The sequence below is a fragment of the Comamonas sp. JNW genome (assembly GCF_003105075.1).
GTDB classification, from domain to species: Bacteria; Pseudomonadota; Gammaproteobacteria; order Burkholderiales; family Burkholderiaceae_C; genus Comamonas; species Comamonas squillarum.
On sequence record NZ_QETI01000012.1, the window covers coordinates 56,444 to 112,148 of the forward strand.

At 65.3% G+C, this 55,705-nt stretch carries 54 protein-coding genes and 1 riboswitch (2 of these 55 cut by a window edge); of the genes, 26 read left to right on the forward strand and 28 right to left on the reverse strand.

The features are described 5' to 3' along the window. A protein-coding gene (locus DCO45_RS16895; RefSeq protein WP_116926905.1) for a DUF2075 domain-containing protein crosses the window boundary here: on the forward strand, nt 1–338 show its 3' end. Its footprint begins 1,534 nt before the window's first position; 338 of the gene's 1,872 nt are visible here — the last part of the coding sequence; its start codon lies off the left edge, out of view; its stop codon occupies nt 336–338. 216 nt (nt 339–554) lie between these two features. Here DCO45_RS16895 and DCO45_RS16900 read toward each other — a convergent pair whose 3' ends face one another. The 5 genes from DCO45_RS16900 to DCO45_RS16920 form a co-directional block, all read right to left on the reverse strand. Continuing rightward, entirely contained in the window at nt 555–971 is a 417-nt protein-coding gene (locus DCO45_RS16900) for a hypothetical protein (RefSeq protein ID WP_116926906.1), read from the reverse strand. Nucleotides 972–1,589: 618 nt separating this feature from the next. Next, entirely contained in the window at nt 1,590–3,551 is a 1,962-nt protein-coding gene (locus tag DCO45_RS16905) for an ABC transporter permease (protein WP_116926907.1), read from the reverse strand. A gap of 66 nt (nt 3,552–3,617) precedes the next feature. Continuing rightward, entirely contained in the window at nt 3,618–6,026 is a 2,409-nt protein-coding gene (locus DCO45_RS16910) for a TonB-dependent receptor (RefSeq protein ID WP_116926908.1), read from the reverse strand. Nucleotides 6,027–6,192: 166 nt separating this feature from the next. Beyond that, entirely contained in the window at nt 6,193–7,404 is a 1,212-nt protein-coding gene (locus DCO45_RS16915; protein WP_116926909.1) for a FecR domain-containing protein, read from the reverse strand. Next, entirely contained in the window at nt 7,401–7,952 is a 552-nt protein-coding gene (locus DCO45_RS16920; RefSeq protein WP_116926910.1) for a sigma-70 family RNA polymerase sigma factor, read from the reverse strand. Before DCO45_RS16920 ends, DCO45_RS16915 begins: the two co-directional genes overlap by 4 nt. Nucleotides 7,953–8,350: 398 nt before the next feature. Here DCO45_RS16920 and DCO45_RS16925 point away from each other — a divergent pair, with 398 nt between their 5' ends. From DCO45_RS16925 to DCO45_RS16955, 7 genes are all read left to right on the forward strand, one after another. Beyond that, entirely contained in the window at nt 8,351–8,770 is a 420-nt protein-coding gene (locus tag DCO45_RS16925) for an Ohr family peroxiredoxin (RefSeq protein WP_116926911.1), read from the forward strand. Nucleotides 8,771–8,803: 33 nt separating this feature from the next. Next, nucleotides 8,804–10,117, forward strand: coding sequence for an ATP-binding protein (locus DCO45_RS16930; RefSeq protein ID WP_116926989.1), 1,314 nt, complete (start codon nt 8,804–8,806; stop codon nt 10,115–10,117). A gap of 49 nt (nt 10,118–10,166) precedes the next feature. Next, complete coding sequence (locus DCO45_RS16935) at nt 10,167–10,916, forward strand: response regulator (protein ID WP_116926912.1); 750 nt, start codon at nt 10,167–10,169, stop codon at nt 10,914–10,916. A gap of 379 nt (nt 10,917–11,295) precedes the next feature. Then, the gene (locus DCO45_RS16940; protein ID WP_116926913.1) at nt 11,296–12,318 is read left to right on the forward strand and encodes an alpha/beta hydrolase; all 1,023 of its coding nucleotides are present in this window, start codon (nt 11,296–11,298) and stop codon (nt 12,316–12,318) included. A 29-nt stretch (nt 12,319–12,347) separates the two neighbouring features. Continuing rightward, complete coding sequence (locus tag DCO45_RS16945; RefSeq protein WP_116926914.1) at nt 12,348–14,129, forward strand: redoxin family protein; 1,782 nt, start codon at nt 12,348–12,350, stop codon at nt 14,127–14,129. 124 nt (nt 14,130–14,253) lie between these two features. Continuing rightward, nucleotides 14,254–14,631: a DUF4440 domain-containing protein gene (locus DCO45_RS16950; RefSeq protein WP_116926915.1), complete on the forward strand. Its 378-nt coding sequence runs from the start codon at nt 14,254–14,256 to the stop codon at nt 14,629–14,631. A gap of 164 nt (nt 14,632–14,795) precedes the next feature. After that, on the forward strand, nt 14,796–15,422 hold the full coding sequence (locus DCO45_RS16955; protein WP_116926916.1) for a LysE family translocator: 627 nt from the start codon (nt 14,796–14,798) through the stop codon (nt 15,420–15,422). Nucleotides 15,423–15,503: 81 nt separating this feature from the next. Here the strand turns inward: DCO45_RS16955 and DCO45_RS16960 are convergent, their stop codons facing one another. Then, nucleotides 15,504–16,412, reverse strand: coding sequence for a LysR family transcriptional regulator (locus tag DCO45_RS16960; RefSeq protein WP_116926917.1), 909 nt, complete (start codon nt 16,410–16,412; stop codon nt 15,504–15,506). A gap of 128 nt (nt 16,413–16,540) precedes the next feature. Here DCO45_RS16960 and DCO45_RS16965 point away from each other — a divergent pair, with 128 nt between their 5' ends. Together DCO45_RS16965 and DCO45_RS16970 are read left to right on the forward strand one after the other, a co-directional pair. After that, nucleotides 16,541–17,722 carry a M20 aminoacylase family protein gene (locus DCO45_RS16965; RefSeq protein ID WP_116926918.1) on the forward strand — a complete coding sequence of 394 codons (1,182 nt, stop codon included), beginning with the start codon at nt 16,541–16,543 and terminating at the stop codon, nt 17,720–17,722. A gap of 20 nt (nt 17,723–17,742) precedes the next feature. Then, the gene (locus tag DCO45_RS16970) at nt 17,743–18,750 is read left to right on the forward strand and encodes a tripartite tricarboxylate transporter substrate binding protein (protein ID WP_116926919.1); all 1,008 of its coding nucleotides are present in this window, start codon (nt 17,743–17,745) and stop codon (nt 18,748–18,750) included. A 786-nt stretch (nt 18,751–19,536) separates the two neighbouring features. Here the strand turns inward: DCO45_RS16970 and DCO45_RS16975 are convergent. Beyond that, nucleotides 19,537–20,400 (reverse strand): transglutaminase family protein, encoded by an 864-nt coding sequence (locus DCO45_RS16975; protein ID WP_116926990.1) that lies wholly within the window; start codon nt 20,398–20,400, stop codon nt 19,537–19,539. 298 nt (nt 20,401–20,698) lie between these two features. On the opposite strand from DCO45_RS16975, the gene DCO45_RS16980 reads away from it, so the two are divergent. Further along, nucleotides 20,699–21,187, forward strand: coding sequence for a hypothetical protein (locus DCO45_RS16980; protein ID WP_116926920.1), 489 nt, complete (start codon nt 20,699–20,701; stop codon nt 21,185–21,187). Between the two features lie 62 nt (nt 21,188–21,249). Here the strand turns inward: DCO45_RS16980 and DCO45_RS16985 are convergent, their stop codons facing one another. The 6 genes from DCO45_RS16985 to DCO45_RS17010 all read right to left on the reverse strand — a co-directional run bounded on the left by DCO45_RS16985 (nt 21,250) and on the right by DCO45_RS17010 (nt 26,038). Next, nucleotides 21,250–21,582, reverse strand: coding sequence for a DUF3325 family protein (locus DCO45_RS16985; protein ID WP_116926921.1), 333 nt, complete (start codon nt 21,580–21,582; stop codon nt 21,250–21,252). Beyond that, nucleotides 21,579–23,318, reverse strand: coding sequence for a PepSY-associated TM helix domain-containing protein (locus tag DCO45_RS16990; RefSeq protein ID WP_116926922.1), 1,740 nt, complete (start codon nt 23,316–23,318; stop codon nt 21,579–21,581). Before DCO45_RS16990 ends, DCO45_RS16985 begins: the two co-directional genes overlap by 4 nt. Beyond that, nucleotides 23,315–23,641, reverse strand: coding sequence for a DUF3649 domain-containing protein (locus DCO45_RS16995; protein ID WP_232539315.1), 327 nt, complete (start codon nt 23,639–23,641; stop codon nt 23,315–23,317). The genes DCO45_RS16990 and DCO45_RS16995 overlap by 4 nt, the downstream gene beginning before the upstream one ends. A 230-nt stretch (nt 23,642–23,871) precedes the next feature. Beyond that, a complete protein-coding gene (locus DCO45_RS17000) occupies nt 23,872–25,095 on the reverse strand; it encodes an MFS transporter (RefSeq protein WP_116926991.1) in 1,224 nt (407 codons plus the stop codon). Then, nucleotides 25,079–25,621 (reverse strand): Chromate resistance protein ChrB, encoded by a 543-nt coding sequence (locus tag DCO45_RS17005; protein WP_116926924.1) that lies wholly within the window; start codon nt 25,619–25,621, stop codon nt 25,079–25,081. Before DCO45_RS17005 ends, DCO45_RS17000 begins: the two co-directional genes overlap by 17 nt. Nucleotides 25,622–25,783: 162 nt before the next feature. Then, a complete protein-coding gene (locus DCO45_RS17010) occupies nt 25,784–26,038 on the reverse strand; it encodes a hypothetical protein (protein ID WP_133248188.1) in 255 nt (84 codons plus the stop codon). Between the two features lie 366 nt (nt 26,039–26,404). Between DCO45_RS17010 and DCO45_RS17015 the strand changes: the two genes are divergently transcribed. Genes DCO45_RS17015 through DCO45_RS17025 form a run of 3 tightly spaced genes read left to right on the forward strand, consistent with a single transcriptional unit; the run spans nt 26,405 to nt 28,724 of the window. Continuing rightward, on the forward strand, nt 26,405–27,058 hold the full coding sequence (locus DCO45_RS17015) for a TetR/AcrR family transcriptional regulator (RefSeq protein WP_116926926.1): 654 nt from the start codon (nt 26,405–26,407) through the stop codon (nt 27,056–27,058). Next, entirely contained in the window at nt 27,055–27,735 is a 681-nt protein-coding gene (locus tag DCO45_RS17020) for a type 1 glutamine amidotransferase domain-containing protein (protein ID WP_116926927.1), read from the forward strand. The genes DCO45_RS17015 and DCO45_RS17020 overlap by 4 nt, the downstream gene beginning before the upstream one ends. Before the next feature lie 11 nt (nt 27,736–27,746). Further along, the gene (locus tag DCO45_RS17025) at nt 27,747–28,724 is read left to right on the forward strand and encodes a zinc-binding dehydrogenase (RefSeq protein WP_116926928.1); all 978 of its coding nucleotides are present in this window, start codon (nt 27,747–27,749) and stop codon (nt 28,722–28,724) included. A gap of 15 nt (nt 28,725–28,739) precedes the next feature. On the opposite strand, the gene DCO45_RS17030 is transcribed toward DCO45_RS17025, so the two are convergent. From DCO45_RS17030 to DCO45_RS22750, 6 genes are all read right to left on the reverse strand, one after another. Continuing rightward, nucleotides 28,740–29,504, reverse strand: coding sequence for a DeoR/GlpR family DNA-binding transcription regulator (locus DCO45_RS17030; RefSeq protein ID WP_116926929.1), 765 nt, complete (start codon nt 29,502–29,504; stop codon nt 28,740–28,742). Between the two features lie 66 nt (nt 29,505–29,570). Continuing rightward, nucleotides 29,571–30,467: a dihydrodipicolinate synthase family protein gene (locus DCO45_RS17035; RefSeq protein ID WP_116926930.1), complete on the reverse strand. Its 897-nt coding sequence runs from the start codon at nt 30,465–30,467 to the stop codon at nt 29,571–29,573. 9 nt (nt 30,468–30,476) lie between these two features. Next, entirely contained in the window at nt 30,477–31,613 is a 1,137-nt protein-coding gene (locus DCO45_RS17040; protein WP_116926931.1) for an iron-containing alcohol dehydrogenase, read from the reverse strand. Nucleotides 31,614–31,633: 20 nt separating this feature from the next. Next, nucleotides 31,634–32,632, reverse strand: coding sequence for a 4-hydroxythreonine-4-phosphate dehydrogenase PdxA (gene pdxA, locus DCO45_RS17045; RefSeq protein WP_116926932.1), 999 nt, complete (start codon nt 32,630–32,632; stop codon nt 31,634–31,636). Then, the gene (locus DCO45_RS17050; RefSeq protein ID WP_165841216.1) at nt 32,629–33,984 is read right to left on the reverse strand and encodes a four-carbon acid sugar kinase family protein; all 1,356 of its coding nucleotides are present in this window, start codon (nt 33,982–33,984) and stop codon (nt 32,629–32,631) included. Before DCO45_RS17050 ends, pdxA begins: the two co-directional genes overlap by 4 nt. A 102-nt stretch (nt 33,985–34,086) precedes the next feature. Continuing rightward, on the reverse strand, nt 34,087–34,371 hold the full coding sequence (locus tag DCO45_RS22750) for a hypothetical protein (protein WP_133248189.1): 285 nt from the start codon (nt 34,369–34,371) through the stop codon (nt 34,087–34,089). Between DCO45_RS22750 and DCO45_RS17055 the strand changes: the two genes are divergently transcribed. Both DCO45_RS17055 and DCO45_RS17060 read left to right on the forward strand, forming a co-directional pair. Next, complete coding sequence (locus DCO45_RS17055) at nt 34,370–35,374, forward strand: tripartite tricarboxylate transporter substrate binding protein (RefSeq protein ID WP_116926934.1); 1,005 nt, start codon at nt 34,370–34,372, stop codon at nt 35,372–35,374. The two genes, DCO45_RS22750 and DCO45_RS17055, sit on opposite strands and share 2 nt — an antisense overlap. Before the next feature lie 179 nt (nt 35,375–35,553). Continuing rightward, a complete protein-coding gene (locus DCO45_RS17060) occupies nt 35,554–36,078 on the forward strand; it encodes a GNAT family N-acetyltransferase (protein ID WP_116926935.1) in 525 nt (174 codons plus the stop codon). Between the two features lie 59 nt (nt 36,079–36,137). Here the strand turns inward: DCO45_RS17060 and DCO45_RS17065 are convergent, their stop codons facing one another. The 3 genes from DCO45_RS17065 to DCO45_RS17075 form a co-directional block, all read right to left on the reverse strand. Next, nucleotides 36,138–37,595 (reverse strand): deoxyribodipyrimidine photo-lyase, encoded by a 1,458-nt coding sequence (locus DCO45_RS17065; protein WP_116926936.1) that lies wholly within the window; start codon nt 37,593–37,595, stop codon nt 36,138–36,140. Between the two features lie 179 nt (nt 37,596–37,774). Beyond that, nucleotides 37,775–38,086, reverse strand: a complete 312-nt coding sequence (locus tag DCO45_RS17070; RefSeq protein ID WP_116926937.1) for a hypothetical protein — start codon at nt 38,084–38,086, stop codon at nt 37,775–37,777. 52 nt (nt 38,087–38,138) lie between these two features. Continuing rightward, complete coding sequence (locus tag DCO45_RS17075; RefSeq protein ID WP_116926992.1) at nt 38,139–38,399, reverse strand: hypothetical protein; 261 nt, start codon at nt 38,397–38,399, stop codon at nt 38,139–38,141. Nucleotides 38,400–38,494: 95 nt separating this feature from the next. Here DCO45_RS17075 and DCO45_RS17080 point away from each other — a divergent pair, with 95 nt between their 5' ends. Continuing rightward, the gene (locus DCO45_RS17080) at nt 38,495–38,803 is read left to right on the forward strand and encodes a hypothetical protein (RefSeq protein ID WP_116926938.1); all 309 of its coding nucleotides are present in this window, start codon (nt 38,495–38,497) and stop codon (nt 38,801–38,803) included. A 24-nt stretch (nt 38,804–38,827) separates the two neighbouring features. On the opposite strand, the gene DCO45_RS17085 is transcribed toward DCO45_RS17080, so the two are convergent. Genes DCO45_RS17085 through DCO45_RS17110 form a run of 6 tightly spaced genes read right to left on the reverse strand, consistent with a single transcriptional unit; the run spans nt 38,828 to nt 44,817 of the window. Then, nucleotides 38,828–39,613, reverse strand: coding sequence for an SDR family oxidoreductase (locus tag DCO45_RS17085; protein WP_243419396.1), 786 nt, complete (start codon nt 39,611–39,613; stop codon nt 38,828–38,830). Between the two features lies 1 nt (nt 39,614). Then, nucleotides 39,615–40,652: an ABC transporter substrate-binding protein gene (locus DCO45_RS17090; protein WP_116926940.1), complete on the reverse strand. Its 1,038-nt coding sequence runs from the start codon at nt 40,650–40,652 to the stop codon at nt 39,615–39,617. A 40-nt stretch (nt 40,653–40,692) separates the two neighbouring features. After that, nucleotides 40,693–41,478, reverse strand: a complete 786-nt coding sequence (locus DCO45_RS17095; RefSeq protein ID WP_116926941.1) for an ABC transporter permease — start codon at nt 41,476–41,478, stop codon at nt 40,693–40,695. Then, nucleotides 41,475–42,221, reverse strand: coding sequence for an ABC transporter ATP-binding protein (locus DCO45_RS17100; RefSeq protein ID WP_116926942.1), 747 nt, complete (start codon nt 42,219–42,221; stop codon nt 41,475–41,477). The genes DCO45_RS17095 and DCO45_RS17100 overlap by 4 nt, the downstream gene beginning before the upstream one ends. Before the next feature lie 11 nt (nt 42,222–42,232). Then, nucleotides 42,233–43,738: an acyl-CoA reductase gene (locus DCO45_RS17105; RefSeq protein WP_243419397.1), complete on the reverse strand. Its 1,506-nt coding sequence runs from the start codon at nt 43,736–43,738 to the stop codon at nt 42,233–42,235. Continuing rightward, a complete protein-coding gene (locus DCO45_RS17110; protein WP_116926943.1) occupies nt 43,735–44,817 on the reverse strand; it encodes a long-chain fatty acid--CoA ligase in 1,083 nt (360 codons plus the stop codon). The genes DCO45_RS17105 and DCO45_RS17110 overlap by 4 nt, the downstream gene beginning before the upstream one ends. A gap of 64 nt (nt 44,818–44,881) precedes the next feature. Then, nucleotides 44,882–44,973, reverse strand: a riboswitch (TPP riboswitch). 384 nt (nt 44,974–45,357) lie between these two features. On the opposite strand from DCO45_RS17110, the gene DCO45_RS17115 reads away from it, so the two are divergent. From DCO45_RS17115 to DCO45_RS17155, 9 genes are all read left to right on the forward strand, one after another. Next, on the forward strand, nt 45,358–46,161 hold the full coding sequence (locus DCO45_RS17115) for a class II aldolase/adducin family protein (RefSeq protein ID WP_207788094.1): 804 nt from the start codon (nt 45,358–45,360) through the stop codon (nt 46,159–46,161). A gap of 96 nt (nt 46,162–46,257) precedes the next feature. Then, nucleotides 46,258–47,823: an ABC transporter substrate-binding protein gene (locus DCO45_RS17120; protein ID WP_116926945.1), complete on the forward strand. Its 1,566-nt coding sequence runs from the start codon at nt 46,258–46,260 to the stop codon at nt 47,821–47,823. A 123-nt stretch (nt 47,824–47,946) separates the two neighbouring features. Further along, complete coding sequence (locus DCO45_RS17125; protein WP_021025248.1) at nt 47,947–48,921, forward strand: ABC transporter permease; 975 nt, start codon at nt 47,947–47,949, stop codon at nt 48,919–48,921. Nucleotides 48,922–48,935: 14 nt separating this feature from the next. Further along, nucleotides 48,936–49,835 carry an ABC transporter permease gene (locus DCO45_RS17130; RefSeq protein ID WP_116926946.1) on the forward strand — a complete coding sequence of 300 codons (900 nt, stop codon included), beginning with the start codon at nt 48,936–48,938 and terminating at the stop codon, nt 49,833–49,835. A 26-nt stretch (nt 49,836–49,861) separates the two neighbouring features. Beyond that, entirely contained in the window at nt 49,862–51,538 is a 1,677-nt protein-coding gene (locus DCO45_RS17135; RefSeq protein ID WP_116926994.1) for an ABC transporter ATP-binding protein, read from the forward strand. After that, nucleotides 51,535–52,584 carry a glyoxylate/hydroxypyruvate reductase A gene (locus DCO45_RS17140; protein ID WP_347707647.1) on the forward strand — a complete coding sequence of 350 codons (1,050 nt, stop codon included), beginning with the start codon at nt 51,535–51,537 and terminating at the stop codon, nt 52,582–52,584. The genes DCO45_RS17135 and DCO45_RS17140 overlap by 4 nt, the downstream gene beginning before the upstream one ends. A gap of 54 nt (nt 52,585–52,638) precedes the next feature. Next, nucleotides 52,639–54,021, forward strand: coding sequence for an aspartate aminotransferase family protein (locus tag DCO45_RS17145; protein WP_116926947.1), 1,383 nt, complete (start codon nt 52,639–52,641; stop codon nt 54,019–54,021). Nucleotides 54,022–54,029: 8 nt separating this feature from the next. Further along, entirely contained in the window at nt 54,030–55,082 is a 1,053-nt protein-coding gene (locus tag DCO45_RS17150) for a histone deacetylase family protein (protein ID WP_116926996.1), read from the forward strand. After that, nucleotides 55,075–55,705: the 5' portion of a DMT family transporter gene (locus DCO45_RS17155; protein ID WP_116926948.1), read on the forward strand. 329 nt of this gene lie beyond the right edge of the window; only the first 631 of its 960 coding nucleotides appear in the window; its start codon is at nt 55,075–55,077; the stop codon falls past the right edge of the window. Before DCO45_RS17150 ends, DCO45_RS17155 begins: the two co-directional genes overlap by 8 nt.

The window sequence follows — 55,705 nt, forward strand, 5'->3', positions numbered from 1 at the left end:
TGGCACCCCATTCAGTGCAGCAAGTGGGTTGTATCCACACCTGCCAAGGCCTGGAAGTCGACTACATCGGAGTGATCATCGGTCCTGATCTGGTGATGGACGGAGAGAAACTTACCACTCTACCCAGAGCGCGCGATCGGCACGATAAAACCATGAAAGGCTTCGTGAAGATGTCCAAGGAGCAGCCTGCTGAAGCTGCACGGCAGGCGGACATGATCATCAAGAATACGTACCGCACGCTTATGACGCGTGGAATGAAAGGGTGCTATGTCTATGCGACTGATGCAAAGCTGGCCGCCTATCTCAGGTCCCGTGGCAAGCAAACGCAGTCCGCTTAGCCTCCACACCGCATTGAAACTTCAGTTCTAGCAGCGCAAAAGAGTCAGTCGCTCCCATGGGTATGCGACAACCGAGCTCTTACCCCTGCAAATTGATGAATAGTGAATGGGGCGCACGCGGCTTGCAGCTCCCTCACCCAACGCCACACGTGCCGGCATCCACGAATGCCGCCTGTTGGCGTTCTGCATCCTCTAAAGCAAGGGAAGCGCTGCGGTTCACCCAGCGCCACCCTTCTCCCCCTCGGCAGCCTTCTCATTAGCCCGCTGCAGCACCCCCTGCGCATCCTCCGTCAGCGCATATAAGGCGCTATGCAGACCGCCTTGCAGCCACTTGCTCAGCTTGAACGCCCCATCATCATCCGCACCGATCAGCAAAGCCGATATAGCACTCAAGCCATACAAGCGCGTGTTGATCGCTTGGGCTTCGCACTCCGTCAGCGCCAGGTCGTCCGTAAAGCCGCAGGCCCTGCGATGACTGCAAATGTCGTGAATGTCCAAAGGCGGGTCGCCATCGTCAGCGATGGCCTGGATGGCATCGGCATAAGCGGCCTCCAGGCTGGAGGTTTCCGAGTCGGTATCAACGCATGAGCCGGCTTTTGCAGCCGCAGGGGCAGCTTGGGGCTTGCTGTTCATGATGACGCCTCCTGACTCCGGGACAGGTTGCGGAGTAGAGGCAGTGCCCGTACGGCCATGTTCAGCGCGTTGTGCACGTCGGGATGGAGTTGGATAAGGGCGACTTCGCCCACGCAGAAAGTGGGCGCAGAGATGCGCGCGAGGGATGAATGAGCCATGGTGGACTCCAAGCAGTGTGGTTTGCAAAAACCACCACCCGGACGCCAATCAGGGCGGCAGCTCGAACAGGTTGGCGTACCGGACACCGCTTGCGCAAACCGGCGAGCCTCGCGGCTCCCTGCCCGAGCCGCCATAAAAGGGGCACGAACAAACAAGCCGCAGGTACTCTGCGGAGGAGACTGCGGCTTGCGTCGCAGCAATGTGACAGGACGCCAATCCCGGCTGCGCTTTACGGACGCAGCGGCGTAACTGTAGCACGGCAGGAATGGAAGTACTTGGGTGTGGCGCATTATTGAACCCCTTCCCTTCCCTTCCCTTCCCTTCCCTTCCCTTCCCTTCCTTCTTATCCCTGCCCGAGTCTCTTGGTCCGAGTCATTGAAGCGGTAGCGGCCTGGCTGTGTCGGGAAGCCGTCACGGTCGGCGACTGCGACAGCTGCGTTAGAAGCCAGCACCCTCCCCCTAACCACCCAAAGCCACCACCGGCTCCAACCGCGCCGCCTGCCGCGCCGGCATCCACCCAAACACCAAGCCGGTCACCACCGCGCACCCAAAGGCCAGCAGCATCGCGCTGACCGACAGCACCACGGCGCCGCCCAAGAAAACCAGCACCGCGCCAATCAACACCCCAAGCAACACGCCCACCGTTCCGCCCACCATGGTCACCAGCACCGCCTCGGTCATGAACTGGCGCTGGATATCCCACTGGCGTGCGCCAGTCGCCATGCGGATGCCGATCTCGCGGGTGCGCTCCTTCACGGCCATCAGCATCACGTTCATCACGCCGATGCCGCCGACCAGCAGCGAGACGGCGGCGATCAGGCTGAGCATGGTGGTCATGGAATCCTTGGCCTGGGCTGCAGCCTGCAGGCGGGCGGCGGCGTTGGCGACGTAGAAGTCTTCGCGGCCGTGGCGCAGGCGCAGCAGGCTCTCGATCGCCGCTTGCGCGGGCAGCACGCTTTGGGAATCGCGGGCCTGGATAACGGTGTAGTGCGGGTCAAAACTTTTGCCGTTGGGGAAGATGCGCAGGATGCCGGAGCGGTAAGGAACGACGACCAGGTCGTCCTGGCTCTGGCCGCCATCGCCGGCGCCTTTTTCCGACATGACACCCACCACCTGAAAAGGCGTGGTGCCAATCAGCAGCAGCTCACCCAGCGCTTTGCGGCCTTCAAAAAAGCGCTCATGCACCTTTTTGCCAATCACCACGACGGGGGCCAGCTCCGCATCCTCGGCCTCGGTAAAAAAGCGCCCTTGCGCCACGGGCCAGTTGTGGATGGCGGGCCAGGCGCTGGTGGCGGCAATGGTGTCGCCTTGCCAGGCCACATTGCCGTAGCGCACGGTGGCTGGGTCGCGCGCTACCGGCATGGCTTGCGCCACCTCGGGCAGCTGTTCTACTGCCTCCAGGTCCGCCAAGGTGGTCACGCCCGTGGGCCCGCCTTGGGGCGGTTTGCGGTTGTTGATGTACATCACCGTCGCCCCCATCGCGCCCATGCGTGCCACCACCTCCTGGCGGGCGCCTATGCCTACCGCCAGCATCACGATGACCGAGGCCACACCGATGACGATGCCCAGCAAGGTCAAGGCCGTGCGTGCGCGGTGGATGCGCATCGAGCGCCAGGCCGAGCGCAGTGCTTCGCGCAGGTCGGCGAAGGGTTGGGTGCCCGGCTTCTGCACTGCCTCTTCCATATCTGGCGGCGGCAAGGCGGCCTGCGATGGCGCTTTGGCCGGGTTGGCGTCGCTGTCGCTCACGATGCAGCCGTCCCGGATCTCGATCACGCGGCGGGCCTGCGCCGCGACCTTGCGGTCATGGGTGATCAAGACGATGGTGTGGCCGGCGTCGGCCAGCTCGTGCAGCAAGGCCATCACCTCGGCGCCGCTTTGGCTGTCGAGCGCGCCGGTGGGTTCATCGGCCAGGATGATGCGGCCGCCGTTCATCAAGGCCCGCGCAATCGATACCCGTTGCTGCTGCCCGCCCGATAGTTGGTTGGGCCGCAGATGCCGCTTGTCTGCCAGCCCCAGCCGGCCGAGCAAGGCCTGGGCACGCGATGCCCGCGCGGCCCTTGCGCTGCCCGCATAGATGGCGGGCATCTCCACATTTTCTTGCGCCGAATCCGTCGCTATCAGGTGGTAGCCCTGGAACACAAAGCCAAAGGCTTCGCGCCGCAGCCAGGCCAGCGCGTCGGCATCCAGCGCGGCCACATCTTGGCCGTTGAAGTGGTAGCTGCCTTCGCTCGCCCGGTCCAGGCAACCGAGCAGGCGCATCAGCGTGGATTTGCCCGAGCCCGATTGGCCGACGATGGCGACAAACTCGCCCGCCTGGATGGACAGATCAATGCCATGCAGCACTTCCACCTCGGGCCGGCCCGTGCTGCTGCCGCCATAGCGTTTGCGGATGCCGCGCAGTTCGATCAGCGGTGTCGGCAATGGAGCCTCCGGTTACCGGGGCGGCTGGCTGCATCCGCCGCGTTGATCGCAGTTACTGGCAATCGCTCAATAGTCATAGCGCAAGGTCATCGCAAAACTGCGCGGCGTGCCCACAAACACGCCGCCGTAGTTGTTGTTGGTAGGGATCGACTGGTAGTAGTGCTTGTCCAGCGCATTGCGCACGTTCAGCTGCAGGCGCAGGTGGTTGTTGAGCTGGTAGGCCGCATGCAGGTTGAGCAGCGCATAGCCGCCTTGCTGGATGCGATAGCCACTGCCGCTGTACGACATGGCGCTTTGCGCCTGCACATTGCCACCCAGGCGCCACTTCCCGCCGGGCAAGCGGTAGTCGGTCGATACCTTGAAGATCTTGCGCGGCAAGGTGGTGTTGTAGGGCAGGCCGTCATTGGGGCCGGCCACGTATTTCGGGTCGCTGTAGGTAAAGCCGGCGGCCAGGTTCCAGCCGGGGGTGGGCGAGCCCGACACCTCCAGATCAATGCCCCGGTTGCGCACCTTGGCGCCCTCGGTGTAGCAACGGGTGGCGCCGGTCAGCCCGCAGGTCGAGGCCATGTTCAGGGCGACTGGCAGGTTCAGCTGGTCGGTCTGGAACAGGGCCACGGCCGTCTGCAGGCGGCCATCGAAGAACTGGCTCTTCATCCCCACTTCGTAGTTCTTGCCCTTGACCGGCGCCAGCAGGCCGTTGGGGCTGTAGTACTGCTGGATCGAGTAGATGTCGGTGTAGCTGGCGTAGAGCGCATGCGCGGCGCTCAGGTCATAGACCGCGCCGGCATACGGAATCACCTGCCGGCCCGAGTCGAATGACGCGTTGGTGTAGGGGCTGCGCGATGCATAGTCCGACCAGCTGAGGCGGCTGCCGATGATAAAGCTCAGCGCATCCGTCGCGCGCAGGCGCGTGGCCACGGCTGCGCCCTTCTCGTTGCGCTCCAGCGCATAGGTGGTGGGTGTGCTGCTGAAACCCGGCACCCGGATCGACGAGAAGTCAAAACTGCTGATATCGATCGTCTGCGAGCCCTGGGCCGCAAAGATGTCGTAGTCGAAATTGTCCCGGCGGCGGCTCAGGCTCAGCATCAGCTGGTGCTCACGGCCAAACAGCGTGTAGGGGCCGGTGGCATGCAGGTCAAAGGCGACTTGCTTGTCCTGGTACTCCGCATCCACCCAGGACAGGGTCTGGCCGGTGTCCGAGACGCGCGCCGGGTAGTTGGCGACAAAGCTGGCGTCGGAGCGCACGGTGTTGAACGCGGCCGTCAGACTCCAGCCATTGCCCAGGCGGTGCTTGATGTCGCCAAAGACGCTGTAGTTGTCGCGGTTGAGGTGCGCGCCTGCGCCGGACAGCGAGGCCGAGCGGTCCAGATCGTAAAAGGTGCCATCTGCCCGTGTGTTGAAGCCGCCCCAGTCATAGCCCTGGTGGTTGTCGCGCTGGGCGCTGAAGCCCAGGCTGGCTGTGGTTGCGCTGCCCAGGTCGGCCTCTACGATGGCGTAGAGCATGCGATTGTCGGCTTCGGCCCCCTGCTTGAAGCTGTTGGCCTGGTTGTCGAAGACCACGGCACGGCCACGCACACTGCCTGCGGCGTTGAGCGGGCCGGACACATCGAGTTGCGCTCGGTAGTCCGCCCAGGAGCCCGCGCCCAGCTCGGCGCTCATCTGGAACTCGCGCGTAGGCCGCTTGCGCACCAGGTTGATGACGGCCGACGGATTGCCCGAGCCTTGCAGCAGCCCATTGGCGCCACGCACCACCTCGACCCGGTCATAGATCGCCATGTTGTTGAGCGACATGGCATCCGCGGAAAAACTCTCGGCCATGCTGGTGGACATACCGTCGATCTGCAGGTCGGTGATCTGGAAGCCGCGCGAATAGAAGTAAGAGCGCTCGGTGCCCAGCTTGCTGTAGGTCACCCCGGGCAGCGCGTCGGTCACATCGTCGAGCGACTGCATATTGGCGTCGCGCATCTGCTGCTGCGTCACCACGCTGACCGACTGCGGCGTCTCGCGGATGGACAAGTCCATCTTGGTGGCCGTGCGGACCTTGTGGGTGGTGTAGGCGCCTGTACCCTCGGTCACGCCACTGGCATCGGACTGGGCCGTGACCGTCACCGTCGACAAGGTGGCCACATCCCGGGGATCGGCGGTCGGTGCTTTTTTGACGATCACTTCGGCACCCTGCAGCTCCGCAACCAAGCCGCTGCCCTGCAGCACCCGGTCCAGCGCCTGCCGGGGCGTCAGGTTGCCCGCCACGGCAGGCGCCTGCTTGCCTGCGACCAGGTCGGGATGCACCATCAGCTGCAAGCGGGCCTGGCGTGCCAGCTCGTTCAAGGCCGTGCCCAGCGGCTGCGCTGGCACGGAGATGGGCATGGCGGCGCTGGCCTGGGCATGGGCGGGCAAGGCGCTGAGCGCCAGCAACGGCAGAGCGAGCACGGTGGCCAGAGCGAGGGGCGCGAGTTGAAAGCGCGGTTGCGGCATGAATACGATCTCCACAGTAGAAAGTTAGGTTCCTAGCTGTGCTGACGCATGACTCGCCAAGATGTTGAGGTCGCCAAGCAAATTTTTTTGAAAATTTTTTGCTTCCATCTCGCACGCTTGCCCAAGCGGTACATTTGCGCTGCGCCCCGCTGCTTCCACCATGGCCTCAACCGCCGCGTGCAGCGGTAATTTCCGTCTTGCCATCCTTGGGCACCAGGCGCACCGGCAGCACCCGGGGCAAGGCCCGGGCAAAGGCTGCCAGCTGCCGCAGCTCAAAACTGCCATGCACCTTGAGCGCGCCGACGGCCGGATCGCGGATGACCAGACCGGTATCGCCATAGCGTTCAAACTCGGCCACCGCCTGGGCCAGCGTGCTGCCGTTAAAGCTGACCCGGCCTTCGCGCCAGTTGGCCGCAGGTGCGGCCTCGTGCTGCACCGGCCCGGGCAGGCCGCTGGCATCGGTGCTGACGGACTGGCCTGAGACCAACTCCACTGCGGCGTCGGCACCCGCCAGCTCCTGCGTGCTCTGGCGGCTGGCCACGCGCACGCGGCCCTGCTCCACCGCCACGCTGACGCGCCCCTCCTCCCCCAGCCCACTGCGCGTGTTGCGCACCGAAAAGCGTGTGCCCACGACCGTGACGCGCGTCGCGCCGGCCAGCACATCAAAAGGCTGGGCGCTGTTGGTCTGCACGGTAAAGAACGCCTGCCCCTCCAACAGCCGCACCTCGCGGCGCTGGCGGTACAGGCTCACCTCCACCTGCGTAGCGGTGTCCAGCCACAGGGTGCTGCCATCGGGCAGCGCCAGCTGCCGCTGCTCGCCACGGGCCGTCGCCAGACTTTGTGTAAAGGTCGGCTGCTGCTGCCAGATATTCCAGCCATACCAGCCGCTGCCCACCATGCCCAGCGCGACAGCGGCCACGCCAGCCTGGGGCAGCAGCCAGCCCAGGTTGGCCAACCAGGCGCGGCGGCCGGGCGAGCTTGGCGCGCCTGATGGGCGGCGTCTCTCGCCCGCAGCGGCACGGTCCGCCATCGGTGGCGGCGCCAAGGCTGCTGGGCCTTCAGCGCTGGGTGGCAAGCCCGCCTTCAGCGCATCCACGCCGGCTTCTGGCAGCTCATCCATGCGGCCCCAAACGCCTTCGGCCTGCTCCAAGGCCTTGGCGTGCTCGGGGTCGCGCTCCAGCCATTCCTGCAATTCCGCCTCTTCTGCGGCAGTCAGCCCGTCCTGGCGGCGCACCATCCAGCCGATGGCCTCCACCTCCAGCGGATCCTGGCCGGCAATGAACTCGGCATAGTCGCGCGCATCGGCCGCCTCCTGGTGGGAAGGTGGCAGGGATCGGCTGGGCGCGCTGTGGCGGTGGTGGAAGTCTTGCTGGCTCATGGGCGCTGAACCTTTGTATCGGCGCCATGGCCAGCGGGTGCTGATGCGGCGGCACGGCCATGGAAACGATCATCACAGGCCTTACAGACCAGGACCGCACGGATCACATGCTGGGCCACCATATTGCGGGAGATGCCCATGTGCGCGGCCACTTGCTGGTGCGACAGGCCATCAAAACGGTTCAGTACAAAGGCCTCGCGGCAGCGCGGTGGCAGGCTTTCAATCGCCAGGTAAACGGCCCTCGCATACTGGCTGAAGGCCAGCACCTCCTCGGGTTGCAGGTGCCTGGGTGCCAGCGGCTGCTGCGCTTCGTCCAGCGCTTCGAGGCTTTGGTGGCTGCGCACCTGCTCACGCCGGTACTCGTCCGTCAGCAGGTTGCGCGCCGTGCGGAACAGCAGCGCTCGCTGGTCTGCCACCTGGGTGCCCGACTGCTGCACGCCAAAGAGGCGCACATAGGCCTCCTGCACCAGATCAGCCGCCGAGTCGCGGTTTTTCAAAGTGCGGGCGCAGAAGTTCAGCAGTTCTTTGTAATAAGCATGCGCGGCCACAGCGAATCGAGCCCCATCCCTTGCATTGGTATTGCCCGTCAGGTGGCAAGCAAGATGTGGCGGCCGCTGGATCTGTAGCGCGTAGCGAGACGGTCAGCCGGCAATTATAGATGCAAATGAGAATTCATCTTATTTACATTGCGGCTGAATACGGTGCCTGATGCACGGCTCGGCAGCGCCAGATCTAGCGCCCGCGCACCAGGCGCTTCAGGCATTTCTGGCAAGCTCGCCGCTCAGGGCCCACCGTGCAACGGTCTCACACCAACACTTTTGTATAGTTTTGTACACTGCCTCTCGCAGCGCTACATTCGGTCAGAAAACCCCTATGCCAAACCGCCGCTGGCTTGAACAATCGCTCCGTCAGTTTGACAAAACAGCACCTCCACAAGGATTTGACCATGAGCGCAGCACAAGACAAGGTTCTCTACACCGGCCGCACGACGACCACCGGCGGCCGCTCCGGGGCATCGCGCAGCGATGACGGGCATCTGGATATCCGCCTGACCCAGTTTGGCACGGCAGGCACGGGCACCAACCCCGAGCAGCTGTTTGCGGCGGGCTGGTCGGCCTGCTTTATGGGCGCGATGGCGCGGGCGGCACAGACGCTGGGCGTCAAGCTGCCAGCAGACCTGGCGGTCGAAGCCGAGGTGGACCTGGTGCAAAACGCCGAGGGTTTTGCGCTGGCCGCGCGCCTGAACGTCAAGGTACCCGGCGTGGCGCATGACCAGGCACTGGCCGTGGTGCAGGCGGCGCACCAGATCTGCCCATATTCCAAGGCGACACGCGGCAATATCCAGGTCGATCTTTCCGTGGCCTGATCGCCTCTTGGCTCCCCACCCGGCTTGACCTCCATGCGCAGCATTCTTCAACGGTTTGTCCCTTCCACCCTGCTGGCGCGCGTCGCCTTGCTGGTGGTGCTGGGCATGGGTGTCGCCCAGCTGCTCACCTATATGGCCATTCGCCATGAACGTGAGCAGGCGCTGATGCGGCTGATGATCAGCGGGGTCGAGCGCGATATTGCCAGCTCGGTCGCGCTGATCGACCGGCTGCCGGCGGGCGAGCGCCAGGACTGGTTCCCCAAGCTCGAGCGCCCCAACTACAGCTTTTCTCTGGAAGGTGCGGTCAGCAACGCCGCGCCCACCGACCCGGCGCTGGCCCGCTTTGCGCAGGTGGTGGCAGATGCCTTGCAGCCTTTTCCGGTGCTGGCGATGGGCCAGTTGGGCGACCGGCCCGATGCTGTGCGCATGCAGCTGCGGCTGAGCGATGGCTCGCCGCTCTACATCGTCGCGCGCCGTGTGCCTATGCCCGTGTCGGGCTGGGTCACCTGGCTGCTCGCAGGCCAACTGCTGGTGCTGGCGGGCCTGGCTTGGCTGGCAGTGCGCGTGGTCACCCGGCCTTTGGAGAGGCTGGCAACAGCGGCCGACCAGCTGGGGCCGGACCTGCTGCCCGTCGTCGTCGCCGAAGCAGGCCCGGCCGAGGTGGTGCGCGCTGCGCGTGCCTTTAACGCCATGCAGCAGCGCATCGCCGGCTACCTGAACGAGCGCATGCAGATCCTCGCTGCCATCTCGCACGATCTGCAGACCCCCATCACGCGCATGCGCCTGCGGGTGGACCTGATGGACGACATGCCCGATGCCGACAAGTTTCGCCAGGACCTGGAGGCCATGCGCAGCCTGGTGCACGAAGGCGTCAACTACGCCAAGACCCTGCAAGGCTCCGACGAGAAGGTGCGGCGCCTGGACCTGGATGCGCTGCTGCGCAGCATCGTCAATGACTATGCCGACATCGGCAGCCCGGTAACACTTGATGGCGCTGCGGGCCAGCCCATCCACACCCGCCCCCATGCGCTGCGCCGCATTCTGGGCAACCTGATCGACAACGCGCTGAAGTACGGCCAGCGCGCCGATGTGCATCTGCGCCTGCAAGCGGGCCATTGCTACATCGATGTCTGCGATACCGGGCCCGGCATCCCCGAGGAACAGCTCACTGCGGTGCTGCAGCCCTTTTACCGGGTGGAGGCCTCGCGCAACCGCGACACCGGCGGCTCGGGCTTGGGCCTGGCCATTGCCCACCAGCTGAGCCTGTCGCTGGGCGGCACGCTGCGCCTGCACAACCGCGCCGAAGGCGGCCTGCGCGCCAGCCTGCAGCTGCCGGCCACCCGCTGATACCACCCATATCACCTGACATCCACTGACACCACCGCCACCTTCTGCCATGACAAGCACCTCCCCTGCCAGCGACCACGTTCTTTTGGTGGATGACGACCGGGATATCCGCGACCTGGTCAGCGCCTACCTGCAAAAAAATGGCCTGCGCGTGACCACGGCGCCCACGGGCCGGCATATGCGGCAGCTGCTGGAGACCGCCGGCCCGTTTGACCTCATCATCCTGGATCTGATGCTGCCCGGCGAAGACGGGCTGACCCTGTGCCGCGACCTGCGCGCCGGCAAGTTCAAGACCACGCCCATCATCATGTTGACCGCACGCGGCGATGAGACCGACCGGGTGCTGGGCCTGGAGATGGGTGCCGATGACTATATGCCCAAGCCCTTTGCCGCGCGAGAGCTGCTCGCGCGCATCAAATCGGTGCTGCGGCGCACCCGTATGCTGCCACCCAATATGCGCAGCAGCGAGGAGGCGCGGTTTCTGGCCTTTGGCGAATGGCGGCTCGATACGGTGGAGCGCGTGCTGCTGGACCAGGATGGCGTGATGGTGTCGCTGAGCGGCGCCGAATACCGGCTGCTGCGCGTGCTGGTGGACCACCCGCAAAAGGTGCTCAGCCGCGACCAGATCCTGTCCATCACCCAGGGGCGCGAGGCCGAGCTGTTTGAGCGCTCCATCGACCTGATGATCAGCCGCCTGCGCAAGTGCCTGAACGACGACGCCCGCGAGCCGCGCTATATCAAGACCGTCCGCAGCGAGGGCTATGTGTTTGCCGCTCAGGTGGAGGCCCAGGATGTTTAGGGTTCGCAAATGGCTGTACACATGCATGTTCTTGCTGGGATGTGCGGCTGCTGAAATCGCCTCGCCCGCAGGCCGGCCCTGCCCCTTGGCCAGCAGCAGCACCCCGCTGCGCAAGCGCGGGCCCCGCGCTTAAAACGCCCGAGCACCCCCCACCACCCCCAACACCGCCACCTTTGAGGTGGCGGTGGCGTTTCCGGGGTCGGCCATCACTGCTTTGTATAGCTGTGTATCTGCCCGCGCCGCTTGCTACACGGCCATGCATTTGGGGGGTGCGCATGACACATGCCACATACATGGCGGCGGTCTACTAGCTGACAGCCAAGACACACAAGTTTCGGCGCCCAGCTATCCAACCATCTTCACCAAGCAAAGGCCCTCCATGAACCCGATCACCACCTCCTCCCGCCGCAGCTTCTTGGGCCATGCCGCCCTGGGCCTGGCCCTGGCGCCCATGGGCAGCTTGCTGGCCAGCAGCGCGCGCGCAGCCAGCCCCAGCGGCGCCACGGGTTTTGGCCCGCTCAAGCAGATCGATGCCGGCGACCTGCGGGTGGAATACGCCGAAGCGGGCCCCGCCAATGGCCCCGTCGCCATCCTGCTGCACGGCTGGCCTTATGACATCCATGCCTTTGTCGATGTGGCACCGCGCCTGGCGGCAGCGGGCTACCGTGTCATCGTGCCCTACTTGCGCGGCTACGGCGGCACGCGTTTTCTGTCCGCCAGCACCGCACGCAATGGCCAGCAAGGCGCAGTTGCCCAGGACATCATTGCGCTGATGGATGCGCTGGGCATTGGCCAGGCGGTGCTGGGCGCCTTTGACTGGGGCGCGCGCACTGCCTGCATCATGGCGGCGATCTGGCCCGAGCGGGTGCGTGGTCTGGTCTCGGTGAGCGGCTACCTGATCGGCAACCCGCAGGCCAATGCCAAGCCCCAGGCACCCGCTGCCGAATACGCCTGGTGGTACCAGTCCTACCTCGCCACCGACCGGGGCCGCGACGGCTATGCCGCCAACCCTGCTGCCTTCAACCGCTTTATCTGGCAGCAAGCCTCGCCCCAATGGCAGTTTGACGATGCCACCTACCAGCGCAGCGCCCAGGCCTTTGACAACCCCGACCATGTCGCCATCGTGGTGCACAACTACCGCTGGCGCATTGCCCTGGCACCGGGCGAATCGCGCTTTGATGCGCTGGAGGCCCGGCTGGCCAGCGCGCCCCGCATTGCCGTACCCAGCATCACGATGGAGGGCGATGCCAATGGCGCGCCGCACCCCGCGCCAGCTGCCTATGCGGCCAAGTTCAGCGGCCCCTACCAGCACCGCAACCTGGAGGGCGGCATTGGCCACAACCTGCCCCAGGAGGCGCCGGCGGCCTTCGCCCAGGCCGTGATCGACGTCACCCGCCTGTAACCCCCCAACCAGCCACCAATGGAGCTGCCATGGCCTTGTACCTTGCTGCCTTTGTCGCGGGGGTGCTCAGCGTGCTGAGCCCCTGCATCCTGCCCGTTCTGCCCTTTGTCTTTGCACGCCAGGGCCAGCCCAGCCGCCACGGCAGCCTGCCACTCTTGATCGGCATGGCGCTGGCCTTTGCGGCCGCCGCATCGCTGGCCGCCGCAGCCGGTAGTTGGGCGGTGCAGCTGAGCCAATTTGGCCGAGGCCTGGCGCTGCTCGCATTGGGCGTTTTTGCAGCGTCCCTACTGTTGCCTGGCCTGGCTGCCTGGTGGAGCCGGCCGCTGGTGCAGATCGGACAAAAGCTGGCTGCCCAACAGATCCAGCGCCGCTGGCTGCATTCGGCACTGCTGGGCGTGGCCACGGGTCTGATCTGGTCGCCCTGCGCCGGCCCGGTGCTGGGCCTGCTGCTGTCCGGTGCCGCACTGGCGGGGCCGGGCACCGCCACCAGCGCGCTGCTGCTGAGCTATGCGGCCGGTTCCGGCCTGGCCTTGTGGGCGGCCCTGCGCATCAGCGCCGGCACCCTGGCACGCCTGCGGGTCCATTGGTTACCGGGCGAGCGCGGCCGGCGCGCCGCTGGCGCCGCGATGCTGGCGGCCGTGCTGGCCGTGGCCACCGGGCTGGACAGCCGCCTGCTCGCACAGTCGGGTGGGTGGGCCGGCTTGGGCAGCAACGGGCTGGAAAGCAGCCTGCTGCAAGCGGCCATGCCCTCGGCCCAAGCGGCCGAGCGGGCGGGCAATACCCCAGCGCCGGTCGGCGACAGCGCCCACTACACCAGCCCGCTGCCGGTGGAATCGACCCGCCCCAGCCTGGAGGGTGGCACGCAATGGCTGAACGCCGAGCCGCAGTCCATCCCCACGCTGCGCGGCAAGGTGGTGCTGGTCAATTTCTGGACCTACTCCTGCGTCAACTGCCTGCGCACCCTGCCGTATGTCAAGGCCTGGGCGCAAAAGTATGCCGATAGCGGCCTGGTCGTGGTGGGGGTGCATGCGCCCGAGTTCGCGTTCGAGAAGGACCGCCGCCATGTCGAAAAGGCCTTGCAGCAGCTCAACATCAGCTACCCCGTCGTGCAGGACAACGGGTTCCGCATCTGGCGCGCCTTTAACAACCAGTACTGGCCCGCGCTCTACCTGGTGGATGCCCAAGGGCGGGTGCGCCACCACCAGTTTGGCGAAGGCGGCTATGCGGCCACCGAGCGTGCGCTCAACGAGCTGCTGCGCGAAGCCCAAGCGCCATCGGCTGCAACGGCGCCTGCCAACAACGCCAAAGTCAATGCCAGCGTCACCCCCGACACCCAGGGCCTGGGCATGGCCGCCGACACCGCCAGCCTGCGCAGCCCGGAGCTCTACCTGGGCTATGACAAAGGCGGCAGCCTGCGCCTGGCAGGCCGCCCCGCCCCCGACAAGGCGGCAGACTACCAGCCCGCGTCGCTGCGCCTCAACACCTGGACCTTGCAGGGCAACTGGACCTTGATGCCCGAGTTGGTGCAAGCCAATGAGGCGGGCGGGCGCTTGGCGCTGCGGTTTGAGGCCCGCGATGCCAACCTGGTGCTGGGCGCTGCCGGTGCCGGCCCCTTGCGGTTCCGGATCACCATCGATGGCCAGCCCCCGGGCAGCCACCACGGCAGCGATGTCGACGCCCAGGGCTACGGCCAGGTCGATGCCACACGGCTCTACCAGCTGGTGCGCCAGCAAGGCGCGGTGAAGCAGCGCAGGCTGGAGATCGAGTTTCTGGATGCGGGTGCGCAGGGCTATGCGTTTACGTTTGGCTAGCGCTGGTCCTCGTACCAGTGCTCGTGCTGGTGCATGTGGGTAGGCATGGCGCGCCTGCTAGGATGCCTATTGCCCCTCACTGGCAACCAGCACCAGCACCAGAAACACCCACAGGCACGCGCGCATGGACCCCACCCTGACACAGCAGCTTTCACAACAGGAGGCCCTGCTCCACCGCCCGGAGATCCGCAACCAGCCCGGGCGCGTGTCGCAACTGTTGCACCCGGCCTTTGAAGAGACAGGCCGCTCCGGCCAGCGCTATACCCGAGAGCAGGTGCTGGAGGCGCTGCGCAACGAATCGGACGCCGCCGAGATCGTGGCAGACGGCTATGCCGCGACCGAGCTGGCCCCCGGTGTGGCGCTGCTCACTTACCGCAGCACGCAGCGCGACGCGCAGGGCCTGCGCAGCAAGCACACGCTGCGCTCGTCGATCTGGTTGCTGACAGATGGCCATTGGCAGCTGCGCTACCACCAGGGCACACCAGCCCAGGACATTTGGTAGCCGGTGGCAGGTTAGCCAGGCAGCGACGCTCTACAGACAGCGCCCGGGGGCAATTCGCCGTACCATGGCACAGCGCCAGTGCCCGCTCACCAACATAGTCGCCAGTACCCTGCGCGTGACTCCCGCCCCATCCCCCCTTTGCCCCTCTGCCACCAGGAGCCTCCATGCCGATCGAACTGTGGTTTGCCTTTGTCGCAGCATCTGCCCTGCTGCTCATCATTCCGGGACCGACGATTCTCACGGTCATCAGCTATTCGATGGCCCAGGGGCGCCGCGCCAATGTACCGCTCGTCGCAGCAGTGGCGCTTGGCGATTCGACGGCGCTGGTGGTGTCGCTGCTGGGGCTGGGGGCGCTCTTGGCGGCGTCGGCCTGGTGGTTCACCGCCGTCAAATGGGCAGGCGGGCTCTACCTGCTCTACCTGGGCATCAAGCTGTTGCGCGCCGGCATCTCGCCGTCCGAGCTGGCTGATGCGCCTGTCTCCAGCTCGCGCTGGAAGCTGTTTGCCAACACCTACCTGGTCACGGCGCTCAACCCCAAAGGCATTGTGTTCTTCGTGGCATTTCTGCCGCAGTTCATCAGCGCCGAGGCACCGCTTGCGCGCCAGCTCTGGATTCTGGCCATCACCTTTGTCGTGATGGCCACCCTCAACGCCACGCTCTATGCCGCCTTTGCATCGTCTGCCAGAAAGCTGCTGTCTTCACCCAGGTCGCTGCGCTGGTTCAACATGGCAGGGGGTGGCCTGCTATCAGCCGCCGGGGTCTGGGCGCTCTTGGCGCGGCGGCCAGGTTAAGGCTCAGAGCCGAGGCTTGCGGCCGGTAGGCCGCCCGCTTGCGCTGCCCCGTTGCACCGCCCGTCCCGTCGCGGCGCCACATCAAGCCGCAGAAAACGCCGCCAGCATATGGCGCAGCAATTGCGACGCCACCGGCGACAGCGGCCGGCCGCTGCGGGTGACCACATGCAGCTGGCTGTGGTTGAGCACCGGGCTGGCCAGCGGCAGCGACACCAGCGTATCGAGCGCTACGCCCTGCAGCGGAATGGAGCGCGGCGTCATGATGTAGCCCAGGCCCATCACCGCAAAATCCCAGAGCACCTTGAAGGAGTTGGTGGTCAGCATCGGCTGCAGGCGGATGTTCTCCTCCAGCTCGGCGGCCTGGATGTGCTTGCGCACGCCAAAGGATTCTTCCAGCGCCGCGCCCGGGTAAGGCGCCAGATCGGCCAGGCTCAACGGGCCCTGGTGGCTGGCCAGCGGGTGGCCCTTGCGCACATGCACCCGCACGGGGGCCAGCCGGGCATGGTGGGAACGCAGGCGCGCATCGGCCGGCGGCTGGAACACGATGCCGATATGCGCGCGGTCCTCCAGAATGCACTGCACGGCCTCTTCGGTGCCGGCCACCTTGATGTGGTAGCGCACCTCGCCATGGGCCCGCACAAAATCCTGCAGCACCGGGCCCATCACCATGTCCAGGGTGCCCTCGCCCAGCACCAGGTCCAGATGGCCGGATTGGGCGTTCTTGAGGCTGTTGACCTCGGCGACAAAGGTGTCGTGCAGGTCCTGCTGGCGGCGGGCAAACAGTGCCAGCATGCGGCCGGCATCGGTCACCACCACGCCCCGGCCGCGCCGCTCCAGCAGCACCAGGCCGGTGTCCTGCTCCAGCCGGGCGACCGTGCGGCTGACCATCGACGGGTCCACGGCCAGCACCTCAGCGGCGCCGCGCACCGAGCCGGTTTCCATGATCTGCAGCAGGCACAACGCCCGCTTGCGGTCCAGCACATCGTCCATCCCCAAGTTCAACATCGCTTGCCTCCGCCAATTGTTGCGATTCTTGCAACGTTTGATTGCCGGCGTTGTCATGGACGCGACGGATGGCAGTTTCGATAATGGTTTGACTTTTTTGTGACGGCCCCACCATGAACGCACCTATCAAACCCTCCATGCTATCTGCCGTACAGGCCCTTGCGCCTGAGTTTGTCGGCATCCGCCACCAGATCCATGCTTTCCCCGAGCTGGCGTTTGAAGAGCTGCGCACCAGTGACCTGGTGGCCGAGCGCCTGCAGTCCTGGGGCTATGAAGTACACCGGGGCCTGGGCAGCACCGGCGTCGTGGGCCGCCTCAAAAAAGGCCAGGGCAGCCGCAGCATCGGCATTCGTGCCGACATGGATGCGCTGCCGATCCAGGAAAAAACCGGCCTGCCCTATGCCAGCACCCTGAGCGGCAAGATGCATGCCTGCGGCCACGACGGCCACACGGCCATCTTGCTGTGCGCGGCGCGCTACCTGGCCGAATCGGTGGACTACAGCGGCACCCTGAACCTGATTTTTCAGCCAGCAGAAGAGAACGAAGGCGGCGCGCTGCGCATGGTCGATGACGGCCTGTTCGAGCAGTTCCCCTGCGATGAAATCTATGCGCTGCACAACACGCCGGGCCTGCCGGTGGGCCAGATCGGCATGATCACCGGCCCGGCGATGGCCTCGTTTGACCGTGCCACCGTCACCCTGACCGGGCGCTCGGCGCACGGCGCCATGCCCCACCATGGCATCGATGTGATGCAGGCCGCTGCCAGCATCGTGCTGGGCCTGCAGTCGCTGGTCAGCCGCGAGGTCGATGCCCTCAAATCGGCCGTCATCACCGTGGGCTCCATCCAGGCGGGCGCCACCTACAACATCGTGCCCGAGAGCGCGACGATCAAGATCGGCATCCGCGCGCTCAACCCCGAGGTGCGCAACCAGATCGAAACCCGGCTGCGCGACTTTGTCAGCGCCCAGGCGCAGAGCTACCAGCTGCAGGCCGATCTGCTCTACGAGCGCAAGTACCCGGTACTGGTCAACCATGCCGCGCAGACCGAGCGTGCCCGCGAAGTGGCCGCAAAACTGCTGGGCGCCGACAACGTGGTCACGCGCGGCCCGGTCATGGGCAGCGAGGACTTTGCCTACATGCTGGAGCACCGCCCCGGCGCCTATGTGCGGCTGGGCAATGGCCTGGGGCAGGACGGCGGTTGCATGGTGCACAACCCGCTGTATGACTTCAATGACAAGGCCCTGCCCATCGGCGCGGCCTTCTGGGCCAGCCTGGCACACAGCTATCTGCAATAAACCCACCTAGCGAGAGCACCATGACCGCAACCCATCGCCGCCAGTTCCTTCAATACGCCAGCGTGCTGGCAGGCGCCCCGTGGCTGGCCACCCAACCGGCCTGGGCCGCCGATGGCTACCCCAGCAAGCCTCTGTCGCTGGTCGTCCCTTACCCCGCTGGCGGCGCCAGCGATACCGCCGCACGCATCTTTGGCGAATCCATTGGCAAGACGCTCAAGCAGCAGGTCGTGGTCGAGAACTACGGCGGCGGCACCGGCCTCATTGGCGCCAACAAGGTCCTGAGCGCGCAGGCCGACGCCTATACGTTCTTCCATGGCTCGATCAACGAGGTGTTTTTGGCCCCGATGCTCAACCCCTCGGCCCGCTATACCCCTAAGGATTTCAGCCTGGTCGCGCCGATCAGCGAAGCGCATATCGTGCTGCTGGCCCGCAATGGGCTGCAGGCCGATTCACTGGACAAGGTGATTGCGCTGGCCAAGCAAAGCAGCGCCAAACCGCTCACCTATGCCACCGTGGGCATTGATTCCATCTACCACCTGATGGGTGAGGCCTTGGCCACGCGCGTGGGGGCGCCCTTGCTGCATGTGCCCTACAAGGGCGGCGCCCCCGCCTTGCAAGGCGTGGCCGGTGGCGAGGTGGACCTGGCGATCCTGCCTTACCAGACCAGCTTTGATGCGATGCAGGCCCAGGGCCGGCTCAAGGTGGTCACCAGCTTTTCCAAGGAACTGCCCACGCCGCTGGCCCATATCCCGCTCATCGGCCAAAGCCAGCAGCTGCCTGACTTTGCCTACACCATCAGCGGCGGCTACTTTGTCAAGCAAGGCTGCCCGGCAGAGCGGGTCAGCCTGCTGCGCAATGCCATTGGCGCGGCGCTGCAAAACCCCGAGATCCGCGCCCGCCTGGAGGCCGAAGGCCGCACCGTTGCCCAGCCCACCGGCAGCCAGGCTGCTGCCAACCAGGCCTTTGACCAGTACCTGCTGCGCGTGGGTGAGCTGATCCGCACAGTGGGCCGCAAGCCCATGGCCTGAGTCTGCCTTTCACGCCAGCCCTTGCATCGCAGGCTGGCCTGCTTCTTATGAACCCCTCCCCCATGGCGCCATCTAGTCCGCACTGTGGCGCACAAGGGCTGCGGCATGCTGTCACCCGCTGGGCAGCATGCCGCTTTTCGCTGTCGAAATTAGTACATAATATTGCACCACCAACAATCAGTTGCGCCAACTGCGTGCTAACAGGCAATGCATTCAGTAACGATTGCCACAAACCAGCGGGGCGTCCGATCCCTTGATTTGACGCGGATGTTGTGGGAAACCCTGCGAGCTCGCAGGCAAGCATTGAACTATTTATTGATTCGACCACTTGATAGCATTTAGCATGACCCGGGTGGATGTCTGCTTGGAATCCGCTAAGCTTTCGAAAAGCTGACATTTGTTGAATTTATGATTATTCAACAGTCATAGTTTTGACATATGATCTCGATTCCTCTGGAGGGAGGTAGAAGTAGAAGAAAAGGAAAACGACCTTGGAGCCCGCAGTCATGCGGGCTCTTTTTTTGTCAATTGCTGACGATTGCTCCAGGCATTCCCCTATTGGGCGCCAATAGCCGTCCTAGAATTTGACCATCGCTTTCGCCGAGTTCATGCGTACCCTCCCTCCCTCTCTTGATTTGCATGGACACCCTGTTTGACAGGATCGGCTTTCTTCTTGAATGCACTGCCGCCCCATTGGGGCGGCATTTTTTTTGGGCCACACGGTTGCCAGGCGCACTGGCAGGTCTTTGCGCCGTATCAAGGCAGTTGCGCGGGTGGCGCTCCAGCTCAGACCAGCGCCGTTGACAGGCCCTGCCTGGTGTGCACCGGCAGCTGCCACTGCCCGCCATCGTGCTCAGCGACCACCTCGATGCGCGGCGCATCACTGGTGACGCCGCCAAAGATGGTCGCGAACGCCGCATCGGCGGCATCACGGCCGGTAGCCAGCCGCATCATGCCCATCGGAATGGCGGTACCTGAAGGGTCAAACATGTACCAGCGCCCGCCCAGGTAGACCTCGACATAGGCATGGAAATCGGGCGGACCCAAGGCCGGGTCGGCGCCGTAATCGGTGCCTGTCACAAAGCGGGCAGGCAGGTTGATGGCGCGGCACATGGCAATCATCAGGTGCGCAAAATCGCGGCAAACGCCGACGCACTCGACCAAGGTATCGACGGCCGAGGTGGTACCGCTGCTGCTGTTGGAGCGGAACTTCACATGCTGCTGCACCCAGTTGCACACGGCCTGGGCACGCGCATAACCCGGGGCCTGTTGGCCGAACAGATCGTAGGCATAGGCGGCGAGCCGGTCGGACTGGCAGTAGCGGCTGGGGTAGATATAGCGCAGCGCTTCTAGCGGCAATTGGTAGAGCGGCACCTCGGCAATGCTCTCGGGGTCGTCGCTGTAGTGGCGCATCTCGACGGTGGCCTGGTAGTTGAGCTGGAGCGGGCCGCTTTGCGCCTGCAGCCGCAGGCTGCGCTGACCGTCGGCATCTTGCTGCAGCTGCCAGGTGGCACCGGCCTGGTTGACGCTCAAGTGCTCTTGCACCACCGACTGCTGCGGGGTGAAGGCGGGGTGGAAGTTGAAGAAAAAGTCGGCGCTGGGGGTCAGCACCGTATAGGCAAGCTCCAAAGAATACTGCAATCGGATCATGGCGTGGGCTTCTGGGCCATCGTTGAGGAAGATTCCTGGCTGGGGGCAGATCCAGCCCGCATCCAAGTGGCAAACGGCTGCGCTGCAACCAGTGTGCAGCCAGATGCAGACGCCGTCTGTCAGGCAAACGCCCTGCTGCCTTGTGGTCCGCCGCTACCTGGCTGCAAGGCGGTGGTGACAGCCCCGCGCAGGCCCGTCGTACCAGCGCTGCTGCGCTTGTCCTACGGCCCGGTCGCGGTCAGCGCCGCACCATGGAAGCACCAGGACCCAAGTCCTCCACCAAACCCAGGAGCGCAGCATGACCCATCCTCAAGATCCCAAACTCAACCCCGATCCCATCACCGATGAGCCCGGAGCCCACCCCATTGGCACTGGCATTGGTGCCGCCGGTGGCGCGTTGACCGGCGCGGCTGCAGGCTCGGTCGCAGGGCCTGTCGGCACCGCCGTGGGCGGTGTCGTGGGCGCCGTGATTGGCGGCCTGGCCGGCAAGGGCGCTGCCGAGGCCGTCAACCCTACTGCCGAGGATGCCTACTGGGCCGACGCCTACCAGCGCGAGCCCTACTTTGCCGAAGGCTATACCTATGACGACTATGCGCCAGCCTACCGCGCCGGCTACCAGTCGGTGCGTGATGGCCTGGTCGATTGGGACGATGCGCGCAGCGACTGGGAGCGCCGCTGGCAGCAAGAGCGTGCCCAAAGCCGCCTGGGCTGGCCAGAGGCTGAGCCTGCTGTAAAGGCTGCGTGGGAACGCGCCAACCGCGCCTACAAGCAGACTAACCAGGGCTAAAACAGACTGCCCTTGAGACAACAACGCCGCGCCAGGCCATTGCCTGGCGCGGCGTTGTGCGTTCAGTAGGCGATGGCCGCTGCCAGCAGCCCCGAGGCTGCGGCAGCCAAGGCCAAGCGACTGGCGCGCTCGGGCGCATAGGTCAGCACCAGGCCCCAGGCCATCGCGGCCAAGGTCAGCAGGCCCAGCCAAGCGGCGATGCCGACCGAGGCGTTCCAGCGCTGCAAGCAGGCCATCAGCGATAGCAATAGCAAGGCGCTGCCGCCCGCCTGCCAGCCATGGCGCTGCGTGGCGGCGAGCGCGGCGGTACCCAGTGGTTCCTCATGGCGGTCCATGGCGGCCGCCAGCGCCGCAAAACCGGCAAAGGCCCACAGCAGACTTGCGATGGGGATCATCGTTGCTGCTCCATCGCGCTGGCCACGGCGGCATGCGGCGCCAGCAAACCGGTATCCGTGGCGGCTGGCTTGGCAGCGGCTGCCGGTTGGCGCGCTGCAGGGGTCGCAGTCTGCCCACTGCGCGCCAGCCACCACACGACCCAGCCATGCAAGGCGGCCAGCGCCAGCATCATCAAGTCAAAACCGGCAATGCTCCACTGCGCATGCGCAATGCTTTGGGGCAGCCATGCACCGCCACTGAGGCCATTGAGCAGCGGCAACAAGGCCAGCAGCACGGCGGCCAGCAGCATCTGCTCGCGCCAGGCCTGGCGGTGCGGGCGCAGCAGGGGGTGCAGCAGGCATAGCGCCCACACCGTAAAGAAGCCGCGAATCTCCCAATCGCTGCGGCCAACCAGATCGGCAGGCAATAAGCGGTTGAACCAGAAGAACGAGGCCGTGGCGACCGACAGACCGGCGATCGCGCCCACATTGAGCACCTCCACCAGGCGGTGGCCATGGGGCGTGCGGCCCAGCTTGCGCCGCTCGGGCAGGCGCTTGACCACCCAGAGCACCATGCCGGTGGCTGCCATCGTGGTGCCGACCACGCCGCTCAAGAACAGCAGCCAGCGCACCAGCGGCTCGGCAAAGCGGCCCAGGTGCAGGCTCGATACGACATTGCTGGTCGCACGCGGCCAGGAGATGGCAGCGGCCTCTGGCGCCTGGCGCGGCTCGCCGCTCACGCCATCAAACAGCAAGGTCGATGCCGCGCCCCGGTTGACCAGGCTGGAGCCCCCACCCTCGCGCAGCTCCACGGTCGCGCGGGCAGTGCCGGGTTCATTGACGGTGATGCTGCCCACGCCATGCACCGGCCACTGCTGCAACGCTGCCTCCACCATCGGGCCCACGGGTGCCATTGCGACGGTTGCGACGGGCGTATTGGCATCGGCATCGGCATTGGCCTCGCGGCTGGCACGGCCGCCCTCACGCGGGCCATTACCGCTATTGGCATTGCCCGCGCCCGGCTGTGCCTGGCGGTTGCCCCGCAGCTCGGAGAAATAGGCACTGCTGTCGCCGCTGTAGGCGGTCTGCACGCCCCAGGGCATCAGCATGTTCATCAGCAGCACCAGGCCGCTGAACGTGATCACCAGGTGAAAAGGCAGCGCCAGCACGGCCGTGGCATTGTGCGCATCGAGCCAGGATCGCTGGCCCTTGCGTGGGCGGAAGGTGAAGAAGTCGCTGAAGATCTTCTTGTGCGTGATGACGCCGCTGATGATGGCCACCAGCATCAGCATCGTCGCAAAGCCCACGATCCAGCGGCCCCAGATGCGCGGCATCGCATAGAGCTCAAAATGGAAGCGGTACAAGAAGCTGCCGCCCCGCGTCTCGCGCGGCTGCAGCTGCTCGCCGGTGCCGGCATCCAAGGTGGCGCGCTGGGTCCCTGCCCGGCCAGCCGCAGCACCGGGCTCGCGCCAGGAGGCCTCGATCGCCGTCTGGCGTTCATTGGGCAGCGACAAGGTCCAGGTCGTAGCCTTGGGCGCCATGGCCTGCATGGCATCCAGCCCGCGCTGGGCGGTATCCGCATCGGGCACGGACTGGTGCAGCTCGGGCCGCATCCAGTCGGTGATCTCATTGCGAAAAAAGCTCAAGGTGCCGGTAAAGAACACCGCATACAGCAGCCAGCCCAGCAGCAGCCCGCTCCAGGTATGCAACCAGGCCATCGACTGCCGCAGGCCCTCGGGTTTGCCGTCGACCCTCATGCCGCTGCTCCCGGCGCCAGCACCCAGGCGATCAGCGCAAGGGCCGCCGCTGGCAGCGCAATGCCCAGCCAGGCGCGCACGGCCGTTGCACAGGCAAAGGCCCACATCGCCGCGATCGCGTAGACCACAAAGGCCAGCATCGTGGCCGCCATCGTCGCATCCACCCGGGCCATGCCCAGCGTTTGAAAGCCCACGGCCCCCGCTGCGGCAGAAGCCGCTGCCAAGGCATAACCGCCGCCAATGGCGGCGATGGCCCGCGACGCGACACGCGTGCGGTAGCCCAGCAGGCCGGCTGCAGGTGGGGGGGTGGGGGCTGTTTGCATCTTGACCATCCTGTGAACAGGGCCCGCCACAGCGGCATGGCCCGGGGCGCCTGAGCATGCCTGTGATACCGCAGGCCTGGCAGTGCCGCGCGGTATTTTAAATGAGAATGAGTCTTGATAAATGTTTGGACATCGATAAAGCTGCGGCTGAGCACCATCCGCAGGCATTCACGTCAAAAACGGCCCCGAAGGGCCGTCTCAAACCACCAGCGCTGAATTTGACCGGCTGCTCAACCCCGCCCGCGCTGCAGCAGCAGCCCCAGCGCCGCCAGCAGCGCAAAGGCCGCGCCGCAGACAAAGGTGGCCTGGTAGCCAATGGCATCCCAGAGCAGCCCGGCCATCACGCTGGCCAGCAGCAAGGCCACACCGGTGAGCAAATGGAAAATGCCAAAGGCCGTGCCGCGCAGCTCGGCCGGCGCGCTGTCGGCAATCATCGCGTTGAACAGGCCCTGGCTAAAACCCATATGCAGGCCCCACAGCGCCACGCCCAGCCCCAGGCCCAGCACACCGGGTACCAAGGCCAGCACCAGATCGGCGGCCACCAGCAAGAACAAGCCGGCGAGCAGCACATCCTGCCGGGGGCGGCGGTCCGACAGCGCCCCGGCCGGATAGGCCGACAGCGCGTACGCCAGCCCCATGACCACCAGCACCGCAGGCGCCCACATGGGCGGCAGGCCGGCCGACTGCGCGCGCAAAATCAAAAACGCCTCACTGAACCGCGCCAACGTGAACACCAGGCCCAGGCCCACCACCACCCAGTAAGCCCGGGGCAAACGCTGCAGCTCGCGCCTGCGCAAGGGCAGCTGGCGCGGCCGTTGGGCGATCGGCGTTACGGGCTCTTTCACAAAAAACACCAGCACCGCCACCGCCGCAAACGCGGGCAGCACCGCCAGCCAGAACACCAGCTGGTAGTTGTCCGCCGTCCACCACATCAGGCCGATGGCCAGCAAGGGCCCGGTAAAGGCGCCGATGGTGTCCAGGGTCTGGCGCAGACCGTAGGCGGTGCCGCGCAAATGCGGTGGCGTCACATCGGCCACCAGCGCATCACGGGGCGCGCCGCGAATGCCTTTGCCCACCCGGTCCACAAAGCGCGCGCCCACCAGCCATTCCAGGCCGCCTGCCAGCGGAAACACCGGCTTGGTCAGTGCGCCCAGGCCATAGCCCAGCACGGCCAGCAGCTTGCGCTTGCCAAAGCGGTCGCTGATCGCGCCGGAAAACACCTTGACGATGGAGGCCGTGGCCTCGGCGATGCCCTCGATCAGGCCCACCGCCAGTACCGAGGTGCCCAGCACCGCCACCATGTAGATCGGCAAGAGCGCATGCACCATCTCGGACGAGATATCCATCAGCATCGAGACAAAGCCCAGCGCCCAGACGCTGCGCGGCACTGCGCGTGCGCCGCGCTGCAACGCGCTGTCCGCTGCGGGCTCGGGGGTTTCAACGGTTTTCGTCATGCGCGTCATACACCCGTTGGGCATAGGCCTCCAGCAAGGATTCGCAGTGCTGCAGGCGCTCGGCCGCCGTCACTGCCAGCGGCGCGTCGTAAAAGTCCAGCTTGCGGATCTTCTCGTACCAGGCCTGCAGTTTTTTCAGGTCGGTCTCTTCTTCATCCAGCTCGGCATAAGTGAACTTCTCGATCGCGATCTCCTTGGCGATCTCGGCCTCGAAATCCTGGCAGCGGCCCAACAGTTCGCGGTACTGGTCGTCGCGGTCGGCCTTGAAGCGGGTGATGACCTTGTCCTCCTGCCGCCGGTCGAGCGCAATGGTCTCCAGCAGCACGCAGTCCCCGTCCATCGCGGCAATGTCGTTCTCCAGCACCTTGAGCCGGCGCACATGGTCATCGGTCTTGGGCAGCAGGCACACACCGTTTTGCAGGTACACGGCCCCCAGGGCCTTGAGGCGCCGCCACAGCGCCATGCGTTTGGCTGTGGGCTCGGCCGGGACTTTATAGGTCAGCAGCAACCATGTGATGGAATCCATCGATCATCCTAATTTGTGACGACCGTTTCATTTTAAGATGGACGAACAACTCCTAACAGCTGTGTCAGATGAATTTTCTATGACCCCTGCGCAAAGTCCTGCGCGGCATGCAGGCGTCAAAAAGCCCCGCGAGCGGGGCTGGCTGGGGGGCTGTGCGCGGCACTAGGTATCGGACTCTGGCGCCAGATCGCAAGGCCCGACCGAGAGGAAATCGTCTTCGAAAGAGGCCACGGCCTCGTCCAAGGCCCGGGTGATACGCTTGGCCACCTCGTCGCTGGCGACCAGCGCACTGTCGGCATCAAAAATGGCGGCCGCATCGGTGACCCCTGCGAGATAAGCCATCTTGAACAGCTTGATCTGGTCCGGGGTAACCACGGTGATTTGCAGCTCCGACAAAGACTTTGCACGGGATCTCATACGGCCTCCTCTGCGGGCGCATCGCCATGAAAAATCAGGTTTGCAACACACCAGCCTCCGACCGGTCAGATGTTGTCATCCTGCAGCTGTCACAAACATAGCATAGCAGTACCTGCTTGTTTCATATACAGCCCCCAATGACAGTCACTTGCGGCAATGGCTGACAGCAGGCGCGCCACCGGTGCGACAGCATGGACCACCATCTGGGAAGATGAAGATGCTTCTCCGAGACAGACGCCTGGGGGGTCGCGTGTGGAGTGCCTTGTCGGCAACCGCTCCCACCTCTGCAACGGTCAACCCACACCGCGTTTGGGGTATTTTCAGATTTACTAGACGACCGGTCTATTTTTTACTAACATCGAGCCCATGACCTTGACCCAGAAAGCGCAAGCCACCCGCCAGCACATCCTCGACACCGGGAACCAGCTCGTGCTGCGCAAAGGTTTTGCAGCGGTGGGCCTGCAGGAAATCCTCAAGACCTGCGGCGTGCCCAAGGGCTCGTTCTACCACTACTTCCCGTCGAAAGAGGCCTTTGGCTGCGCGTTGCTGCTGCAGTATGTCGAAGGCTATGGCCGCAAGGTGGATAGCCTGCTGGCAGCCGATGGCACGGGCTATGAACGCCTGATGCGCTACTGGGACGCCTGGATCGCAGCGCCCGGCGATGCGCACTGCGGCTGGGCCGAAGAATGCCTGGTGGTCAAGCTCGCGGCCGAGGTTGCTGACCTGTCCGAAGAAATGCGCCAGGTGCTCGATGGCGGCGTGCAGCGGCTGCTGGCCAGGATCGCTGCCGTCATTGACGAGGCGCGCAGCGATGGCTCGCTGCCTGCGGGCCCGCCGTCGCTGGTGGTCGCGCGTGTGCTCTACCAGATGTGGCTGGGCGCGGCGCTGCTGGCCAAGCTGAGCCAGGACCGATCGTTTCTGGTGCAAGCGCGGGCCGCCACCGTGCATTTGCTGACCTGCAACGCATCCACCCTCTCCTCTCCCCAACCCCTCCCTTCATCCCCCAAGGAGTCCCCATGAAAGTTCTATTGGTACTGACCTCGCACGACCGTCTTGGCGACACAGGCCGCAAGACCGGTTTCTGGCTGGAAGAATTTGCCGCGCCCTACTACGTATTCCAGGACGCAGGCGCCGAAATCACACTCGCATCCCCGCTGGGCGGCCAGCCGCCACTGGACCCCAAGAGCGACGAGCCCGATGCCCAGACTGCCGCCACCGAGCGCTTCCGTAAGGACCCGCAGGCACAGGCCGCGTTGGCAGCGACCACGCCACTGGCCCAGATCCAAGCCGATGACTTTGATGCCGTCTTCTACCCCGGTGGCCATGGCCCGCTGTGGGATCTCGCCAATGACGCCAAATCGATTGCACTGCTGGAGGCCTTTGAGCGCGCAGGCAAGCCGCTGGGTCTGGTCTGCCATGCGCCGGGCGCCCTCATCAAAGTTAAGGCCGCCGATGGCCAGCCCCTGGTGGCAGGCCGCCGCGTGACGGGGTTTACGAACAGCGAAGAAAACGCAGTTGGCCTCACTGCCGTGGTGCCCTTTTTGATTGAAGATGAATTCATCCGTCAGGGCGCCGACTACCACAAGGGCCCGGATTGGCAGGTGCATGTCGAGGTCGACGGGCGCCTGGTCACCGGCCAGAACCCCGCCAGCAGCGAAGCCGTGGCCCAGGCCCTGCTGTCGATGCTGGCCCAATAAGGACAGCCCCCATGCGCAGTGCGATTCACTCCACCTTTGGCGAGCCCGCCGAAGTCCTGACCCTGGGCGAGCAGCCCATGCCCCAACCCGCCGCCGGCGAGGTTCGCATCAAGACCTTGCTCGCCCCCATCCACAACCATGATCTTTGGACCATCCGTGGCCGCTACGGCTACAAGCCCGAGCTGCCCGCCATTGGCGGCAGCGAGGCCGTGGGCGTGATCGATGCGCTCGGCGCTGGCGTCGAAGGCGTCACGCTGGGGCAGCGCGTTGCGGTAGCCGGCGTCCACGGCACCTGGGCCGAGTACTTTCTGGCGCCCGCGCGCCTGCTGGTGCCCGTGCCCGAGGCCATTCCCGATGAGGTAGCCGCCCAGCTCATCGCCATGCCGCTCAGTGCCTTGATGCTGCTGGAGTTTTTGAACGTGCAACCCGGTCAATGGATTGCGCAGAACACGGCCAATGGCGCCGTCGGCAAGACCCTGGCCATGCTGGCCAGCGCACGCGGCGTGCAGGTGCTCAACCTGGTGCGCCGCGATGCAGGTGTGCAGGAGCTCAGTGACTTGGGCATTGCCAATGTCCTGTCCACCGCGCAAGCGGACTGGAAGCACAGCGCCAGCGCGCTGCTCGGCCCCCAAGGTGCTTACGCCGCCGTCGATTCCATTGGCGGTGCATCCAGCGCAGCGCTATTGGCCTTGCTCGGCGAAGGCGGCACGCTGGTGTCGTTTGGCACCATGGCCGGCGAGCCGATGCAGATTGATTCGGGCGCGATGATCTTCAAGCAGGCCACCGTCAAAGGCTTTTGGGGCAGCAAGGTGAGCGAGGCGCTGTCCGCCCAGGACAAACGCCGCCTGATCACTGAGCTGATCCAACGCATTGTGGGTGGTGAGCTGAAGCTGCCGGCCGAGGCCATCTATGACCTGGGCGATGCCGCCCAAGCGGCCACAGCCAGCCTGCAACCAGGCCGCAAGGGTAAGGTACTGCTCAAACCTTGACGGTGGCCCATGCCCTCAGGCGACCGGCACCACCGTCACAAAGGGGTGGTTGCCAAAAGCCTGCACGGCATGGCTTTCGGGCGCGGCATCGGTGATCAGGGTCCACTGGCGGTGAATGGGCGACCAGTTCATCTGCGACTTGCGGCCCAGCTTTTCAGCAGTGGCCAGCAGATAGACCTCGCGCGTGCGGCGGAACAGCTTTTCCTTGAACCAGGCCTGCTCGATCGAGCCTTCGCAAACGCCAAACTCGGCATCGATGCCATCGGCGCTGCAAAACACCTTGTCGAATGTGAGGCGCTCGAGCGCCATGTCGGCGAGCGACCCGTAGACGCTCATGCTGCCCCGGCGCAGGTCGCCGCCGAGCAAGGTGACGGGGATATCCCGGCTGCTCAGCGTGTTCAGCGCCAGCAGGTTGTTGGTGATGATGCGCAGCGAATCGTCCTTGGGCAGCAGGCGCGCGAGCGCATCGGTGGTGGTGCCGCCATCGATAAAGATCGTGTCGCCCGGCTCGATCAGGCTGATGGCCTTGCGCGCGATCGCGGCCTTGGCCTCGCCGTCATGCACCTTGCGCAACTCCAGCGATTCTTCGGGCTCATGGCGGATGGGCGCCGCCACGGCGCCACCGTAGACGCGCAGCAGGCGGCCGTCCTGCTGCAGCGCCTGCAGGTCACGGCGCACGGTGGCCTCGGAGATGGCAAACCTCGCGCACAGCGCGGCGACATCGGTCATGCCCGAATGCACGGCATGCAAAATGGACTCTCGTCGGTTGGCGACCTTCATGGGATGCGTGGCTGGCTACAGCGCAATAGCGATAACGGATAAGAGCTTAACCGAGTCCGCAACGCCTCAACCCGATATGCCATGGGCCTGCAGGATTTCGCGCATCTGCGCCTCCTGCTCGGCGCTGATGCGCACAGGGTACTTGCTGTTGCCCACGTGGTAGCCCAGCAGTTGCACGGCGCGCTTGACGGCGGCCGGCGCAAAGCAGACCTTGTAGAGCGCCTCGCGCAGGCTGGTGACCCTCTCTTGCTGCTGGCGCGAGCCGGCAATGTCACCCGCGGCAAAGCGCGTCCAGATCGCATTGACCTCGCGCGGCGCCGCATTGGCCAGGCCCGATACGGCGCCGGCGCAGCCTTCGACAAAGCCCTGGTGGATCAGGCTGTCAGGCCCGTTGAACACGACAAAATCCGGCACTTCCTTGGCGACTTTCAGAAAACCGCTGAGGCTTTCATGGCTGCCGGCGCTGTCCTTGATGCCGGCGATATTGGGGTGCGCGGCCAGGCGCTTGGCGGTCTCTGGCGCAATGGTGTTGCCGGTGCGCGCGGGGATGTTGTAGAGGTAAACGGGCACCTCCAGCGCATCGGCAATCGCGCTGAAATGCCCATGCAGCTCATCCTGCGACAGCGGCACAAACCAGGGCGTGATGGCGGCGACCGCATCCACACCCAGGCGGGCAATCTCGCGGCCTGCGCGGATGCATTCGGCCGTCGATACCTCGCCCACATGGCCGACCACGCTGGCGCGCCCAGCGACTTGCTCCATCGCCACCTCGGCGACGCGGCGCTTCTCCCCCTCGGTCAGCGCAAAGAATTCGCCATTCGTGCCGCCGCAGAAAATGCCGTTGCCCGCCTTGATCTGGCGGTCGATCTGCTCGCGGAACGGCGCCTCGGCAAAGCGGTCCTCCGCGTCCATGGGGGTGATGATGGCCGTCAGAATGCCTTGGAGTTTTTGCTTGTTTGCCATGGTGTTGTCTCAGTTAAACAGCTTCAGGTAGACCTTTTCGATATCGGCGCCCGTGACGGCCCCGGGCACATTCTTGATGAGGCGCTGCACATCGAGCGCGGCCTTCACCAGATCGGGCAGGTGATCGCGGCCAATGCCCAGCTCTTGCAGGCTGGCCGGCAGGCGCAGGCGCTGGACCAGATCGGCAAAGTAGGCCACCAGCGCATGCGATTTGCCTTCGTCGTCCAGCGCCATATTGGCACCGGGCACCAGCTCGTAAGCGCGTGCCAGCTTGGCAACGCACAGCGGGCGCAGCCATTCAAAGCAAGGCGCGAGCAAGATCGCATTGGCAACGCCATGCGGGATGTGGTACTTGCCGCCCAGCGGGTAGGACATGGCATGGACCAGGTGCGTGCCCGCATGGGCAATGCAGGCGCCGCCGTAGTACGAGGCCCAGAGCATGTTGAGCTTGGCTTCGAGGTTGTCGGGTTCGGCTAGCGAGAGCTCGATGTTCTCGAACAGCTTTTTCATGCCGATCATCGCGTAGTTGTCGGCGACCGGGTTGGCAATGCTGGCGGTAAAGCACTCGATCAGGTGGCAGAGCGCATCGACCCCGGTCGAAGCCGCAATTTTGTGCGGCATGGTCACCGTCAGCTCCGGCGCCAGCGCCACATAGTCGGGCAGCAGCACCGGGGAGATGATGCCCTGCTTGGTCTCGCGCGCAGGGATCGCCAGGATCGCATTGGGCGTCGCCTCCGAGCCCGTGCCCGCCGTCGTCGGCACCATCAGCGCCTTGACCCGCTGCGTGACCTTGGTGCCCGCCAGCAGCTCGGCCAAGCTGGGCGATTCGGCATGCGCCAGTGCCGACAGCAGCTTGGCCACATCCAGCACACTGCCGCCGCCCACGCCGACGACAAAGTCCACGCCGCGCAGATCGCGCTCTTGCAGAATCCGCTCCACATCCGCATCCGATGGCTCGGGCGGCACATCGTCAATCACCTGCACCTCGGCGGCCGCGCGCCGCAATTGGGCCAACAGCGCCTGCACGCCTGCGATGCCGGAGATGTTCTGGTCGCTGACAAACAGCAGCTTGTGCTTGCCGCTTACCAGGTAGGCGATGTCGTCGAGGACCTTGTGGCCACTGAGGACGGTGCTGTGGATACGCATGTCTTTGTCTCCTGGATTTTTTAGCTGCGCGTTGCGAGTTCTGCGCCCTGGCGCAGAGCTTCGAGCAGGCTGCGCTCATCGGCAATGCCCTTGCCGGCAATGTCAAACGCCGTGCCGTGGTCCACCGAGGTGCGGATCACATCCAGCCCCACGGTGATGTTCACGCCCGCCTCCAGGCCCAGCACCTTGACGGGGCCATGGCCTTGGTCGTGGTACATGGCAACCACCAGGTCGAAATCACCGCGCCCGGCGCGGAAGAACAGCGTGTCGGCCGGCAGTGGGCCTTCAATGTCCATACCCTTGTCGCGCAGCTTCTGCACGGCGGGGATGATCTTTTCTTCTTCCTCACCATAGCCAAACAGGCCGTTCTCACCGGCATGCGGGTTGATGCCACACACTGCAATCCGTGGGTTGGCGATGCTCGCCTTGCGCAAGGTGTCGTAGCCGCGCTGGATGGTGCGCTCGACCAGGCCCGGCTCGATCTTGCGGATGGCATCGAGCAAGCCGATATGTGTGGTCACATGGATCACGCGCAGATTGGGCGCAACCAGCATCATCGAGACCTCTTCCACGCCGGTGAGGTGCGCCAGCATCTCCGTGTGGCCGGGAAACTTGTGGCCGCCGGCATGCAGTGCCTCCTTGTTCAGCGGCGCGGTGCAGATAGCGTCGATCTTTCGGGCCTTGGCCAGCTCCACCGCGCGCTCGATAAAGCGGAACGCCGCATCACCGGCCACGGGCGAGAGCTTGCCAAATGCCAGGTCGTCCGGGATCAGCTGCAGATCAATGCAGTCGATGACGCCCCGCTCAAAGGCTGCATCGGCAATGTCCTCGATCGCCCGCACACGCACCTGGGTGCCCAGCAGCGCATTGGCCTTCTGCAGCCGCTTGGCATCGCCAATGACCACGGCTTTGGCCAGGCTGTACAGGCTGTCGTTCGCAAAGCTCTTGACAATGATTTCAGGGCCCACGCCGGCAGCGTCTCCCATGGTGATTCCGATGACGGGCAGGGAATGGCTCATCTTTGCTTGCTTTCTGTAGGGAGTGGGTCGGTGTGGCCGCCATGGGTGCTGGCAGCCAGCAATGAATGGATGGCGCGGCTTGCGCGGTGCAGCGATGCGGGATGGCCAAAGGCGCCGGCCTTGGTGGCAATCCACTGGCGCGGGGTGTCTTGTTCGATGTCCTGGTTCTCGGTGATGCACAGCACCACGCCGGGCTCGCTCTCGGAATGCACGCGCAGGCGGCGCAGTTGCAGTTCTTCCAGTACCGACCGGGCCGTTTCACCGCCGGTGATGACGAGACCTGCGGCGGCGGCCATGGGCGCATGCAGCAAGCGGGCCAGCTGCCGTGCCAGCATCGGGCCTTCGGCCGGGTCGGTCTGCGCATCTGCTCCCAGGCTGACCACGACATCCAGGCCCTGGGCCACTTCGTCGCTGATGGTCTGCACCAGGGTCTGTACCAGCGTCTGCACCAGTTTCTGGCCTTGGGTCGTCTGCGCGTCGCTGCGCAACCAGCCAGGATGCACCACATGCAGCCGCGTGCCTGGCTGCTCGGCCAAATACGTGAGCTGCTGCTGCGCAATCGCCGACATGCTGCCAACGACGGTAACCACGCTGGGCAAACGCCCGGCGGCATGCGGTACATCCAAGGAACCGACCGATGCCGGCAAAGCCGGCACCTGCTGCGCCAGCGCATGCGACAGGCCGGCAGAGCACACGCAAAAAGCCTGCTCTACCTGGAGGCTAGCCTGGGCCAAGGTCTGCAGATGCTGGTCATGGAGCACATCCAACACCAGCGCCTGCACGCCCTGCTCACGTGCATGGGCAATTGCTTGTGCGGTCGCTTCTGGGCCTGCATCGAGCACGCTGGCGGGCAGGTTGTCGCAGCGCAGGCCGGCGGCATGCAGCTGCTGCGCCGCGCGGTCCTCGCGGTCTGCATGCTCCAGCTGCCAGGTAGCGGTATCGGCCAGGCGCACGCCGTGCACATACACCACCCCGCCCTGCATCGTGCGGCCCATCTGCGGGAAGGCAGGGGCCACCAGCGCAATGGCATGGAGCGCGCTTTGCAGCACCGCCACCTCCTGCGCCCAACCACCCCGCAAGGTGGAGTCGATTTTCTTGAGCACCCGGCGGCCCTGGGATGCTGGCGCGGCCAGCACTGCCTGCAGCTTGGCAGCAGCCTCAGCCGCCGTATCGCGCCGGCTATTTGTGTCTACCGTCAGCACATCCACATCGCTCTGGGCACCAGCGCTGGCTTGCGCATCCAGCAGCACGCTGGTGGAGAGACCAGCGCTCGCAAACCCCGCAGCGCAGTCGGCTGCACCGGAGAGGTCATCGGCGAGAACGAGGTAACGCGGGAGGGAACGCGGGCTCATGCAGGTGCTTTCGGTCGACTCAGTCATCACACCAAGCCTTAAAATTGATTGATTCAATCATAATTCAATCAAAGCGGGATAAAACAAGGGTTAACCCTTGATTCAACGCACCAGAAATGATCGATTTGATCGTGGAAGCAGTGAGTTTAGGTCGAACCCCATTACATCTGGCCCCATACGCACCGCCAATGTGCAGCGATTCCGCACCATGGTGCATGCACCAACTCGGGGAAAGTCCTGATTGGAGACTTTGGCAAAAAGAGTTCTGATCGAAGCGTTCAAAAAATTATCAATTTTGATTGTTTTGATCAAATAACCACCAAAAACCATTGCGTCTTCAGCCCTGAAGTCATATTTGAACCACCAGCCCTTGAGGTGTCCCACCATGTTCGCTTCCAACCCTGCTTCTGCCACCACGCGCCGCCGCTTCCTCCTTGCCAGCAGCCTGCTGCTGGGCCTCGCCCCGCTGGCCAGCCAGGCGGCAGACGCCGCCTATCCCGCCAAGCCCATCACCTTGATCGTGCCCTACCCGGCAGGCGGCGCCAACGATGCGGTGGGCCGTATCGTGGGCCAGAAGATGGGGGAGATCCTCAAGCAGTCCGTGATCGTTGACAACCGTGGCGGCGCGGGCACCACCATCGGAACCGCGCTGGCGGCCAAGGCGCCCGGTGACGGCTACACGCTGGTGCTGGGCTCCCTCTCCAGCCACGCGATCAGCCCGCACCTGTACCGCCAGCCCGGCTATGACGCGATCAAGGATTTCGCCCCGGTCGGCATGATCGGCGAAGCCCCCATCGTGCTGGAAGTCGCCACCAACTCACCATTCAAGGATGTCAAGCAGGTGGTGGAACAAGCGAAAAAGACGCCGGCCACCCTCACCTATGGCTCGGCCGGCAATGGCTCGCCGCTGCATTTGAGTGCCGAGCTGTTCAAACGCGCCGCCAGCGTGGACATGACCCATGTGCCCTACAAGGGCGGCAATGCCCACACCATGGACCTGATGGGCGGCCGCATCGACATGATCTTTGACACCTTGACCAGCGCCACGCCACTGATCACCTCGGGCAAAGTGCGCCCCCTGGCCGTTGCCAGCACCGAGCGCCTGCCCGAGCTGCCCACTGTGCCCACCTTCGCCGAAAGCGGCTACCCCAACTTTGTCGTGAACGCCTGGTACGCCCTCTACGCCCCCGCCAAAACCAGCCCCGAGGTGCTGGCCAAACTCCACCAGGCGCTCAACGAAGCCCTGGCCGATGCGGACGCCAAGGATCGCCTGACCAAGCTGGGCGTGCGCAGCAAGGCCAGCACCCAGGACGAGCTGGCCAAGTTCACCAAGGCCGAGCTGGACCGTTATGGTTCGGTGATCAGCGCGATTGGCTTGAAGATTGATTGATGGTTGAGTGGTCTTGTGTGGAGCCGATCGACCAGATCGGCTCCGTCAGTGCCAGCCAGCTGGATATTTGCTGCCCAGCAGCGCGGCGTTCAGAGCCCCCGATGCCTCTGGCCAGAACTACAATGCCAGACCGTTCGACCCCATCCCCAGCGAACACGGTATGGATCTGGAGCCCCCGCATGTTGATTCGCCCTGCCCGTCTCACCGACGCCGCAGATTTACCAGCCATTGAAAAGTCTGCCGCCCAGCTGTATAGCGGTGCCGCCGGCCTGGCCTGGCTGGCAGACGGCCCGCTGATAGCGCAGGCTGCGCATGAAAGCCGCATCCTCCAACAATCGGTATGGGTGGCCGAGACGGATGAAGGTGTGCTGACCGGTTTCATCAGCACGGAGATTGTCGACACCGAGCTTCATATCTGGGAGTTATCCGTCCACATGGACTGGCAGCGCAGGGGCATCGGCGGCCTGCTCATGGCCAGTGCGTACCAGCACGCCCTGGCACAGGGGCTGAGCGCGCTGACCTTGACGACGTTTTCCGATGTGGCATGGTGTGCCCCTGCTTATGCCAGGCTGGGTTTTCAGCAGCTGCTGCAACCCGGGCAACGCCTCCAGGAAACCCTGGACGCCGAAGCCCTGCATGGATTGCCCCCAGGCAGGCGCATCGCAATGCGGCTGCCCATGGGCATGTTCACGCCGCGGCACTGATCAAGCTATGGCGCTTGCGGCGAGCCCTGCCCTGCCTCACCACCGAGCGTCTCATCCGGTCAATCCGGATTCTTCATAAAGTGAAACCGCATCAAGGTCCGCTCACGCGCCCGGCCGTGGTCCACCACCGGCTGCGGGTAATCGCGCCCCAGCTGCAGACCGCAGGCCTGCTGCTCCAGCGGCTTCATCGCAGCGGGAAAGTGGATATACCGGTCAGGCACCTTGGCGAGTTCTGGCAGATAGCGACGGATGAACTTGCCATCCGGGTCAAAACGCTCGGACTGGGTGATGGGGTTGAAGATGCGGAACCAGGGCTGGGCGTCGCAGCCCGTCGACGCCGCCCACTGCCAGCCGCCATTGTTCGATGACAGGTCATAGTCATTGAGGTGCTGGGCAAAAAAGCGCTCGCCCGCGCGCCAGTCAATGCCCAGGTCCTTGGTCAAAAAGCTGGCCACCACCATGCGCAGGCGGTTGTGCATATAACCGGTCTGCAGCAGCTGGCGCATGGCGGCGTCCACCAACGGGTACCCGGTGCGTGCCTCGCACCAGGCCTGCCACAGCTCAGGGGCGTCGTCCCACTGCACCTTGTCGTAGATGGGGCGGAACGACTGGGTCACCACCTGCGGGTGGTGCCAGAGAATCATCGCGTAAAAGTCGCGCCAGGCCAGCTCCGACAGCCAGGTCTGCGCGCCCTCGCAGCCCGTGCGCGCCTGCGCCACGGACAGGGCGGCCAGCTGGCGGATCGACACGGTGCCAAAGCGCAGATGCACCGACAGGTAGGAGACGCCCTTGACCGCCGGAAAATCCCGCGCGTCCTGGTAGGCCGCCATGCGCGGCAAAAAATCCTGCAGCAGCAGCTGCGCGCCCCGGCTGCCGGTGGGAATCTTGAGCGACGCCAGATTGCTGGGCTGAAAACCCAGATCGGCCAGCGACGGAATCGCCTCGCCCTTGGGCAATGCCGCCAGATGCCCGGCATAGCGCGCCACCGGGTAGGCCTTGCACTGGAAGGCATCAAGCTTTTGCAGCCAGGCGCGCTTGTAGGGCGTGAACACGCTGTAGGGATGGCCTTGCTGGGTCAGCACCTCATCGCGGTCCAGCAGCACCTGGTCCTTGTAATCGCTAAAGGCGATGCCGGCGGCTTGCAAATCGCCGGCCACGCGCGCATCGCGGGCAATGGCCTCGGGTTCGTAGTCGCGGTTGGTCAGCACCTCTTGCACGCCCAGCGCCTGCGCCAGCTGCACCACCTCTTGCACAGCCGGCCCATGGCGTACCAGCAGGCCCGCACCCGGCGCGCCGCTGCCCGCCGCCAACTGGCGCAGGTCATCGTCCAGCGCCAACACACTGGCATGGATAAAGTCCACCCGCCTGTCCTCGCGCGTGGGCAGCAGATCGAGGATGTCGGTGTCAAAAACGAAGACGCAATACACCTGCTCAAAGCGGCGCAAGGCATGGTAGAGAGCGGCATGGTCGTCGCAGCGCAAATCGCGACGCATCCACACCAGGGCGCGGCTGGCCATGGTTGATGGGTTTCCTGTTCTGGTTTTTGATGCAGCGGATGGCAAGGCGGCAGCATGTAGTCCCAAGCTGGCCCCGCCATCCCAAGGGCGCTATTGTGCCGTGGCAGCGCGCCGCTGCATGTCAGCCAACAGGCTGGATGCCGCTTCCTTCTTGGGCTCGCGCGATGCTTTGCCTGGTCTTAGCGAAGCCGCGATCCGTCCGGGTTCTGGGCTTCTTCGTCGCGCCGGCTGGGATAGAAGGGTTTTTTCTCGTCAAGTCCATAAAACAGCTGGCCATGGATGCCCATCGCCTGCGCCTTGGCAAGCCGCCGGGTCCATAGGCTATCAAAGGCTTTGTCCAAGGCCGCCGCATCGGGTGCAGCTGCATAGACGTCGTCGATGAAGGCGATGTCCTGGCCGCTGGGGAAGATCAGCGCGAACTCCTGCTCCGTCGCAGCAAAGATGTCGTAGACGCAGTTCAGCGCGCCATCGATGACCTGGATGTTTTTCATGGATGTCGTGGTGCGGCAGCTGGGCCGCTGGCCAGCAACCGCGCTGCCCGGCTCAGTCGTCCGCAGCGGGGGCTGTTTCCAACCAGACGATGCTAGCCGGGTGGTGTTGCGCTATGGTGTCGAGCGCGCCAGCCAAAGTATCTGTGTCTTTCGGGTCCAAGGCGTAGTCAAAGCGCGAAAGGCCGCTCCCTGCCATAGCGCTAAACGCCTCTTGGGAAATCGCATTCAAGCCGCACCACAACGGCTGGCCCGTTTTTTCTGCTGCGATCAAGGCCTGCTGAAGGCCTTCGGGGGTGATTGCCAGGAAGACCATGGTTGTCCGTTTCTGCTGATCAGTCTTTGCGAGGACCCGAGGGGCCCTGGGTGCCATAGCATACTGTGCGTCCGTAATCAGCTCCAAGCACCAATATGAGTACCTGGGAACCCGTCACCGTCGATGCGTTGGAAGCGATTGTTGAAAAGCAACTCTCCAACTGCAGCACAGCGCAACAGGCGCTTTTCACTGGATGTCGGCAGCCTTTTTACCCGGTCCCCATCCATCGCCTGGGCCAGCTAGAGCAGGTATTGGTCGTCGCCCACCTCCCCCACGGCCTGCTGTATTTCGAAGATGTCGAAGACGGTTTTGAGGTGGGGGAGCTGCAGCAGGACGGTGCACTCCATCCCCACAGCTGCGACCAGTTGGAGCTCAGGCATGTACTGCCACGGGAGAACGACTGAGGTTTGCGCCGCCTGATCGCCCCATCAGCGCATCACCAAGCCCCCATCCACCAACAACACCTGCCCCGTCATAAACCGGCTCAGGTCCGATGCCAGAAACAGCACCGGCCCGGCCACATCGTCGGGGCTGGCCAGGCGGCGCAGCGGGGTGGCAGCCATCAGCGATTCGCGGAAGGACTCGCGGGTTTGCGCGCTGCCCTGGGTGGGGTAGACGAGGCCCGGGGCGACGCAGTTGACGCGTATGCCAAAGGGCCCCAGCTCGCTGGCGAGGTTGCGGCTAAAGCCCACCAGCGAGGCCTTGGCCGTGCTGTAGTCGTGGTAGGCAACGACAGGGTGTTCCACCAAGTTGCTGCTGATATTGACAATGCTGCCCCGGGCGCGCTGGCGCATCTGTGGCAGCACGGCGCGGCAGACATGGAAGGCGCCGCCCACGGCGGCATCGAACTGCGCCTGGTAGTCGCTCCAGGCCAGTGCATCGAGCGGCTGGCGGCGCTCGGGGTCAAAGGCATAGGGGCGCAAGGCGTTGTTCACGACGATGTCGATGGGCCCGGCCTCTTGCGCAATGGCCTGGGCCATCGCGTCCACCGCGGCCGGGTTGCCCACATCAGCCTGCACGGCCCAGGCGTTGCCGCCAGCAGCCTGGCAGGCGGCCACGGTCTGGGCCGCTGCTGCCTCATTGGCCAGGTAGTTCACCGCCACGGTGGCGCCTTCGCGCGCAAAGGCCTGGGCGATGGCCGCTCCAATGCCCCGGCTGGCGCCGGTGACCAGCACCACCTTGCCGCGCAGATTCAAAGCACTGCTCTCCAGCATCTCAGGCCCCTGGCAGCCAACGGCTGTCGACCACATCGGCCACCTTGATGGGCTGCTGCACCATGCCCAGCGCATGGTAGGCGTCCGCGCCCTTTTGCAGCGCAGCCAGGTCAAAACTGCCCAGCGGCGCGACCTTGCCCTGCACCCGCAGGGTGGGCTGGGCCGAGGCATTGCGCAGCGCAATCACATCGAGGTTGATATCGCGCTGGGTGCCATCGATCGCGCGCTTGGTGGCCAGGGTGGCGGCCTCTTCGGGCTGGGCGATCATCCATGCCGCGCTGTCACGGTAGCCGCGCAAAAAGGCCTGCAGCAATGCCGGCTGCTGCTCCAGCGACTGCCGGCGCACCACAAACATATCGCTGGACATATTGAGGTAGTCGCGCACGGGCATCACATGGACCTCGCCCATGCCCTTGCGCAGGCCCACGGCCAGGCCGGTGTCAGTGGCGGCGGTCGCATCGACCTGGCCTTGCATCAGCGGTGCAAAGTTCAAAAGGCCGGTGACGACAATGCGCACGTCCGATTCCTTGAGCCCCGCCTGGTGCAGCATCACCAGCAGGTTCTGGCGCGTGCCGCTGGCGAGGCTATAGACGCCAATGGTCTTACCCTTCAGATCCGCCGGGCTGCGGATGCCGCTCGAGCGCAGCGAGACGACATTGAAAACGTTTTGCGGGTAGATGTCGTAGATGGCGACCAGCTTCTCGCCCTTGTCCAGCGCCATGAAGAACGAGCCCGGGTCGGTAAAGGCCACATCGCCCTGCCCGCTCAGGATATTGCGGATCGCGTCGCCACCGCCGGCACCGGGCAGGTAGGTCAGATCCACCCCTTGGGCCTTAAAAAAGCCCTTGTCCGGCTCAGCCAGGATATTGGTGATCTCGCTGATCGGCTTGCTCCAGCCGGCCAGGCGAATCTTGCCGCTGACCGGCGCGGCAGCGCCCGCTGTGATGCCCTTGCCCGCCAGGCCCAGGCCAAAGAGGCCGGCAGAGGCGCCCAGCCAGCGGCGGCGCGAGAGGGAGGAGGTCAGAAAAGGTGCAGACATAAGCGGTCCATCCAGAAGCAATCGAGCAAAAATCTAAAAATCAACGGCGCGGGCCTGCCGGGGCGCCAGCGACTGCATGGCCACGCAGCAATCTGCGCTCCAGCAGCAGGCAGGCCTGGTACAGCAGCAAACCCAGCGCCGCAATCAGCAAGAGCGCGGCAAACATCAGGCTGGTGTCCATCATTCCCTGGGCGGCAATCACCACCGCGCCCAGCCCTTGGCTGGCGCCCATGAACTCTGCCACTACCGCGCCCACCAGCGCCAGCACCACGGCCACGCGCAGGCCCGCCAGAATGGCGGGCAACCCCATGGGCAGCTTGAGCCGCAATAACGTCTGCAGACGGCTGGCCCCCAGCATGCGAAACAGCTGCAGGCGCTGTGCATCGACCTGGCGCAGGCCCGTCAAGGTGTTTTCCATCAGCGGAAAAAAGCAGACCAGCGCCGTGATCAGCACCGTCGGCAGCATGCCAAAACCAAACCACAGCACAAACAGCGGCGCCAGCGCCAGCTTGGGGACCACCTGGCTGACGACCACATAGGGCTTGAGCACGCGCTCCAGCAACACCGACTCGGCCAAGGCCATACCCGCCAGCAAGCCAAAGCAGGCACCGGCCGCCAGGCCGAGCAGCACCGCTTGCACGGTGGCCGCCACATGCGGCCAAAAGTAGCCGGACGCGAGCCCCGTCCACAAGGCCTGCAGCACCGCCGACGGCACGGGCAGCACCAGGGCCGAGATGCCGCCCAGGCGCCCAGCGCCCTCCCACACGGCCAGCAGCAGCACCAGCAACGCAGTGGCCCAGAGCCGGGCTATCAAGAGAGGGTTCATGCGCTGGCCCCATCCATCGCGGCACGCACCTGGGCCGCATAGGCGTTAAAGGCCGCGCCATGGCGCATGGCCTGGGTGCGGGGCGTCGGCAGGTCAATGGCGATATCGGCCACCAGGCGCCCGCCATGCATCAGCGCCACCCGGTCCCCCAAGTACACGGCTTCGTTGATGTCATGGGTGACAAAGAGCACGGTGGTGCCGCGCGCGCGGCAGCTGCGCAGCAGCTCATCCTGCAGCTCGGCGCGGGTGATGGCGTCGAGCGCGGCAAAGGGCTCGTCGAGCAGCAGCAAGGCGGGCTCACGAATCAAGGCCCGCGCCAGCGCCACCCGGCTTTGCTGCCCGCCGGATAGCTGCCCGGGTTGCTGCCGGGTCAGCGACGCCAGGCCAAGTTGGGCCAGCAGCTGCTCGGCGGCGTCACGGTCCTGCGCCGTAGGCTTGCGCTGCAGCGACAGCGGCAGCAGCACATTGTCCAGCACCGTCAGCCAGTCCAGCAAGGTGGGCGACTGGAACATCACGCCCAGCTGCGGGCCGGGTGCGGCCAGGCTACCACCAGCCCGCACAATGCGCCCGGCCTGGGGCTGCAGCAGGCCGGCGACCAGCTGCAGCAAGCTGGTCTTGCCGCAGCCGCTGCGGCCCAGCAGGCAGTGGAAGGCGCCTTGCGCCATCTGCCAGCGCACGCCATCCACGACAGGCGGCTGGCCCGGGTAGGCAAAGCTAAGGTCCTCGATATCAATCCATGCCATCGCGCCGCCCTTCAGTCTGCGTAGCGCGCCAGCGGCTGGGCGGCGGCCTCGGCAGCGGCATCGATCTCGGTCATCCGCACCAGGTCGAGCAGGCTAAAGCGCCCGTCATGGTGCCAACCGGCTTCGGGCATGCCCATGGCGCCCAGCGCGCTGATGCGGGTGACGCCGGCGGCCCCCAGCAGGCCGGCGAGGCGGTACAAATCCTCGGGGCCCACGGCCAGGCCTGCGCTCTGCAGGTAGTCACGCTGGGCTGCTATCAACGGCACCACCTGCTCCAGACTGTCCACCCCCACGACGACAATGCTGCGGTAGAGCGCCGTGGGCGCCAGCGGCTCCAGGCTGTCGCTATAGGCCACGCTCCAGGGCGCATCGGCCGGGCCAATCAGCTGCGGGGCGGCGCCATCATCGGCGGGCGCACGCCACTCCAGCGACTGCTGCCAGCGCGCCATGCCGGCGCCCTCTTCCAGATCCAGCGGGCGGCGCGCAAAGCGCTGCTGCAGGTTGGCGAGCTCGGCGGCCAGGTAATCGGCAAAGGCGCGGGGTGAGACCGTGGCGCCCCGCTCTACATAAAACACATGGGGCGAGTAGCAGCCTTGCTGGTCATAGCGCATGACATCCCAGGCTGCCAGCCGCGCATGGGCCGGCGCTTTGACGGCATCCAGTGCCGCCCTACCCACCATGCCAAAACCCAGCTTGTGGCCATGGGGCAAAAAACGCGTGGTCACCGGCAACTGCTGGCGCAGCGCGGCCAGGGTCTGGTTGCTGCCATAGGCCATCACGGTATCGGCCTCGGCGTAAAGCACCTGCGCGCCTTCGGCGCTGTCGCCCGTCTGGGCGCCGCCGGGCCACCAGACCACGGCCAGGCAGTCGGCCAAGGGCGGATGGACTTCGACCAGCAAACGCGCAAACCAGCCGGCAAACAGCGGCTCGGCACTGGCCAGCTTGCCGACGCTAGGCGCTTTGACGAGCAGGCCGCAAACCAGGCTCCACAGCGACAGCGCCGGCACATTGCCGGCCCAGCTGTGCAGCAGCAGGCCGGGGCCATAGGCACGCACCGCTCCGCCCTTGGCGGCGGGCACAAAGCCGTCCAGCACACGGGGGTTGGCAAAATCCTCGCCCACAAAGCGCCACAGCTGGGGCGCGCGAAAGGTCTTGAACAGGCCGTTGAGCCCCAGGCGAACCATCGCCGCGTCATAGCCGCACACCAGCGGGAGGCAGGCATCGATCTGGCGGCGATAGGGGTCGGCAGGGTCCAGCAGGCGGGCGATGGCGCGGTCAATCGCCGCCACAATCTCGGCCAGCGGCATCGGCTGCAGCTGGCGCTGCGCGGCGGCGCGCACCCGCTCGGTGAGGGCCTGCATCTGCGCGCCGGTCAGCACCGGCACCTCGACCTCCAGGCGCTGGCCCGCGCGCTCAAACACCAGCACCTGCCAGCGTACCTGACTTTCCTCCAGGCCTGGCAGGTAGCCGGCCCGCATGCGCCCGGCCATGCGCTCAGCGGCTTGCGGCTGCATCATGCGCGCGCCGCTTGCACAAACTCATCGACGGCCAGCGAGCAGCCTTTGGCGGCGGCCCCTTCGGCCCGGCCCAGCAGCAAAAAGCCGCCATCGGCCCACAGGCCCACGTCTTCGGTCAGGATGGTGCTGACCGCGTTGTAGTTGGCCAGGTCGCAGTGCACCAGAATGCCGCGCTCGCCAGGCGCTACGCTGCGGCCGCTGACGGGCTCGACCAGGCGCGAGCGAATCCAGTGCGGGCCGGACTTGACCGAGGGCAACGTGGCATTGCCGTTGTCGTAGAACTGGGTGCTCAGCTCGGTCATGCCATACATGTTGATGCACAGCTCGGGCGGCACGCCCAACAGTTCGGAAAGGCCGGCATAGAAGTCGGCCAACGGCAGCTCACGCGACTGGCCCTTGTAGCCGCCGGTATCCAGGATGCGGCTGCCCGCTGGAAGATGAAAGCGGCGGCCCTGGGCACGCAGCGCATCCATCACATGCACGAGGCTGAAGCTGGCGCCCAGCAGTGCATAGGGCTGGCCGCTGCGCTCAGCCGCTTCCAGCGCGGCGCAGAGCCCGGCCATATCCAGGCCCTCCGGCCCGAGAAAATAGCGGCTCTCCGGTGTGCCAAAGCTCGACTTGGCCAGTGCCAGGTAATGCGCCAGCGACGAGTTAGGCATGGCCGCCTCATCAGGGAACAGGATGCCCATTGGCATGCGCGCTGTGCCCTGCATAAAGCGGGTGGCGAAATGCTGCTGCATCGACAGGTCATACACCTGCAGGGCAGGATGAAAATGCCGGCCCCGTGCCGCGCGGCCCGTGGTGCCACTGGTCATGAAGACACGCTCGGTGGACGACGGCGGCTCGCTGCGCAGCTCCAGTGCCTTGAAGGCGTCGATGGGCACAGCCGGGATATCGCTCCAGGTCTTGACCGTGCGGGGGCTTGCGCCACGGCGCTGGCAAAAGCTGCGGAACGGCGTATTGGATGCGTATTGGTAGGCAAAAAGACGCAGCGCGAGCTGGTCAAACTGGTCATCGGTGCAGCCATCCATTGCGATGAATGCAAGCAGGTCTGCGACCAGCGTATCGGCCTTGTCCATGGAATTCCTTCGAGAGCGGTGAGGTCATGCTCCGAAGGCTCCCCCCATGCGCGCAAGGCGCCCCTGGCAGGGACTTGGCTCTTCTTCCGCCGGAATGACCCGGTTCAAGTTCTCGGGTGTAGATCTCAGCACTGGCGTGCACCCCGGAGCAGGCGCCATCTTACCCCAGGGCTGCTGGGTCACCGCCATCCACACTGTCAAGCCAAGGCCTGCACCACGGCCAATCCAGCCACCGGGGCCAAGCCCAAACCAGGGAAAACACCAGGGCCACCGCGATGGTGCAAGGCGCCGAGGGCGCAGTCGCACACGCACCAAGCCAAGGCATTTTTTGCGCATTCCTGCACCATATCCAGGCAAGGACATCACCACCTAACCCATTGTGGTGCTTTGCAAATTTTCTGCACCAGGTCAAAGCGCGCCTGCTGGAAATCACCTAGTCCGCAACCCTTTCCATCCGCGATTCAGTCTGTTAACTTATGTCCTGTCGACAGACGACTGTCGCTAGACGACATAAATTTAATGAGGACAACAATGCTTGCAATGGCTGATGCCGACGTCCAATCCGGCTACGACAAACCGCATACCGACAGCGAACAGCGCGTTCGCGAAGACCTGGCCGCCGCCTACCGCCTGATGGCCCATTTCGGGATGGACGACAGCATCTACACGCACATCTCGGCGCGGGTGCCAGGCCGCACTGACCAGTTCCTCATCAACCCCTTTGGCACCCTGTTCAAGGACATCACGGCCAGCTCGCTGGTCAAGATCGATGCCGAGGGCCGTATCGTCGAGGACACGCCCCACGAGGTGAACCCGGCCGGCTTTGTGATCCACAGCGCTGTGCATGCGGCCCGCCATGACGCCGCCTGCGTCGTGCACTCGCATACCGAAGCGGGCGTGGCGGTGTCCTCACTGCAATGCGGCCTGCAGCCGAGCAACCAGTGGGCGCTGCAGTTCTACAACCGCGTGGCCTACCACACGTTCGAAGGCATCGCGCTGGATCTGCATGAGCGCGAGCGCCTGGTCGCCGACCTGGGCAGCACGGCCAAGGCCATGGTGCTGCGCAACCACGGTCTGCTCACCTTGGGCCACAGCGTGGCCGAGGCCTTCATCCTGATGCTCAACCTGGACCGCGCCTGCCGCGTGCAGCTGGCCATCCAGTCCAGCGGCCAGGCCATCAACCCCGTGCCGCCCGAGGTCTGCGAGCTGACCGCCCGCCAGTACGAGAGCGGCGACACCGATGTGATGCCCGGCCAGCCCAAGCGCGCCGACCCGCATGAGCGCGAATGGCAGGGCCTGCTGGGCTTTTTGCAGCCCCCGGGCCGCAGCCACTACCGCGACTGAGGACCTCTCGACCCTTGCATGCCGCCGCCTTTGCGGCCCCACCGCCGCAAGCCCAGCCGGGCCAGGCACCCCTTGATACCAAGACAGGAAGCAACCATGATCAATCGGCGTGAACTTATCTCCTACAGCCTGGCCGGTGCCGGCCTCAGCATCGCGGGCGTGCCCATGGCAGCGTTGGCGCAGCAAACCAAGGGAACGATCAATGTGATGGTGCAGCCCGAGCCCTCGGGCCTGATGCTGGGCATTGTGCAAAACGGCCCCACCCAGCTGGTCTCCGGCTATATCTACGAAGGCCTGCTGCGCTACGACGACAAGCTCGAACCCCATGGCCTGCTGGCCACGGCCTGGAGCCGCTCCGACGACGGCCTGACCTACACCTTCAAGCTCAAGTCCGGCGTCAAGTGGCACGACGGCAAGCCCTTCTCTGCCGATGATGTGGTGTTCTCGGTCGACAAGTTTCTGCGCAAGACCCATGCCCGCCTTCGCGCCTCGCTCGAGCCGCTGGAGAGCGTGCGCGCCATCGATGCCAACACGGTGGAGTTCAAGCTCAAGTACCCGTTTGGGCCCTTCATCAGCCTGTTCGATACCGGCTCGATGCCGATGATCCCCAAGCACATCTACGAAAACACCGACTACGCCACCAACCCGGCCAATGCCAAGCCGATTGGCACGGGCCCCTTCAAGTACAAGGAATGGGTGCGGGGCTCCTACATCCAGCTGGTGGCCAATGAGCTCTACCACACCAAGGGCGAGCCCATGGTGGAGAACCTGTACTTCCACATCATCCCGGATGCGGCCTCGCGCGCAGCAGCGTTTGAGTCCGGCAAGGTCGATGTGGTGCCCGGCGGCGCGGTCGAGTTCTTTGATGTGGCCCGCCTGGCCAAGCTGCCTGGAGCAGCGGTCACCACCAAGGGCTGGGAGTTCTACTCGCCCCATTCCTGGCTGGTGCTCAACAACCGCAAGGCGCCCTTTGACAACCCCAAGTTCCGCCAGGCCGTCATGTATGCGATGGACCGCGAGGCCATGGTCAAGGTCGCCTGGCAGGGTTTTGCCAAGACGGCTGCCGGCCCCTTCAACCAGCATGTGAAGTTCGCCTCGGGCGACGTCACCAAGTACCCGCGCGATCTGAACAAGGCCAAGGCCTTGCTCAAGGAAGCCGGCTACAAGGGCGAGACCGTCAAGCTGCTGCCGCTGCCTTATGGCGAATCCTGGCAGCGCCTGGCCGAGATGATCCGCCAGAACCTGATCCAGGCCGGCATCAAGGTGGAGACCACCGGCACCGATGTGGCCGGCTGGAACCAGCGCACCGCCGAATGGGACTTTGACATGGCCATCATCTATGTCTACCAATACCCCGATCCTGCGCTGGGCGTGGCGCGTACCTACACCAGCCACACGATTGCCAAGGGCTCGCCGTTCAACAACATCGAAGGCTATGTCAACCCCAAGGTGGATGCACTGTTTGACGCCGGCGCCAAGGCCCTGACCGATGCCGACCGCGCCAAGGCCTATGCCGAGGTGCAGAAGATCCTGACCGAAGAGGTGCCGGTGGCCTGGTTGCATGAGATCAACTTCCCCACGCTCTACCGCACCAAGATCAAGAACCCGATCAGCTCCGGCGTGGGCTTGAATGACAGCCTGAGCCGTGCGTCCATAGCTTAAGGCCCCGCCGGTTGCGGCCTAGGCCGCAGCGCCTCTCTTCTTGCTGAACTCTGCACGCTGCCAGCCCCCCGCTGGCGCGTGCGGGATGGCAGCGCTTTTGTCTCGCTCCAAGGTCTCCCCGCTATGAACCGCCTCCGCTACATGTCCGTCCGGGTGCTCCAGGGTCTGCTGGTGCTCATGTGCATAGCCACCGTCAACTTCATGCTGATCCGGGCAGCGCCCGGCGACCCGGTTGCCGTCATTGCCGGTGAAGCCGGTGCCTCGGACCCGCAGTTTGTCGCCCAGCTGCGCGAGCAGTTCGGTCTGGACAAGCCCGTCACCACCCAGCTGGCCAACTACCTGGGCCACATCACGCAGCTGGACCTGGGCTTTTCCTACCGGCAGCAGCGCCCGGTGCTGGATCTGATTGCCGAGCGCCTGCCCGCTACCTTGCTGCTCACCGGCAGCGCGTTTGTGATGTCGCTGATCTTTGGCGTGGCCTTGGGCGCCACGGCCAGCCGCCATGTCGGCAAATGGGTGGACAGCGCCATCACCTTTGTGGCGCTGGTGTTCTATGCCACGCCGCTGTATTGGCTGGCCATGATGGCGGTGCTGGTGTTCTCGGTGCAGCTGAGCTGGCTGCCCGGTTTTGGCTACTTCACCGTCGGGAGCGACGCCACCGGCTTTGCCCGCGCCTGGGACATTGCCCAGCATCTGGTGCTGCCGTCCCTCACGCTGGCGCTCTTTTATATGGCGGTCTATGCCCGCATGACCCGGGCCTCGATGCTCGAAGTCGCGCAGATGGACTTTGTCAAAACCGCCCGCGCCAAGGGCGTGCGCATGGGCCGCATCCAGCGCCAGCACATTCTGCGCAATGCCTTGCTGCCCATCGTTACCTTGGCGGGCATCCAGGCCGGCGGCCTCATTGGCGGCGCGGTGCTGACCGAGACGGTGTTTGCCTGGCCCGGCATTGGCCGCCTGATGTTCGATGCCCTGCTGCAGCGCGACTACAACCTGCTGCTGGGCTGCTTCCTGGTTGCAGCCGCCGTGGCGGTGCTGTTCAACCTGATCACTGATTTTGTCTACACCCTGGTCGATCCCCGGATCGAGCTGGGCTGAAACGGAGCCTTGCGATGACTGCTATTTCCGAGCCGGCCCTGGTGGCCGCTACGCCTCCCGCCAAGAACAAGCACCGCTCGACCTTCTGGAGCCGCTTTTGCCGCAACCGGGGCGCCCTTTTGGGCCTGGCCATCTTGCTGGTCGTGGCGCTCTTGGTCTGCTTTGGCCCGCTGCTGGCCGCGCACAACCCCTGGGACATGGTCGAGCAACCCTTTTTGCCGCCGATGGAGCGCGCAGGCTTTGCGATGGGCACCGACACCATGGGCCGCGACATTCTCTCGGGCCTGGTGCTGGGCGCGCGCATTTCGCTGCTGATCGCCGTGATCTCGACCCTGGTGTCGCTGCTGATTGGCGTGGGCATTGGCGCGGTATCGGGCTACTTTGGCGGCTGGGTCGATGCCAGCCTGATGCGCTTTACCGAAATGTTCCAGTCTGTACCCAGCTTTGCACTGGCCCTGGTACTGGTGGCGATTTTTGAGCCCTCGGTCAACTCCATCATTGTGGCCATTGCGCTCGTGTCCTGGCCGCCGGTGGCGCGCCTGGTGCGCGGCGAATTCCTGACCCTGCGCCAGCGCGACTTTGTCGCCGCCGCCCAGCTGGCTGGCCAAAGCACGCCCCGCATCATCCTGGCGCAGATCCTGCCCAATGCCGCCTCGTCCATCGTGGTGATGGCGTCCCTGATGGTGGCCACCGCCATCCTGCTGGAATCGAGCCTGAGCTTTATGGGCCTGGGCGACCCCAACCTGATGAGCTGGGGCTACATGATCGGCTCGGCCCGCACCGTGCTGCGCCAGGCCTGGTGGATGGCGGTGTTCCCCGGCGTCGCCATCCTGCTCACCGTGCTGGCCTTCAACCTGGTGGGCGAGGGGCTGAACGACGGACTCAATGCGCGCCAGGACGGGAAGACACGATGAACGCCTACTCACACGAAGCCCTGCATATGCTTGCACAAATGCCTGACCAGCCTGCCACCCCAGAGCCGGTGCTGACCGTGCGCGGCCTGGACATCCGCCTGCCGCTGGGCGCCGACCGCGCCTTGGCCGTCACCCAGGCCAACCTGCAGATCCTGCCCGGCCAGACCCTGTGCGTGGTCGGTGAATCGGGCTCGGGCAAGTCCATGATCGCCAACGCCATCATGGGCCTGCTGCCCCGCCCCAAGGTGGAGCCCGTCGCTGGCGAGATCCTGTTTGACGGCAAAGACCTGCTGAGCCTGAGCGAAGACCAGCTGCGCGAGCTGCGTGGCAGCCGCATGGCCATGGTCTTCCAGGAGCCGATGACGGCGCTGAACCCGGTGATGCGCATTGGCGACCAGATGGCCGAGGCGCTGGATGCCCACCTGCAGCTGCCCGCTGCCGACAAGCGCCGCCGCATCATCGCGGCCCTCACCGATGTGGGCCTGCCCGAGCCCGAGCGCCTGATCGACGCCTATCCGTTTCGTCTCTCGGGCGGCCAGCGCCAGCGCGTGATGATCGCCATCGCGATGCTGCTCGAGCCCAGCCTGTTGATCGCCGACGAGCCCACCACGGCGTTGGATGTGACCACGCAGGCGCAGATCCTGCAGCTGATGCGCGCGCTGCAGAAAAAGCGCGGCATGGCCATGCTGTTCATCACCCACGACTTTGGCGTGGTAGCCGAGATTGCCGACCATGTGGTGGTGATGCAAACCGGTGTGGTGGTCGAAGCCGGCCCAGCCGGCCAGGTGCTGCGCAACCCCCAGCACGCCTATACCAAGAAGCTGCTGGCCGCCATTCCGCATGGCAATGTGCGCGAGACCCAGGCCAGCACGGCGCAGCCGGTGCTGCAGGTCAAGGACCTGTGCAAGGTCTACCGCACTGGCGGCGGCTTTTTGCGGCCCGCGCGCGAGGTGGTGGCCGCCGAGCGCATCAGCTTTGAGCTGGGCCGCGCCCAGACCCTGGGCGTGGTCGGAGAGTCGGGCTCGGGCAAGTCGTCGCTGGGCCGCTGCATCGTGGGCCTGGCACCGTTTGACAGCGGCGAGATCCTCTTCAACGGCCAGCGCCTGAGCTCGGGCGCCGCGCTGCGCCGCCAGGCCAAGGGCAAGATCCAGATGGTCTTCCAGGACCCCTATGCATCGCTCAACCCGCGCCACAAGATTGGCGCGGCCATTGCCAGCGGCCCCATTGCCCAGGGTGTCCCCAAGGCCGAGGCCCTGCGCCGCACGATGGAGCTGCTGGAGCTGGTCGGCCTGGGCCCCGAGGCAGCCGAGCGCTACCCGCATGAGTTCTCTGGCGGCCAGCGCCAACGCATTGGCATTGCCCGCGCGCTGGCGATGGAGCCTTCGTTGCTGGTGGCGGACGAGCCGGTCTCCGCGCTCGATGTGTCCGTGCAAGCTCAGGTGCTCAAGCTGTTTGCCGAGGTGCGCGAGCGCTTTCAGCTCAGCATGGTCTTCATCACCCATGACCTGCGCGTGGCCGGCCAGATGTGCGACCACCTGGCCGTCATGCAGCGGGGCCGCATTGTGGAATACGGCCCGACCGCCCAGGTGCTGGGCAACCCCCAGCACCCCTATACCCAGACCTTGATCGACGCCATTCCCTCGCTGGAGCACCGCCGCGACGAGGTGGACGCGGGCAACGCACAAACGCGGAGCCGCGCATGAGCATGACCACCATGCCCACCACCGATGCCCAGGCCGCTGTGCCGGGCCGCACTGCCAGCCACGCCAGTGACATGCCCCGCAGCATTGCCTTTTTGAGCAAGAGCATTGCGATGGACTTTTTGCTGCCCGCCTACCAGGCCCAGTTCCCCGGCAGCCGGCTGCTGCTGGGCGCCGAGCTGCAGGCGCTGCTCGATGCCGGCCAGCACGGCGATATCGAGGTGGCAGTGTGCTGGCACCCGCCCGCCGCCCAACTCGCGCAGCTGACCCAGGCCGCTGGCCTGCAGCTGGTGCAATCGATTGCCGCCGGCATTGACCATATCGACACCCAGGCCCTGCCCACCAGCACCCCCGTGTGCCGCATTGTGGACAGCACCATGGGTTATGGCATGACGGCCTTTGTCAGCTGGGCCGTCATCCACCGCCAGCGCCATATGGACCGCTATGTGGCCCATGCGGCGCAGCGCCAGTGGCGCGAGGAGCCCATCGTTGCGCCCAGCCGCCACCGCGTTGGGATTGCAGGCTTGGGCACCCTGGGCCAGGGCTGTGCCCGCGCGCTGCTGGCCATGGGCTACCAGGTGCGCGGCTGGAGCCGATCGGCCAAGCAGGATCTGCCCGCCGGTCTGGAGGGTTTGCAGACCTTCCACGGCCAGGCGCAGAAGGCAGAGTTTTTGAGCGGCTGCGACACCCTCGTCTGCCTGCTGCCGCTGACGGGCGAAACCCAGGGCTTTCTCGATCTGGCCTTAATGCGCCAGCTGCCGCGCGGCGCGCACCTGATCAATGTGGGCCGAGGGGCGCACCTGGTCGAGGCCGATTTGCTGACCGCGCTGGCCGAGGGCCAGATTGGCGCGGCCACGCTGGACACCTTCAGCGCCGAGCCGCTGCCAGCCGACCACCCGTTCTGGCAGGACGAGCGCATTCTGGTGACCCCACATATCGCCACCCGCACCGATCCACGCGTGATCGCCCAGCAGACCGCCCACAACTTCAGCCGCATCCGCGCAGGCCAGGCCGCCGAGGTGGCCGTGGACCTGGGGCGCGGCTACTGACACCCCGCCATACCTAGCAACAGCAAGCACCACCAGCCCCCAGGAGATTTGGACATGAACGCAGCAGACAACACCCCCAAACGCAGCGCGCTGGACGCCCAGGACATTGGCGCCCACCTGCACCCCTACACCAACCTGGCCGCCCATGAGGACGTGGGCCCGCTGATGATCACGCGGGGCGATGGCATCCATGTGATCGACGAACAAGGCCGCAAGTACATCGAGGGCATGTCCGCGCTGTGGTGCAGCTCGCTGGGCTTCAGCCACCCGCGCCTGGTGCAGGCCGGCATCGATGCGCTCAAGACCTTGCCCTACTACCACACCTTCAACCACCGCTCCAACCCAGCGATTGCCCAGCTGGCGGACCGGCTGATCCAGCTGGCCCCGGCACCGATGGCCAAGGTCTTCTTTGCCAACTCGGGCTCGGAAGCCAATGACACGGCCATCAAGATCATCTGGTACTACCACAACGCCATTGGCAAACCCGCCAAGAAAAAGATCCTGTCGCGCCAGCGCGGCTACCACGGCGTGACGGTGGCGGCCGCCAGCCTGACCGGCCTGCCCGCCAACCACCAGGATTTTGACCTGCCGATTGCGCGCATCGGCCATGTGGAATGCCCGCACCACTACCGCTATGCCAACCCCGGCGAGAGCGAGGCCGACTTTGCCACCCGCCTGGCCGATGCGCTGGAGCAGCGCATTCTGCAGGAGGGCCCGGACACTGTGGCCGCCTTCATTGCCGAGCCGGTGATGGGCGCTGGCGGCGTCATCGTGCCGCCCGAGACCTATTTTGAAAAAATCCAGGCCGTGCTGCGCAAGTACGAGGTGCTGATGGTGGCCGACGAGGTCATCTGCGGCTTTGGCCGCACCGGCCAGATGTTCGGCTCGCACACTTTTGGCATCCAGCCCGACATCCTCACCTGCGCCAAGGCGCTGTCTTCGGGCTATGTGCCTATCTCGGCCGTCATGGTATCGCCCACCGTCTACGAGGCCATGGCCGCCAACAGCGGCAAGATCGGCACCTTTGGCCATGGCTATACGTATTCTGGCCACCCGGTGGCGGCGGCCGTGGCGCTGGAGACGCTCAAGGTCTACGAGGACGAGCAGATCCTGGCCCATGTCAACCGGCTGAGCCCCCTCTTCCAAGGCCGCTTGCGCGGTTACCTGGAGCGCGCCTATGTCGGCGAGGCCCGGGGCGTGGGCATGATTGGCGCCATCGAGCTGGTCGCCGACAAGGCCACGCGCCAACCCTTTGACCCCGCCCTGAAGCTGGGCTACCGCCTGGCCCAGTACGCGCAGGAAGAAGGCCTGATCGTGCGCGCCATGGGCGACGCCGTGGCACTGTGCCCGCCGCTGATCATCATCGAGGCCGAGATGGCCGAGATGTTTGCCCGCCTGGACCGCGCGCTGGACAAGCTGCAGGTCACCCTGCCATGAGCGCCGCCATGCAAGCCTTCTACAGCCCCGATCAGGCGCTGCACCACCCCAGCCAGTTCATGCGGCTGGGCAAGCTGGTGCCCGCGCCCGATCTGCCCAGCCGCGCCGAAACCCTGGCCGATGCCTTGCAGCAGGCGGGCCTGGCCGTCAGCACCCCGCCCGACCTGGGCCGCGCGCCACTCGAGGCCGTGCACGCCCCGCACTACCTGGACTACCTGCAAAGCGCCTGGCCGCGCTGGCAAGCGATGCTGGCGAGCGGCGCCAATGCCGGCCCCGAGGTGATGGCCAACCTCTCACCCTACGCCGGCGTGCCCGCCGGCAGGCGCCGCCCGCCCTGCCCATCGCCGGCGCTGATACCGCAAACCGGCTACTACCTGGGCGATCTGTCCTGCCCGCTCGGGCCGGACAGCTGGCAGTCCATCCTGCGTTCGGCCCACAGTGCCGTGGCTGCGGCCGATGCGGTGATTGCCGGCGAGCGCATGGCCTATGCGCTGTGCCGTCCCTCGGGCCACCATGCGCACTGGGACCGGGCCAGCGGCTTTTGCTATGTCAACAACAACGCCTGCGCTGCTGCGCGCCTGGCCGCGCATTTTGGGCGGGTGGCTGTGCTCGATGTCGATGCCCACCATGGCGATGGCACGCAGAGCATCTTCTACGCCCGGGACGACGTGCTGACGGTCTCTACCCATGCGGAGACCAGCAGCTACTTTCCGTTCTACACCGGCTATGCCGATGAGCGCGGCGCCGGCGCGGGCGAGGGCTACAACCTGAACCTGCCCCTCGCCCATGGCAGCGGCAACGCGGAGTTTTTGGCTGCGGTGGACACCGGCTTGGACGCCGTGCGCAGCTTTGCCCCGAAAGCCGTCGTGCTGGCCCTCGGCTTTGACACCTTCAAGGACGACCCGATCAGTGTGCTCAAGGTCGACTTTGAGGCCTACCGCGCCGTCGGCCAAAAGCTGCGTGCGCTGGAGCTGCCCTTGGTGGTGGTGCAAGAAGGCGGCTACCTGGTCGAAGCGATTGGCCCGGGCCTGCAGGCTTTCTTGGAGGGCCTCCATGGCTGAGCAGGCCGTGCAGTCCAGCAACCCGGCAGTAGCACTGCGCGAGGCCGATGCCACGCGCCGGCTGCGCCAGGGGCTGGGCCTGTTTTTGGCAGCGCTGCTGTGCTTTGCCTGCTACGACGCCTTTGCCAAGCACATGCTGGCCCGCTATCCGGCCACCGTGATGAACCTCTCGCGCTACACGGCCATCGGCGTGCTGGCCTTGTGGGTCATGCACCGGCATGGCGACTGGTCGGCGCTGCGCTGGGGGCGCCTGCGCAGCGGCAAATTGCTGCTGCTGCGCAGCCTGATGCTGGCCATTGTGGCCACCTGCTTTATGACGGCGCTGGCCACGATGCCGCTGGCCGAGGCCACCGCCATCTACTTCACAGCGCCCCTCATCATGGTGGCGCTCTCGCCCTGGCTGCTGGGCGAGCGCGTCGGCCGCGTGCAATGGGTGGCGGTGCTGCTGGGCTTTGCCGGCATGCTGCTGATCGTGCGTCCGGGCAATGCGCTGCCGCTGGCCGGCACGGTGCTGATGGCCATCTCGGCCGTCTGCTATGCACTGTTCCAGGTGCTCACCCGCAAGCTCTCGGGCCTGGTGCCCACGGCCGTGCAGTTTGCCTATATGGCGCTGTTTTGCCTGG

Coding starts and splice junctions, on each gene's coding strand:
- DCO45_RS17055 (WP_116926934.1), top strand. CDS start 34,370: ATGTTCGCTTCCAACCCTGCTTCTGCCACCACGCGCCGCCGCTTCCTC.
- DCO45_RS17020 (WP_116926927.1), top strand. CDS start 27,055: ATGAAAGTTCTATTGGTACTGACCTCGCACGACCGTCTTGGCGACACA.
- DCO45_RS17025 (WP_116926928.1), top strand. CDS start 27,747: ATGCGCAGTGCGATTCACTCCACCTTTGGCGAGCCCGCCGAAGTCCTG.
- DCO45_RS16940 (WP_116926913.1), top strand. CDS start 11,296: ATGAACCCGATCACCACCTCCTCCCGCCGCAGCTTCTTGGGCCATGCC.
- DCO45_RS17080 (WP_116926938.1), top strand. CDS start 38,495: ATGAGTACCTGGGAACCCGTCACCGTCGATGCGTTGGAAGCGATTGTT.
- DCO45_RS16935 (WP_116926912.1), top strand. CDS start 10,167: ATGACAAGCACCTCCCCTGCCAGCGACCACGTTCTTTTGGTGGATGAC.
- DCO45_RS16945 (WP_116926914.1), top strand. CDS start 12,348: ATGGCCTTGTACCTTGCTGCCTTTGTCGCGGGGGTGCTCAGCGTGCTG.
- DCO45_RS16950 (WP_116926915.1), top strand. CDS start 14,254: ATGGACCCCACCCTGACACAGCAGCTTTCACAACAGGAGGCCCTGCTC.
- DCO45_RS17060 (WP_116926935.1), top strand. CDS start 35,554: ATGTTGATTCGCCCTGCCCGTCTCACCGACGCCGCAGATTTACCAGCC.
- DCO45_RS22750 (WP_133248189.1), bottom strand. CDS start 34,371: ATGGTGGGACACCTCAAGGGCTGGTGGTTCAAATATGACTTCAGGGCT.
- DCO45_RS16975 (WP_116926990.1), bottom strand. CDS start 20,400: ATGATCCGATTGCAGTATTCTTTGGAGCTTGCCTATACGGTGCTGACC.
- DCO45_RS16915 (WP_116926909.1), bottom strand. CDS start 7,404: ATGAGCCAGCAAGACTTCCACCACCGCCACAGCGCGCCCAGCCGATCC.
- DCO45_RS17150 (WP_116926996.1), top strand. CDS start 54,030: ATGCAAGCCTTCTACAGCCCCGATCAGGCGCTGCACCACCCCAGCCAG.
- DCO45_RS17050 (WP_165841216.1), bottom strand. CDS start 33,984: ATGAGCCCGCGTTCCCTCCCGCGTTACCTCGTTCTCGCCGATGACCTC.
- DCO45_RS17035 (WP_116926930.1), bottom strand. CDS start 30,467: ATGGCAAACAAGCAAAAACTCCAAGGCATTCTGACGGCCATCATCACC.
- DCO45_RS17135 (WP_116926994.1), top strand. CDS start 49,862: ATGCTTGCACAAATGCCTGACCAGCCTGCCACCCCAGAGCCGGTGCTG.
- DCO45_RS17075 (WP_116926992.1), bottom strand. CDS start 38,399: ATGGTCTTCCTGGCAATCACCCCCGAAGGCCTTCAGCAGGCCTTGATC.
- DCO45_RS16955 (WP_116926916.1), top strand. CDS start 14,796: ATGCCGATCGAACTGTGGTTTGCCTTTGTCGCAGCATCTGCCCTGCTG.
- DCO45_RS17040 (WP_116926931.1), bottom strand. CDS start 31,613: ATGCGTATCCACAGCACCGTCCTCAGTGGCCACAAGGTCCTCGACGAC.
- DCO45_RS16990 (WP_116926922.1), bottom strand. CDS start 23,318: ATGAGGGTCGACGGCAAACCCGAGGGCCTGCGGCAGTCGATGGCCTGG.
- DCO45_RS16985 (WP_116926921.1), bottom strand. CDS start 21,582: ATGATCCCCATCGCAAGTCTGCTGTGGGCCTTTGCCGGTTTTGCGGCG.
- DCO45_RS17120 (WP_116926945.1), top strand. CDS start 46,258: ATGATCAATCGGCGTGAACTTATCTCCTACAGCCTGGCCGGTGCCGGC.
- DCO45_RS17070 (WP_116926937.1), bottom strand. CDS start 38,086: ATGAAAAACATCCAGGTCATCGATGGCGCGCTGAACTGCGTCTACGAC.
- DCO45_RS16965 (WP_116926918.1), top strand. CDS start 16,541: ATGAACGCACCTATCAAACCCTCCATGCTATCTGCCGTACAGGCCCTT.
- DCO45_RS17000 (WP_116926991.1), bottom strand. CDS start 25,095: ATGACGAAAACCGTTGAAACCCCCGAGCCCGCAGCGGACAGCGCGTTG.
- DCO45_RS16970 (WP_116926919.1), top strand. CDS start 17,743: ATGACCGCAACCCATCGCCGCCAGTTCCTTCAATACGCCAGCGTGCTG.
- DCO45_RS17105 (WP_243419397.1), bottom strand. CDS start 43,738: ATGATGCAGCCGCAAGCCGCTGAGCGCATGGCCGGGCGCATGCGGGCC.
- DCO45_RS17110 (WP_116926943.1), bottom strand. CDS start 44,817: ATGGACAAGGCCGATACGCTGGTCGCAGACCTGCTTGCATTCATCGCA.
- DCO45_RS17030 (WP_116926929.1), bottom strand. CDS start 29,504: ATGAAGGTCGCCAACCGACGAGAGTCCATTTTGCATGCCGTGCATTCG.
- DCO45_RS17130 (WP_116926946.1), top strand. CDS start 48,936: ATGACTGCTATTTCCGAGCCGGCCCTGGTGGCCGCTACGCCTCCCGCC.
- DCO45_RS17125 (WP_021025248.1), top strand. CDS start 47,947: ATGAACCGCCTCCGCTACATGTCCGTCCGGGTGCTCCAGGGTCTGCTG.
- DCO45_RS16960 (WP_116926917.1), bottom strand. CDS start 16,412: ATGGACGATGTGCTGGACCGCAAGCGGGCGTTGTGCCTGCTGCAGATC.
- DCO45_RS17100 (WP_116926942.1), bottom strand. CDS start 42,221: ATGGCATGGATTGATATCGAGGACCTTAGCTTTGCCTACCCGGGCCAG.
- DCO45_RS17090 (WP_116926940.1), bottom strand. CDS start 40,652: ATGTCTGCACCTTTTCTGACCTCCTCCCTCTCGCGCCGCCGCTGGCTG.
- DCO45_RS16995 (WP_232539315.1), bottom strand. CDS start 23,641: ATGCAAACAGCCCCCACCCCCCCACCTGCAGCCGGCCTGCTGGGCTAC.
- DCO45_RS17065 (WP_116926936.1), bottom strand. CDS start 37,595: ATGGCCAGCCGCGCCCTGGTGTGGATGCGTCGCGATTTGCGCTGCGAC.
- DCO45_RS16900 (WP_116926906.1), bottom strand. CDS start 971: ATGAACAGCAAGCCCCAAGCTGCCCCTGCGGCTGCAAAAGCCGGCTCA.
- DCO45_RS17140 (WP_347707647.1), top strand. CDS start 51,535: ATGAGCATGACCACCATGCCCACCACCGATGCCCAGGCCGCTGTGCCG.
- DCO45_RS17095 (WP_116926941.1), bottom strand. CDS start 41,478: ATGAACCCTCTCTTGATAGCCCGGCTCTGGGCCACTGCGTTGCTGGTG.
- DCO45_RS16910 (WP_116926908.1), bottom strand. CDS start 6,026: ATGCCGCAACCGCGCTTTCAACTCGCGCCCCTCGCTCTGGCCACCGTG.
- DCO45_RS17145 (WP_116926947.1), top strand. CDS start 52,639: ATGAACGCAGCAGACAACACCCCCAAACGCAGCGCGCTGGACGCCCAG.
- DCO45_RS17015 (WP_116926926.1), top strand. CDS start 26,405: ATGACCTTGACCCAGAAAGCGCAAGCCACCCGCCAGCACATCCTCGAC.
- DCO45_RS16980 (WP_116926920.1), top strand. CDS start 20,699: ATGACCCATCCTCAAGATCCCAAACTCAACCCCGATCCCATCACCGAT.
- DCO45_RS16930 (WP_116926989.1), top strand. CDS start 8,804: ATGCGCAGCATTCTTCAACGGTTTGTCCCTTCCACCCTGCTGGCGCGC.
- pdxA (WP_116926932.1), bottom strand. CDS start 32,632: ATGAGCCATTCCCTGCCCGTCATCGGAATCACCATGGGAGACGCTGCC.
- DCO45_RS17115 (WP_207788094.1), top strand. CDS start 45,358: ATGGCTGATGCCGACGTCCAATCCGGCTACGACAAACCGCATACCGAC.
- DCO45_RS17085 (WP_243419396.1), bottom strand. CDS start 39,613: ATGCTGGAGAGCAGTGCTTTGAATCTGCGCGGCAAGGTGGTGCTGGTC.
- DCO45_RS16925 (WP_116926911.1), top strand. CDS start 8,351: ATGAGCGCAGCACAAGACAAGGTTCTCTACACCGGCCGCACGACGACC.
- DCO45_RS17005 (WP_116926924.1), bottom strand. CDS start 25,621: ATGGATTCCATCACATGGTTGCTGCTGACCTATAAAGTCCCGGCCGAG.
- DCO45_RS17010 (WP_133248188.1), bottom strand. CDS start 26,038: ATGAGATCCCGTGCAAAGTCTTTGTCGGAGCTGCAAATCACCGTGGTT.